The organism is Kitasatospora humi (assembly GCF_020907985.1).
Taxonomy (GTDB): Bacteria; Actinomycetota; Actinomycetes; order Streptomycetales; family Streptomycetaceae; genus Kitasatospora; species Kitasatospora humi.
In genome coordinates this window covers 1-49,734 of sequence record NZ_JAJJPA010000047.1, presented here as the reverse complement: position 1 = coordinate 49,734, position 49,734 = coordinate 1, and the positions used below count along the sequence as shown (strand labels likewise).

General features: G+C 71.4%; 47 protein-coding genes and 3 pseudogenes. 20 read left to right on the top strand and 30 right to left on the bottom strand.

The window, feature by feature from the left end; translation table 11 throughout:
• Positions 1-1,218: L,D-transpeptidase (locus LN042_RS30055; protein WP_230054564.1), on the bottom strand; the 1,218-nt coding region annotated here is incomplete at its 3' end.
• A gap of 227 nt (positions 1,219-1,445) precedes the next feature.
• Between LN042_RS30055 and LN042_RS30050 the strand changes: the two genes are divergently transcribed.
• The 3 genes from LN042_RS30050 (at position 1,446) to LN042_RS30040 (ending at position 3,797) form a co-directional block, all read left to right on the top strand.
• Positions 1,446-2,444: a sigma-70 family RNA polymerase sigma factor gene (locus LN042_RS30050; RefSeq protein ID WP_230054563.1), complete on the top strand. Its 999-nt coding sequence runs from the start codon at positions 1,446-1,448 to the stop codon at positions 2,442-2,444.
• 181 nt (positions 2,445-2,625) lie between these two features.
• Positions 2,626-2,835, top strand: a complete 210-nt coding sequence (locus LN042_RS30045; RefSeq protein WP_230054562.1) for a DUF4287 domain-containing protein — start codon at positions 2,626-2,628, stop codon at positions 2,833-2,835.
• 323 nt (positions 2,836-3,158) lie between these two features.
• A complete protein-coding gene (locus LN042_RS30040; protein WP_230054561.1) occupies positions 3,159-3,797 on the top strand; it encodes a GNAT family N-acetyltransferase in 639 nt (212 codons plus the stop codon).
• Between the two features lie 323 nt (positions 3,798-4,120).
• On the opposite strand, the gene LN042_RS30035 is transcribed toward LN042_RS30040, so the two are convergent.
• On the bottom strand, positions 4,121-5,119 hold the full coding sequence (locus tag LN042_RS30035) for a hypothetical protein (RefSeq protein ID WP_230054560.1): 999 nt from the start codon (positions 5,117-5,119) through the stop codon (positions 4,121-4,123).
• A gap of 310 nt (positions 5,120-5,429) precedes the next feature.
• On the opposite strand from LN042_RS30035, the gene LN042_RS30030 reads away from it, so the two are divergent.
• Both LN042_RS30030 and LN042_RS38125 read left to right on the top strand, forming a co-directional pair.
• Entirely contained in the window at positions 5,430-5,879 is a 450-nt protein-coding gene (locus LN042_RS30030) for a GNAT family N-acetyltransferase (protein ID WP_230054567.1), read from the top strand.
• Positions 5,880-6,080, top strand: a pseudogene (locus LN042_RS38125) (hypothetical protein); the annotation flags it as partial.
• Positions 6,081-6,127: 47 nt separating this feature from the next.
• Here the strand turns inward: LN042_RS38125 and LN042_RS30025 are convergent.
• Together LN042_RS30025 and LN042_RS30020 are read right to left on the bottom strand one after the other, a co-directional pair.
• Positions 6,128-6,727 (bottom strand): cysteine hydrolase family protein, encoded by a 600-nt coding sequence (locus tag LN042_RS30025; protein WP_230054559.1) that lies wholly within the window; start codon positions 6,725-6,727, stop codon positions 6,128-6,130.
• A 97-nt stretch (positions 6,728-6,824) separates the two neighbouring features.
• Positions 6,825-8,069: an MFS transporter gene (locus LN042_RS30020; RefSeq protein ID WP_230054558.1), complete on the bottom strand. Its 1,245-nt coding sequence runs from the start codon at positions 8,067-8,069 to the stop codon at positions 6,825-6,827.
• 138 nt (positions 8,070-8,207) lie between these two features.
• Here LN042_RS30020 and LN042_RS30015 point away from each other — a divergent pair, with 138 nt between their 5' ends.
• Both LN042_RS30015 and LN042_RS30010 read left to right on the top strand, forming a co-directional pair.
• Positions 8,208-9,143, top strand: a complete 936-nt coding sequence (locus tag LN042_RS30015) for a LysR family transcriptional regulator (protein ID WP_230054557.1) — start codon at positions 8,208-8,210, stop codon at positions 9,141-9,143.
• A 184-nt stretch (positions 9,144-9,327) separates the two neighbouring features.
• The gene (locus LN042_RS30010; RefSeq protein ID WP_230054556.1) at positions 9,328-10,407 is read left to right on the top strand and encodes a hypothetical protein; all 1,080 of its coding nucleotides are present in this window, start codon (positions 9,328-9,330) and stop codon (positions 10,405-10,407) included.
• 60 nt (positions 10,408-10,467) lie between these two features.
• Here the strand turns inward: LN042_RS30010 and LN042_RS30005 are convergent, their stop codons facing one another.
• The 5 genes from LN042_RS30005 to LN042_RS29985 are packed head-to-tail and all read right to left on the bottom strand — an operon-like array spanning position 10,468 to position 12,591.
• Complete coding sequence (locus tag LN042_RS30005) at positions 10,468-11,040, bottom strand: GNAT family N-acetyltransferase (RefSeq protein WP_230054555.1); 573 nt, start codon at positions 11,038-11,040, stop codon at positions 10,468-10,470.
• A 31-nt stretch (positions 11,041-11,071) separates the two neighbouring features.
• A complete protein-coding gene (locus tag LN042_RS30000) occupies positions 11,072-11,323 on the bottom strand; it encodes a DUF397 domain-containing protein (protein WP_230054554.1) in 252 nt (83 codons plus the stop codon).
• 20 nt (positions 11,324-11,343) lie between these two features.
• Positions 11,344-11,541 carry a DUF397 domain-containing protein gene (locus tag LN042_RS29995; protein ID WP_230054553.1) on the bottom strand — a complete coding sequence of 66 codons (198 nt, stop codon included), beginning with the start codon at positions 11,539-11,541 and terminating at the stop codon, positions 11,344-11,346.
• 20 nt (positions 11,542-11,561) lie between these two features.
• A complete protein-coding gene (locus LN042_RS29990) occupies positions 11,562-11,780 on the bottom strand; it encodes a DUF397 domain-containing protein (protein ID WP_230054552.1) in 219 nt (72 codons plus the stop codon).
• Positions 11,770-12,591, bottom strand: a complete 822-nt coding sequence (locus tag LN042_RS29985; protein WP_230054551.1) for a helix-turn-helix domain-containing protein — start codon at positions 12,589-12,591, stop codon at positions 11,770-11,772. The genes LN042_RS29990 and LN042_RS29985 overlap by 11 nt, the downstream gene beginning before the upstream one ends.
• Between LN042_RS29985 and LN042_RS29980 the strand changes: the two genes are divergently transcribed.
• A complete protein-coding gene (locus LN042_RS29980) occupies positions 12,479-13,147 on the top strand; it encodes an ATP-binding protein (protein ID WP_230054550.1) in 669 nt (222 codons plus the stop codon). The two genes, LN042_RS29985 and LN042_RS29980, sit on opposite strands and share 113 nt — an antisense overlap.
• Before the next feature lie 105 nt (positions 13,148-13,252).
• Here LN042_RS29980 and LN042_RS29975 read toward each other — a convergent pair whose 3' ends face one another.
• The 15 genes and pseudogenes from LN042_RS29975 to LN042_RS29905 all read right to left on the bottom strand — a co-directional run bounded on the left by LN042_RS29975 (position 13,253) and on the right by LN042_RS29905 (position 28,368).
• Positions 13,253-15,769, bottom strand: coding sequence for an ATP-dependent Clp protease ATP-binding subunit (locus LN042_RS29975; protein ID WP_230054549.1), 2,517 nt, complete (start codon positions 15,767-15,769; stop codon positions 13,253-13,255).
• Positions 15,770-16,397: 628 nt separating this feature from the next.
• Positions 16,398-16,754 carry a histone-like nucleoid-structuring protein Lsr2 gene (locus LN042_RS29970; RefSeq protein ID WP_230054548.1) on the bottom strand — a complete coding sequence of 119 codons (357 nt, stop codon included), beginning with the start codon at positions 16,752-16,754 and terminating at the stop codon, positions 16,398-16,400.
• A 127-nt stretch (positions 16,755-16,881) separates the two neighbouring features.
• Positions 16,882-17,409: an amino-acid N-acetyltransferase gene (locus LN042_RS29965; RefSeq protein WP_230054547.1), complete on the bottom strand. Its 528-nt coding sequence runs from the start codon at positions 17,407-17,409 to the stop codon at positions 16,882-16,884.
• 9 nt (positions 17,410-17,418) lie between these two features.
• Positions 17,419-17,799 (bottom strand): BlaI/MecI/CopY family transcriptional regulator, encoded by a 381-nt coding sequence (locus LN042_RS29960; protein ID WP_230054546.1) that lies wholly within the window; start codon positions 17,797-17,799, stop codon positions 17,419-17,421.
• A 110-nt stretch (positions 17,800-17,909) separates the two neighbouring features.
• On the bottom strand, positions 17,910-18,071 hold the full coding sequence (locus LN042_RS29955) for a hypothetical protein (RefSeq protein WP_230054545.1): 162 nt from the start codon (positions 18,069-18,071) through the stop codon (positions 17,910-17,912).
• A gap of 82 nt (positions 18,072-18,153) precedes the next feature.
• Positions 18,154-19,623 (bottom strand): annotated as a pseudogene (gene lysX, locus LN042_RS29950) (bifunctional lysylphosphatidylglycerol synthetase/lysine--tRNA ligase LysX); the annotation flags it as partial.
• Positions 19,624-19,780: 157 nt separating this feature from the next.
• A complete protein-coding gene (locus tag LN042_RS29945; protein WP_230054544.1) occupies positions 19,781-20,482 on the bottom strand; it encodes a dihydrofolate reductase family protein in 702 nt (233 codons plus the stop codon).
• Positions 20,483-20,557: 75 nt separating this feature from the next.
• Positions 20,558-21,337, bottom strand: a complete 780-nt coding sequence (locus LN042_RS29940; RefSeq protein ID WP_230054543.1) for a type III pantothenate kinase — start codon at positions 21,335-21,337, stop codon at positions 20,558-20,560.
• 46 nt (positions 21,338-21,383) lie between these two features.
• On the bottom strand, positions 21,384-22,349 hold the full coding sequence (gene nadC, locus LN042_RS29935; RefSeq protein WP_230054542.1) for a carboxylating nicotinate-nucleotide diphosphorylase: 966 nt from the start codon (positions 22,347-22,349) through the stop codon (positions 21,384-21,386).
• A gap of 3 nt (positions 22,350-22,352) precedes the next feature.
• Entirely contained in the window at positions 22,353-24,071 is a 1,719-nt protein-coding gene (locus LN042_RS29930; RefSeq protein WP_230054541.1) for an L-aspartate oxidase, read from the bottom strand.
• 10 nt (positions 24,072-24,081) lie between these two features.
• Entirely contained in the window at positions 24,082-24,501 is a 420-nt protein-coding gene (panD, locus tag LN042_RS29925; RefSeq protein WP_230054540.1) for an aspartate 1-decarboxylase, read from the bottom strand.
• Positions 24,502-24,544: 43 nt separating this feature from the next.
• Positions 24,545-25,432 (bottom strand): pantoate--beta-alanine ligase, encoded by an 888-nt coding sequence (gene panC, locus LN042_RS29920; protein WP_230054539.1) that lies wholly within the window; start codon positions 25,430-25,432, stop codon positions 24,545-24,547.
• Positions 25,432-26,382, bottom strand: coding sequence for a Rossmann-like and DUF2520 domain-containing protein (locus tag LN042_RS29915; RefSeq protein WP_308191887.1), 951 nt, complete (start codon positions 26,380-26,382; stop codon positions 25,432-25,434). Before LN042_RS29915 ends, panC begins: the two co-directional genes overlap by 1 nt.
• 65 nt (positions 26,383-26,447) lie before the next feature.
• Positions 26,448-27,143, bottom strand: a complete 696-nt coding sequence (locus LN042_RS29910) for a response regulator (RefSeq protein WP_230054538.1) — start codon at positions 27,141-27,143, stop codon at positions 26,448-26,450.
• Positions 27,144-27,162: 19 nt separating this feature from the next.
• Positions 27,163-28,368 (bottom strand): sensor histidine kinase, encoded by a 1,206-nt coding sequence (locus LN042_RS29905; protein ID WP_230054537.1) that lies wholly within the window; start codon positions 28,366-28,368, stop codon positions 27,163-27,165.
• 95 nt (positions 28,369-28,463) lie between these two features.
• Between LN042_RS29905 and LN042_RS29900 the strand changes: the two genes are divergently transcribed.
• Both LN042_RS29900 and LN042_RS29895 read left to right on the top strand, forming a co-directional pair.
• Positions 28,464-29,456, top strand: a complete 993-nt coding sequence (locus LN042_RS29900) for an SAM-dependent methyltransferase (protein ID WP_230054536.1) — start codon at positions 28,464-28,466, stop codon at positions 29,454-29,456.
• Complete coding sequence (locus LN042_RS29895) at positions 29,453-30,610, top strand: NADH-quinone oxidoreductase subunit D (RefSeq protein ID WP_230054535.1); 1,158 nt, start codon at positions 29,453-29,455, stop codon at positions 30,608-30,610. The genes LN042_RS29900 and LN042_RS29895 overlap by 4 nt, the downstream gene beginning before the upstream one ends.
• Before the next feature lie 4 nt (positions 30,611-30,614).
• Here LN042_RS29895 and LN042_RS29890 read toward each other — a convergent pair whose 3' ends face one another.
• On the bottom strand, positions 30,615-31,487 hold the full coding sequence (locus LN042_RS29890; protein WP_230054534.1) for a DUF3109 family protein: 873 nt from the start codon (positions 31,485-31,487) through the stop codon (positions 30,615-30,617).
• 71 nt (positions 31,488-31,558) lie between these two features.
• Positions 31,559-32,314, bottom strand: coding sequence for an alpha/beta fold hydrolase (locus LN042_RS29885; RefSeq protein WP_230054533.1), 756 nt, complete (start codon positions 32,312-32,314; stop codon positions 31,559-31,561).
• Positions 32,315-32,431: 117 nt separating this feature from the next.
• Here LN042_RS29885 and LN042_RS29880 point away from each other — a divergent pair, with 117 nt between their 5' ends.
• The 5 genes from LN042_RS29880 to LN042_RS29860 all read left to right on the top strand — a co-directional run bounded on the left by LN042_RS29880 (position 32,432) and on the right by LN042_RS29860 (position 37,593).
• Entirely contained in the window at positions 32,432-33,373 is a 942-nt protein-coding gene (locus tag LN042_RS29880; protein WP_230054532.1) for a Ppx/GppA family phosphatase, read from the top strand.
• 140 nt (positions 33,374-33,513) lie between these two features.
• Positions 33,514-34,320, top strand: a complete 807-nt coding sequence (locus LN042_RS29875; protein ID WP_230054565.1) for a sugar phosphate isomerase/epimerase family protein — start codon at positions 33,514-33,516, stop codon at positions 34,318-34,320.
• A 32-nt stretch (positions 34,321-34,352) separates the two neighbouring features.
• Positions 34,353-35,117 (top strand): class I SAM-dependent methyltransferase, encoded by a 765-nt coding sequence (locus LN042_RS29870; RefSeq protein ID WP_230054531.1) that lies wholly within the window; start codon positions 34,353-34,355, stop codon positions 35,115-35,117.
• 105 nt (positions 35,118-35,222) lie between these two features.
• The gene (ilvD, locus tag LN042_RS29865) at positions 35,223-37,067 is read left to right on the top strand and encodes a dihydroxy-acid dehydratase (RefSeq protein ID WP_230054530.1); all 1,845 of its coding nucleotides are present in this window, start codon (positions 35,223-35,225) and stop codon (positions 37,065-37,067) included.
• Positions 37,068-37,104: 37 nt separating this feature from the next.
• The gene (locus LN042_RS29860; RefSeq protein ID WP_230054529.1) at positions 37,105-37,593 is read left to right on the top strand and encodes a hypothetical protein; all 489 of its coding nucleotides are present in this window, start codon (positions 37,105-37,107) and stop codon (positions 37,591-37,593) included.
• Positions 37,594-37,597: 4 nt separating this feature from the next.
• Here LN042_RS29860 and LN042_RS29855 read toward each other — a convergent pair whose 3' ends face one another.
• The 3 genes from LN042_RS29855 to LN042_RS29845 all read right to left on the bottom strand — a co-directional run bounded on the left by LN042_RS29855 (position 37,598) and on the right by LN042_RS29845 (position 39,948).
• Positions 37,598-38,848, bottom strand: coding sequence for an SCO2583/SCO2584 N-terminal domain-containing protein (locus tag LN042_RS29855; RefSeq protein ID WP_230054528.1), 1,251 nt, complete (start codon positions 38,846-38,848; stop codon positions 37,598-37,600).
• Positions 38,849-38,952: 104 nt separating this feature from the next.
• Positions 38,953-39,399 carry a hypothetical protein gene (locus tag LN042_RS29850; RefSeq protein WP_230054527.1) on the bottom strand — a complete coding sequence of 149 codons (447 nt, stop codon included), beginning with the start codon at positions 39,397-39,399 and terminating at the stop codon, positions 38,953-38,955.
• Between the two features lie 75 nt (positions 39,400-39,474).
• Entirely contained in the window at positions 39,475-39,948 is a 474-nt protein-coding gene (locus LN042_RS29845; RefSeq protein ID WP_230054526.1) for an HAD family hydrolase, read from the bottom strand.
• 442 nt (positions 39,949-40,390) lie between these two features.
• Here LN042_RS29845 and LN042_RS29840 point away from each other — a divergent pair, with 442 nt between their 5' ends.
• The 5 genes and pseudogenes from LN042_RS29840 to LN042_RS29820 all read left to right on the top strand — a co-directional run.
• Entirely contained in the window at positions 40,391-41,719 is a 1,329-nt protein-coding gene (locus tag LN042_RS29840) for a nucleotidyltransferase family protein (RefSeq protein ID WP_230054525.1), read from the top strand.
• Positions 41,720-41,757: 38 nt separating this feature from the next.
• The gene (locus LN042_RS29835; RefSeq protein ID WP_230054524.1) at positions 41,758-42,456 is read left to right on the top strand and encodes an NAD(P)H-binding protein; all 699 of its coding nucleotides are present in this window, start codon (positions 41,758-41,760) and stop codon (positions 42,454-42,456) included.
• 216 nt (positions 42,457-42,672) lie between these two features.
• On the top strand, positions 42,673-44,760 hold the full coding sequence (gene glgX, locus LN042_RS29830; protein ID WP_230054523.1) for a glycogen debranching protein GlgX: 2,088 nt from the start codon (positions 42,673-42,675) through the stop codon (positions 44,758-44,760).
• Entirely contained in the window at positions 44,757-46,919 is a 2,163-nt protein-coding gene (locus tag LN042_RS29825; protein ID WP_230054522.1) for an AGE family epimerase/isomerase, read from the top strand. Before glgX ends, LN042_RS29825 begins: the two co-directional genes overlap by 4 nt.
• Positions 46,920-47,029: 110 nt before the next feature.
• A pseudogene (locus LN042_RS29820) lies at positions 47,030-48,220 on the top strand (IS701 family transposase); the annotation flags it as partial.
• Positions 48,221-48,593: 373 nt separating this feature from the next.
• Here LN042_RS29820 and LN042_RS29815 read toward each other — a convergent pair.
• Entirely contained in the window at positions 48,594-49,628 is a 1,035-nt protein-coding gene (locus tag LN042_RS29815) for a TMEM175 family protein (protein WP_230054520.1), read from the bottom strand.
• Between the last annotated feature and the right edge of the window lie 106 nt (positions 49,629-49,734).

Genomic DNA, 49,734 nt, shown 5'->3' with positions numbered 1-49,734 from the left:
GGTCTTCGGCGCACTGCTCGGGGACCAGGGCAGGTTCCAGCCGCCCAGGCCGTTGTCGGGGGCGACGGGCTGGCCGACCGAGTGCTGCACGATCACGACGTCACCGATGATCGAGTCGGCCCAGAACTTGCCGGCCACCGAGCCGTCCTCGCCCTGGTCGGTGTCCGGCAGACCGATGCAGCCGTGGCTGATGTTCGCCTTGCCCGCCCAGGTGACGGCCTTGGGGTTGCCGTGGACGTAGGAGCCGCTGTCGGTGATCTTCAGGCCGTGCGGCTCGTAGACGTCGTAGCCCGGGCCCTTGATGTTGGTGGTCTTGGAGTCCATGTGGACCATCCGGTCCTTCTCGAAGACCACCATGGTGCCGTTCCAGGACGGGTTGTCGTCGGCGCCCGCGGTGATGGCGATGGTCTGCGGCGCGGTGCCGTCCTCGACCACGGTCATCTGGTGGCTGGCGGCGTCCGCCGTGCTGATCTTGGAGCGGCCGATGGTGAAGGTCTCGTCGGTGTCCGAGTCGCCGTAGACACCGGGGGAGAGCTCGACGTTGGCGACCCGGCGGTGCACGGTCACCTTGGTGCCGGTCTTCCAGTAGTTCTCCGGGCGCAGGTCGAGCCGGCTGTCCCCGAACCAGTGGCCGCGGACGGTGGTGCCGTCCGTCGCCTCCACGGTGATCGCCTGCTCCGCCGCCTGCTTGTTGGCCACCGGCTTGTCGAAGGTGACGCTGATGATCATGCCGACGCCGTACGTCGCGTTGTTGTCCAGGTTGTCCCGGACCTTCTCGGTCTTGCTCGGGGTGAGCGTGCTGAAGCTGCTGGTCGTCGTGGTCGCCACCCCGGCGGCGTCGACCGCGTTGGCGCTCACCTGGTACTTGCTGGACACGTTCAGCGCCGCGGTGGGCGTCCAGCTGCCGTCGGTGCCGACCTTGCCGGCCACCGGCTTGCCGTCCGGGCCGGTCACCGTCACCTGGGTCAGCTTCCCGTCGGTCACCGACACCTTCACCGCACCGTTGGGCGCAACGTTCTGTGCGCCGTCGGCGGGCTGCACGGCCACGCTCGCCGCGGACGGCTTCGCCTGCGCGCTGCTGCCGTGCCCGCCCGCGGCCTGCGCGGTGGCGGACGCTCCGGTGCCGCCGCCGTTCCCGCTGCTGCAAGCGGTGGTCAGCAGCAGCGCGCCGCCGAGCAGCAGTGCGGCAACGGTGCCCGGTATGCCCCTGGAGCGCATGGTTCTTCTTCCCCCAACATCGTGGTGATCCCTGTGTACATCTGACCCGCCAGAAGCCCGAATGGGTGCACGGTAAACGTTACTGTCACAAAATCAGGACATTGAGCGGGCCGGGGCTGGGGCTGCTGCCCCGCCCGCGCCATCGCCGTTGCCGCTCGAGTGCGCGGGCGGTGGCAGAAGTCGGCCAAGTTGATCTTGATGTCGGCGCCGGCCGCTATGGTCGCGCCGTGACTGTGAGCGCAAACCCTGACGACGTCGCCGAGCAGCTCGAACCGTATCGCCGCGAGCTGACGGCCCACTGCTACCGGATGCTCGGCTCCGCCTTCGAGGCCGAGGACGCCGTGCAGGAGACGATGGTGCGGGCGTGGTCCAAGTTCGACGGCTTCCAGGGGCGTTCGGCACTGCGGACCTGGCTGTACCGGATCGCCACCAACGTCTGCCTGGACATGGCCCCGGCCGCCCAGCGGCGGGCGCGGCCGATGGACCTGTCCTCGCCCACCCCGGCGGCCGCGCCCGATCTGGCCCAGTCGGAGGAGTGCGTCTGGGTGGGCCCCATCCCGGACGCGAGGGTGCTCGCCGGGGACCCGGCCGAGCTGGCGGTGGGCCGGGAGACGATCCGGCTGGCCTTCGTCTCGGCACTGCAGAAGCTGCCCGCCCGCCAGCGCGCCGTGCTGATCCTGCGTGAGGTGCTGGCCTGGTCGGCGGCCGAGACCGCCGAGTTGCTGGGCAGCTCCGTGGCGTCGGTGAACAGCGCCCTGCAGCGCGCCCGGGCCACGCTCGCCGACAACGGCGGGGTGCCGGAGTCGGACACCCGCAAGCCGCTGGACGAGGCGCAGCAGGCCCTGCTGGCGCGCTACGTCCGAGCATTCGAGGCGTTCGACATCAAGGCGCTGCAGAGCCTGCTGCACGAGGACGCCGTGCTCAACATGCCGCCGTACCGGATGTGGGTGCGGGGCGTGGCGGAACTGGGCGAGTGGTGGCTGGGCCCCGGCTCCGGCTGCCGGGGGTCGAGGCTGGTGGCCGTCGAGGCGAACGGCACGCCCGCCTTCGCCCAGTACCGGCCGGCCGAGGACGGCAACGGCTGGACGCCGTGGGGCATCACCCTGCTGGAGATCACCGACGGCCGGATCGCCACCATGACCAACCACATGGACACCGAGCGGCTCTTCCCGCTGTGGGGGCTCCCGATGCGGCTGCCCGGCGCCGGTGCCGGGACTCAGCGGTGAGGTGGTGCCAATCGACCCGGCGGAAATTCCTGGTCCGGGAGCGATGAGTTCCACCGGAGTGCTCCGTCTGACCTCGCGATGAGACAAGGATGAGGCAAGAACGTCCGCACGGGGGCGGCGAGGACCTCCACGAGCACCGCGAACACGATCAAGACCACTGCGAACAGACAGGACACCGCACATGACCACCGCACCGGTGAAGGGCCCCGCCAGTTACTTCCCCTCCATCGAGAAGAAGTACGGCCGCCCGATCGCGCAGTGGCAGGACCTCGTCCGCGCCTCGCCGCTGACCAAGCACATGGAACTGGTCGCCTGGCTGAAGGCCGAGCACGGCCTCGGCCACGGCCACGCCAACGCACTGGTCGCCGCCACCCTCGCCGAGGGCAAGTAGTCGGGGCAGGTGACCGGGGGCGTTCAGGACGAAGCGGCGGCTTGGTGGACGCGGGTGGCGAAGGCGGCGGTACCGTTCCCCGCCGCGGCGGCCGGCTTCGCCCCGCTCCCCGGGCCGCCGCCGCTGCCCCCGCTCCCCGGGCCGCCGCCGCTGCCCCCGCTCCCCGGGCCGCCGCCGCTGCCCCCGCTCCCCGGGCCGCCGCCGCTGCCCCCGCCGGCGGTGGCGAGCGCCGCCGGCAGCACCGGGACGGCCCGCTCTGGTAGGAAGCGCGGCCGTTTCGTAAGCTGTACTGGCGGCAATTGCCTCTTACTAGGGGGAGACTGGTGATTCCGGAACTGGTCAGGACATGGGTGGCCGGCTGGGCCGTGTCGCGGCGCACGCCCCAGCCGCTGGAGAAGCCCTGGGGGCTGTACCTCGACATCGGCAACCCGGCGCAGCTGGGGCGTCATGTGCTGCCGGAGGCCGGGGAGTTCGCGGTGCGGGCCGCCGCCGAGGCGGTGACGGTGCCGAACACCTGGATCACGGTGCCGATGGAACCGGGAGACGTGGCGCCCTGGCTGCCCGGCGGCTGGGTGGCGGACGAGGACGAGTCGGGCCACCTGATGGCGACCGACCTGCGGACGACGAACCCGGTGGCGCCCGACGGGTACGAGGCCTCCTCGGAGGAGGTGCGGGACGGGGTCCTGTACCTCCAGGTGCGCGACGTGGCGGGCGAGTTGGCGGCGAAGGGGCAGATGGCACTGCTGGGCGAGGCCGTGGTGGTCGACCGCGTGGTGACGGAGCCCGCGCACCGCCGCCGCGGCCTGGGCGGCTTCGTGATGCGCACGCTCGCCGACCGCGCGGTGGCGAGGGGCGCCACGCTCGGGGTCCTCGGCGCGACCGACGAGGGCCGGGCCCTGTACGAGACGCTGGGCTGGAAGCGGCACAGCGCGCTGGCGGACTGCATCTACCGTCCGCGGTGAGCCGGTCGGGGACGGCGGCGGGTCGACCGGGCCACTCGGGAGGCAGGCGCCTTTTCCCGCTCGCCGGAACGTGCGGGCAAGCTCCACAAGGAGCTCTCGACCGCTGCCCAGGAGATCGGGTTGCTGCTTCTCGCGCCGAGGTAGGGGCAGTTGGGGGGGCCGGGACCGACGCTGCTCGCTGCTCCGCCGGTGGGTTCCGGGAGGTCGACGGCCGCCGTACCTCGGGCACCGGTAGGGGCGCGTTGCTCGCAGCGGGGCGCGCATCGTGGACAGTGCGGCGGCTCGCGGAAGCCTCCCCGGCGGCCTCGTCCGCCGCCCCTGCGTCATCCGTCGGCACCGGCCAGCCGCACGCGTTCCCGCCAGCCCATCCGCACCGGCGCCGGCTCCGGGGGCCGCACGGGTGCCGCAGTCCGGCACTGGGCGCACCGCGCCTCGTCCGCCACGACGCGGAAGCCGCGCCCGCAGTCGCCGCACATCGCCAGCTTCAGCGGCACCTGGTCCGCCGCGTCCTCGGGCATCTTCTCCCGCAACCGGTGCCGCACCAGCGCGGCCGGAGCCTTCACGGGCACCGGCAGCGCGGAAGTCAGCGCATGCCGCAGGCCCGCCACGCTGACGCCTCTGGCCAGCCACTCGGCAGCCAGCGGCGCCAACCGGGCCGCCTCCGCCGACCCGAGCACCAACTGTGCGTCCACCTGGCGCAACGACAGCAGCACGCGCTCCGCCGCCGCCAGGCGCCCGTCCGCATCCGGCGGGACCGGCGGGACCGGTGGGACCGGGAGGGGGGAAGACGTCTTCTCCCCCAGTGTTCCTTCCGAGGGGAGGAGGGTGCCGGGTGACGGAACGTCGGCCGGTCCGACCTTCCGTGATCCGGCACTCGGTCCACCAGCAACTCCCGCGGCGCAGAGGGCGGATCCGAGTACCGAAACGTCGGCCCGCTCGACCTTCAGTGCCCTGGTGCGACCAACACCCCCAGCACCGCCGACTCCCCGCCGCCCGACGAAGATCCCCTCCGCCTCCTCCGCGTCCAGCGGCACGCTCGACACCAGCGACTCCGACCGCACCTGCCCGGCCGCGTTCCGCCACTTCGTCGTGTGCAGCAGCCCCTTCTTGGCGAGCTGCCGCCGCGCCCGGTCCGCCGTGATCCGACCACCCGTCAACCCGGCGGCAAGCTCCGTCACCGTCGTCTTCCGCGCCGCCGCGTCCGACAGTGCCAACGCCCGCACCAGCAACCGGAACGCCGCATCCGACATGCCGTCATCCCAGATGTGGGCGTTGGCAATCTGCGTGAAAGCGCTCGTGGGCGCGATAGCATTCCTGAGCATCCTCAGTGGCCTTTCCTTGACTACCACTTGGCGGATGAAGAGCCCGGCCGGGTGTGGCAATCACCTGCCCGGGCTCGCCCCTTTTCCGTTCGGGGGCGACCCGCTCCACGCGCACGCTACACCGCCCCCAGGCCGATAAACGTCTCTCCGTGCTCACGGCAGCACTCTGCGCAACCACGCGCGCGCCCCCGCGCGCCCCCACAGGACCCGCCGCAGTGATCCCGCATCCGAACCGCCGGCCCGGCTCACCGGGGGCTGGCCCTCCTCGCCTCAATCACATGATCCGACCGGCGGCTAGGCTCACTTCGTGATGATCAGTCAGGCGAACGCAGGCGACATCGCAGCCTTGGCCCGACTGCTGTGGCTGGACACCCGTCATGAGGAGCCGACCCAGCAGTCCGTTGACGCATTCGCGGCGGAGCTCGCGCAGTGGTGGTCCACCCGCCAGGACTCGCACCTGGCGTTCGTGGCCCGACTCCTGCGACCCGAGATCGTCGGCATGGCCTGGGTCGCGCTCGTGCCTCGCGTGCCGAGACCTGGAGCGCCGAGCCGGCTCTCCGCAGACATCCAGACCGTCTTCGTCATGCCGGAGCACCGGGGCCGGGGGATCGGTTCGGCGCTCGTGCAGACTGCTTCGGAGCACGCGGCACGCCTCGGGTCCCTCCACGTGACGGTCCACTCCGGTCGCAAGGCGGTGCCGGTCTACGAACGCCTGGGCTTCGAGTCGTCCCGACAGCTCCTACGCCGACTGCCGGACTAGGGTTCTGCCGCTCTGCTGGAGCGGCACGGCGGCTCCCGGCGCCTGGCCACACTGCTGTCCACCGCGGTCTACCTGACGACGCGCGCGGTCGATGACGCGCTGGACCTGCTGGAGGTGCTGGTCACCACGGAGTTGCCGGCCCGCGCGGAGCGGGCACGGCGAAGGAGGAGTCGAAGACCCTGCGGCCGTTCTGAAGCTGCTGGTGGCGGTGGTGGCGGCCGTGGGTGGGATCGGCGCGTGGTTCCGAGTCACTCGGCCCGGAGCAGGGCGTGCAGCTCGGCGGTGTCGACGATGTGGGCCCGCGAGGGGAGGACCCGGCGGAGCAGGACGTCGTGGACTTCGGTGTCCGGGTCGGCGACGCCGTCGGACAGGACGTAGAGCTGGTAGTCGCGGTCGGCCGCGTCGATGACGGTCGACAGGACGGCGCCGCTGGTGGTGATGCCGGAGACGACCAGAGCGGTGATGCCGCGTTCGCGCAGCTGCTGGTCGAGGTCGGTGGTGGACATGCCGCCGTGGCGGATCTTGCGCACGACGATGTCGCCGTCCCGGGGAGCCAGGCGCTCGTGGATGAAAGCGGCAGGGTCCTCGTGGTGCATGACGCGGTATTGGGCCAGCGGGGCGAAGGACTTGTTGGCGGCCGGGATCGCGTCCCAGTCGGCCTCGGTGAAGCCGACGCGTACGTAGGCGACAGTGCCGCCCATGGCGCGAACGTCGGCGATGGCCGCTTCCATGAGGCCGAGCAGGGCCTCGCGGTCCCCGCCGTCGGGAAGCGCGGCCAGGATCGAGGGCTGGTAGTCCATGACGAGCAGAGCGGTGTGCACGGGGTCGAGTGCGGGGGCGGTACTCACGCGAGTGTCCTCCTTGCTGGTGGTGTGCCTGGTCGACGCGGACGCGAACTGACGGATCAGCTGCGGCCTGCGGGCTTCAGCGGTTCGTTGCGGTGGGTCATGCGTGGCTGTGGGCCGGTTCCGGCGTGTGCTGCGAGGTCTGATCGCGTTTGGGGAGCAGGAGCGGGGTGGCCAGGATGAGCAGTCCCGCGACCGTGAGAGCGGTGCGTGGGCCGGTGAGGTCGGCGAGCAGCCCGCCGAACGCGGTGAGGACGGCGATGGACGCCTGCTGGCCGATCGACCAGGCCGACAGGGTGCGGGCGACGAGGTGCTGGGGAGTGCGTTCGAGCCGGTAGGTGGCGAGCACCGGTGTGTACAGGCTCATGTTGACGATGATCGCCAGCTCGACGGCCATCACGGTGACGAGGCCGACGACCCCGGGCTGGACGAAGACCAGGCCGATCAGCCAGATGGAGCGCAGGGTGCCGACGATCCGGAAGACCCGCTGCCGGCCGTAGCGGGCCACGACTCGCTGAGCCAGCCGGGAGCCGATGAGCCCCCCGAGGCAGGGGGCGGCGAACGCGAGGGCGTACTGCCACGGCGGGAAACCGAGCTGGCGGAGCAGGAGTACGGCCAGCAGCGGCTCGGTGGCCATGATCAGGCCGGAGACGAGCATGTTGTTGAAGTAGAGCGCCCGAAGCCCTGGATCGCCCATGATGTGTCGCCAGCCGTCGAGCAGTGCGCCAGCCCGTACCGGGCTCTTGTCGGTTGGCTGCGGTGCTTCCTCCTGGCCTCGGATCGCGGTGATGCCCAGCGCGGAGAGCAGGTAGCTGAGCGCGTCGGCCACCACGGTGGTGACCGGCCCGAACATGCCGATCGCCGCCCCGCCCAGGGGCGGTCCGACCGCGATGGAGCTCCAGTTCGTGGACTCGAACCGTGCGTTGGCCACGAGCAGGTCGTCCGGCCGGACGAGGGCCTTGAGGTAGGCGCCGCTGGCCGCGTTGAAAGCGATCTTGGCCGCGGCGACCACGGCCGAGATCACGAGCAGCTGGATGAAGCCGAGCCGGCCGAGGGCGTAAGCGATCGGGATCGTCGCCAGGGCGGCGAACCGGGTCAGGTCCATCGCGATCATGACCGGGCGCTTGCGCCGGAATTCCACCCACGGCGCGAGTGGCACCGCGATCAGCGCGCCCACCGCCGGTCCCACGGCGGAGAGCGCGGACACCTCGGCGGGGCCGGCGTGCAGCACCAGCACGGCAATCAGCGGTAATGCCCCGAACCCCAGCCCGGACCCGTATGCGCTCACCGCGTACGCCGCCCACAGCCAGCCGAACTGCCGGCCCAACGGCCTCCTGCCCACCATGCTCAGCGCGCCCCTTGATGTCCCACTCGAACAAACCTACGTTGACCAGTGAGAGCTAAGCGGGCGGCACAACAGCAGGTCAAACAACTAGTTTGCCTGCTCCTCACAACGATCCGTTGTTCACTAAGGTGGGTCGGCGTGGATCTCGAAGCCGTACGCACCTTCGTCGCCGTCGTGGAAGCGGGCCAGTTCCAGAAGGCCGCCATCGATCTGTCGGTCACCCAGCAGGCCGTCTCCAAGCGCATCGCCACGCTGGAGCGCGACCTCTGTGTGCGGCTGTTCACCCGCACGCAGCGCGGTGCCGAACTCACCATCGACGGGCAGGCGTTCCTGCCCCGTGCCCGCGAGCTGCTGCGGGTCGCCGAGCGCGCGCTGGCGTCCGTGCACCCCGGCAGCCGACCGCTGCGCGTAGACGTGCTCAACTCGCGCGGCGCGGCATCGGGCCTGATGCGCGGCTTCCACCGCGCGCACCCCGAGATCGACCTCGACGTGGTGATGCTGTTCGAGATCGAGACGGCCGTCACCGCCATCCGCTCCGGTGCGATCGACGCGTCCTTCCGCGCCGTCGCCGCGCCCGGCCGGCCCCTTCCCGAGGACATCGAGTCCGTCCGGGTGCTCGACGAGCCGCTTCAGCTCCTCACCGGACCCGCCCACGCGCTGGCGGGCGCCCGGTCGGTGACCGTCGCCCAGCTCGCCGGGCACCGGATCTGGATGCCCGGCATCGTCCCCGGTACCGAGTGGGCCGCCTACTACGACGACCTCGTCGCCGAGTTCGGCCTCACCATCGAGGCGACCGGTCCCAACTTCGGCTCCGACGCGCTCCTCGACACCATCGCCGACACCCCGACCCTGGCCACCTTCATGGGCGAGCACACCCGCCTCATCTGGCCCGCCGGCCACGGCCTGCGCCGCATCCCGGTGACCGACCCGATGCCCGTCTACCCGCACTCGCTCCTCTGGCACCGCGACAACCCCCACCCGGCGCTGGCCACCCTCCGCGCCCACCTCGCCGCCACAGTGGCCGGCCACGACGCCGCCGGGAGTTGGACGCCGGACTGGGCGGCTCCGCACTGACGCCACCGCGCCTTCGATCCTGCCCCGGCCGGCGGCGACCTCGACGCCGTTGCCGTTGCCGTTGCCGCCGCCGCAGAGCGCGGCGGCTGCCTGCCCGGGGGTGATCCACTTCAACCACAGGGAATCCACAAGGTTCCCTGCGACCCTCGCCGCAGGGTCGACGGTGGAAGAGGGGGAGCACTCGATGTTCTCGAGGAATCGGATCTGCTCGTTGCTGGTGGTGCTGACCATGGGACTGGCCGCCGCGGCCTGCTCGGGGAAGGGCGGCGTCGCGAGCAGCGGCACCAGCGCGCCGCCGCCCTCCGCGACAGCGGGTCCGACGGCACCGGGCCCTGCGGCGACGGTCCCCATCACCATGGGGCACCAGGGCAGTTCGCCGTACCGCCCGATGGTGATGGTGTCGGTCGGCGGAGGGCCGGCGGTTCCGGTGCACCTCGACACCGGCTCGAGCGGCCTGGTGCTGGCGGCCAGTGCCGTGGGTTCCGGGATCCGTGACACCGGGCGCACCTCTTCGGTGCACTACGGGAGTCCCGATGCGGGCAACACCCTGAACTACCGGGTGGCCGATGCGGTGGTCACCTTCCCCGGCACGGGAATTGCCACCCCCGCGCCGGTCGCGGTCGGCGTCATCGACCAGGACGCCGCCGATGCCAAGGCGTTCCAGTCCCTCAGCGGTGACAGCGGCGCCCAGGGCACCCTCGGCATCGCGCTGGGTGGACCCAAGCCGGAGTCGAAGGAGCTGATGTCGGTGATCACCCAGCTGGGTGCGCCGAATTCCGACGGCTACACCGTGGCGCTCACCCCCACCGGAGGAACCCTCACGCTCGGTGCGCCGAAAGCGACCGCGAGCAGTGTCGTGTTGCCGCTGACCAAGGCGGACGGGACGTACGCGGACGGGCGCCAGGCCTGGCAGAGGCTGGTGAACCTGTGCTGGCAGGTCGGTCAAGCCCACAGCTGCGGACCGACGACCATCGACACCGGCGCCCCGGCGCAGACGTTCTCCGTTCTCCACGCGCAAGGGGACGTGCCGCAGACCAACGGCCTGATCACCCAGGGCACACGGGTCACCCTGGCGGCCCCTGACGGCGGTCCTGTCCTGGAGGCCGTCACCACTGGCTCCGGATCATCACCGGACACGACCGCCACAAGGGTCAACTCCATCACGGATCAGTCCAACAGCGGGGTCCGGTTCTTCCTGGTCAACGCCGTCGGCTTCAACCGCATCACGGGCCAGGCCGTCATCACACCCACCGCCGCCCGGTGACGGCCGACGGCGACTTCGCAGAGGCCCGGGGCGCGGCCGACAACTGCCGAGCGACGCAACTCAGTGGGCGGGAACCGGCTCGGACGACGGCCGCCACTCCCGCCTGATCAGCCCGAAGACCCATGAGTCGGAGACCTCGCCGTTGACGACGCAGTCTTCCCGCAACGTCCCTTCACGCACGAAGCCGAGCTTCTCCAGCACGCGGGCAGATGCCACGTTGCGCGTATCGGTCTCAGCTTGGACGCGGTTCAGGTCCAGCGTGTCGAATGCCCACCGCAGCAAGGCGCGCGCGGCCTCGGTCGCGTAGCCGTGGCCCCACGCCGCATCGTCGAAGCAGTAGCCGAGTGATGCGCTGCGGAAGTCCGGATTCCACCTGCTCAGGCTGCACCAGCCGATGAACGCCCCGTCGGAGACACGATCCACGGCCAGCCGCGCCCCGGTGCCCTCCTGCGCCATCTGCCGGCACGCCGTGATGAACTTCTCGGCGCGCACGCGTTCGCTCCACGGCGGCGCATCCCAGTAGCGCAGCACGTAGGCGCTGCTGTGCAGCGCGAAGAGGTCGTCCGCATCCGCGTCTTCGAAGGCACGCAGTCGAAGGCGCGCGGTGCGCAACGACGGGGTGGGCAGCGACATCCTCGTGTTCCCTCCCCTGATCGGTGGCCGATCACATCAGACAACCGATGCGGGGCACTCGCAATGGGTTTTCCAACGGGGGGCTTGTTGTGGACGGGTGTTCGTTGGCCTTGAGGGCGGAGAGGAAGGCTGACCAGGCGTCAGCGGTGAACGTGAGCGCGGGGCCGTTGGGGTCCTTGGAGTCGCGCACGGGGAGGGCGCCGGTGAGGCCGTCGGCGATCTCCACGCAGTCGCCGTTGCTGGCGCCGCTGTAGCTGGACTTGCGCCAGGTGTAAGGGGTCACCGTTCCACGGTAGTTGGCGCTCAGGGCGTGGGGAAGGCGTTGGCCTTGAGGGCGGTGACAAAGGCTGACCAGGCGTCAGGTGCGAAGGTGAGCGCGGGACCGTTGGGGTCCTTGGAGTCGCGCACGGGGAGGGCGCCGGTGAGGCCGTCGGCGATCTCCACGCAGTCGCCGTTGCTGGCGCCGCTGTAGCTGGACTTGCGCCAGGTGTAAGGGGTCACTGTTCCACGGTAGTTGGCGCTCAGGGCGTGGGGAAGGCGTTGGCCTTGAGGGTGGTGACAAAGGCTGACCAGGCGTCAGGTGCGAAGGTGAGCGCGGGGCCGTTGGGGTCCTTGGAGTCGCGCACGGGGAGGGCGCCGGTGAAGCCGTCGGCGATCTCCACGCAACTGTTGCTGCCGCTGCCGCCACTGTAGCTGGACTTGCGCCATGTGACCGAATGCAGTCTCGGCTCAGCGTTCATGGGCGTAGTCCTCCGCTACTGACCGGATCATTCCGAGGGATGCCTCAGGCGACAGTGCAGCAGCCCTTAGCAGATCGTAGCCCATCTGGCACTTGGCGATGATTCGCGGATCTTCCAACAACTGCCCTGCGAACGGGCCTTCCACGTACGCTGCCGGTGGGGCATCTGGGAAGGTCATGATCTGGATCATGCCCTCCGGGAGGGTATGGGCTCCGACAGCGAACGGGACAACTTGCACGATGACCCGCCGCTGCTGGGCGAAGTGCGCGACGCAACGAAGCTGTTTGCTCATCACGGCGGGGCCGCCAATCGGCCGTCGCAGCACGGCTTCATCCAGGATCGCCCAAAACAGAGTCTCGCGATTGGGGTCCGTGACGATTTGCGTTCGTGCCATCCGGGCAGCGACGAGTTCGGCGATGGCTTCGTCGTGTAGCAGCGGCTGTGCGCCGCGGAACACGGCCTCTGCGTACTCTGGTGTCTGCAGCAGCCCTGGGACAAGTAGCGGGCTGTATTCGCAGATCTTTTCTGCGATCGCCTCAAGTTCGGAAGCTGCCGCAAAGTAGTCCTCGTACGGCGAGTTGTTGATCAACCTCTCGCACATCCGCGCAAAGAGCCCGTTCGTCCCGAGCGCCTGGTCGAACAACCGGGCGAGCGGCAGCTGCGGCCGGCGCGTCGCGTTCTCGAACTGTCCGATGTAGGTGCCCGAACAGTGCACCTTGTCGCCCAACTGCTGCTGGGAGAGCCCCGCTGCCTCGCGGTGGAACTTCAACTCGGCGCCGAAGTACCGCCAATCGAACTTCACGTCGCTCACCGTAGCCGCCTTCCTGAACAACCTCACTGTTGGTAAGCGCCTGCTGGCGTGCCGTCATCGCCTCCCGTCATCGTGGAGGGGCAAGCCCGCAACTATCGGCCACCGTGCCACAGGGGAGGCCCCGCCATGCCCGAAACCGCTGCCAAATCACCCGCAGGAGGGGCGCATCAGGAATGCTGGCTGCCGCGCAGCGACCGGTCCCCCGCCAGAGCGCGCCGCGCTCCGCGAGCTGCTCTCGCGCGTCAAGAACGGTGAACGCTTCGCCGATCGCGGCGAGTTGCTGCTCTCCGAACTCGTCACCAACGCCGTGGTGCACGGCAAGCCGGACGGCACCCGGATCCTCGTCAAGCTCGCCGTCCGCGACGACGTGCTCCGCGTCGAGGTGCACGACCGGATCGAGGGCACCCCGCTGCCCCGCCAGGCCGCCGCTGATGCCATGTCAGGTCGCGGCCTGTGCCTGGTGGATTCCCTCGCCCTGCGGTGGGGCTGCGGGCCGCGCGGGGACGGCTACCTCGGCAAGGTGGTCTGGTGCGAGACCGCCCCGGAGGACGAGTGATGGCGATGCCGATAGCAAAGGCTGCGGCCCCCGCGATCCGGAGATCACGGGGGCCGCAGCCGTCACACCTGCTGCACCTGGTGCCAACTGGTGCAACCGCCGGAGTTACTTCGTCAGGTCCGGCCCAGGAGCCGCCACCGCGGCCGGAGTGTCGGCCACCGCGCTCTTCTCCTCGCCGCGGAAGGTGAACGTGGCGTCCTTGCCCTCGCCCTCGACACCCACCACCACGATGTGGCCGGCCCGCAGCTCGCCGAAGAGGATCTTCTCGGAGAGGTGGTCCTCGATCTCGCGCTGGATGGTCCGACGCAGCGGCCGGGCGCCCAGCAGCGGGTCGTAACCGCGCTTGGCGAGCAGCTTCTTGGCCTCGATGCTGAGCTCCAGGCCCATGTCGCGGTCCTTGAGGCGGGCGTCCACCTTGTCGATCATGAGGTCGACGATCTGGATGATGTCGTCCTCCGACAGCTGGTGGAACACCACGATGTCGTCGACACGGTTGAGGAACTCGGGGCGGAAGTGCTGCTTGAGCTCCTCGCCGACCTTGGCCTTCATCCGCTCGTACCCGGTCTGGGTGTCGCCCGAGGCCGCGAAGCCCAGGCCGAAGCCCTTGGAGATGTCCCGGGTGCCGAGGTTGGTGGTCATGATGATGACCGTGTTCTTGAAGTCCACGACCCGGCCCTGGGAGTCGGTCAGGCGACCGTCCTCCAGGATCTGCAGCAGCGAGTTGAAGATGTCCGGGTGGGCCTTCTCGACCTCGTCGAAGAGGACGACCGAGAACGGCTTGCGGCGCACCTTCTCGGTGAGCTGGCCGCCCTCCTCGTAGCCCACGTAGCCGGGCGGGGAGCCGAACAGCCGGGAGACGGTGTGCTTCTCGCTGAACTCCGACATGTCGAGGGAGATCAGCGCGTCCTCGTCGCCGAAGAGGAACTCGGCCAGCGTCTTGGACAGCTCGGTCTTACCGACACCGGACGGACCGGCGAAGATGAAGGAACCGCCGGGACGCTTCGGGTCCTTGAGGCCCGCACGCGTGCGCCGGATGGCCTGGGAGAGCGCCTTGATGGCGTCCTTCTGGCCGATGACGCGCTTGTGCAGCTCGTCCTCCATGCGCAGCAGCCGGGAGGACTCCTCCTCGGTCAGCTTGAAGACCGGGATGCCGGTGGCGGTGGCCAGGACCTCGGCGATGAGCTCCTCGTCGACCTCCGCGACGACGTCCATGTCGCCGGCCTTCCACTCCTTCTCGCGCTTGGCCTTGGCGTTCAGGAGCTGCTTCTCGTCGTCACGCAGCGAGGCGGCCTTCTCGAAGTCCTGCGCGTCGATCGCGCTCTCCTTCTCGCGGCGCACCGCGGCGATCTTCTCGTCGAACTCGCGCAGGTCCGGCGGCGCGGTCATCCGGCGGATGCGCATCCGGGAACCGGCCTCGTCGATCAGGTCGATCGCCTTGTCCGGCAGGAAGCGGTCCGAGATGTACCGGTCGGCCAGGGTGGCGGCGGCGACCAGGGCGGCGTCGGTGATGGAGACCCGGTGGTGGGCCTCGTACCGGTCGCGCAGACCCTTCAGGATCTCGATGGTGTGCGGCAGCGACGGCTCCGCGACCTGGATCGGCTGGAAGCGGCGCTCCAGCGCGGCGTCCTTCTCCAGGTGCTTGCGGTACTCGTCGAGCGTGGTGGCACCGATGGTCTGCAGCTCGCCGCGGGCCAGCATCGGCTTCAGGATGCTGGCGGCGTCGATCGCGCCCTCCGCGGCGCCCGCGCCGACCAGGGTGTGCAGCTCGTCGATGAACAGGATGATGTCACCGCGGGTGCGGATCTCCTTGAGCACCTTCTTCAGGCGCTCCTCGAAGTCACCGCGGTAGCGGGAACCGGCCACCAGGGCGCCCAGGTCCAGCGTGTAGAGCTGCTTGTCCTTGAGCGTCTCGGGGACCTCGCCCTTGACGATCGCCTGGGCCAGGCCCTCGACGACCGCGGTCTTGCCGACACCCGGCTCACCGATCAGGACGGGGTTGTTCTTGGTGCGGCGGGACAGCACCTGCATGACCCGCTCGATCTCCTTCTCGCGCCCGATGACCGGGTCGAGCTTGGTCTCGCGAGCGGCCTGCGTCAGGTTGCGGCCGAACTGGTCGAGGACCAGCGAGGTCGACGGGGTGCCCTCGGCGGGGCCGCCGGCCGTCGCCGACTCCTTGCCGCCGCCCTGGTAACCGGAGAGCAGCTGGATGACCTGCTGCCGCACCCGGTTGAGGTCGGCGCCCAGCTTCACCAGGACCTGGGCCGCGACGCCCTCGCCCTCCCGGATCAGGCCGAGCAGGATGTGCTCCGTGCCGATGTAGTTGTGGCCGAGCTGAAGGGCCTCGCGGAGCGACAGCTCCAGCACCTTCTTCGCCCGCGGGGTGAAGGGGATGTGGCCGGACGGGGCCTGCTGCCCCTGCCCGATGATCTCCTCGACCTGCTGGCGGACCGCCTCAAGAGAGATCCCGAGGCTCTCCAAGGCCTTAGCGGCGACACCCTCGCCCTCGTGGATCAGGCCCAGGAGGATGTGCTCGGTGCCGATGTAGTTGTGGTTGAGCATCCGGGCTTCTTCCTGAGCCAGGACGACAACCCGCCGCGCGCGGTCGGTGAACCTCTCGAACATCGTTAATCGCTCCTCAGAGCGGTCGGGCAGTTCGGGGACTGTCCCCGCCCTGTCCTTCCGCATGCTAGTCCCGCTCAGCGGCGCGGCCCACGTAGTTCCCCGCGGTGCACGGGGATATCTAAGCTGCGCGACCAGCCGACACCCTTCCCAACCTGATGCTGGGAGACGGTGTTCCCGCCAGTGCGGCCGATGCACGTGTTCCCGCTACGCCAATGGCGAACACGCTCCGGGCCGGGGCCCCGCGAACCGCACTGCTGGCCGTCCCACCTGCATTCATACCGGAAATTCCGGCTCTTCTCGCGCAGTTTCCCGGGTGGCGTTGTTCGCCAGGCGAGAAGTCCGCCCGGGCGGCTCCGAGGGACGGGGGGTCGGCCCGGGCGGGCCGGGGGCCGGGCGCCGGTGCCGCCGAACGGGGTGGTCGGCGTGACCGTGCCCGTTGATCCAGCGTTGCACAGTCCATGACTGATCACACGGCCACGGCGCCCGCCGCGGGGGACGTTCCGGTGGCCGGTCGCGGCCCCGGGCGCGGCGCTGCCCGCGGGCACGGCCACGGGGCGCGGAGGGAGGCCCTCCGCGCCCCGTCGTGGCGGCCGGGCGGCGCGCCCGCCGGTGCCGGGGCGCCGGCGGATCAGGAAGCGGCTGCCTGCGCCGCCTCGTAGGCCTCCCGCACGTTGCTCGGGACGCGGCCGCGGTCGTTCACGTTGTAGCCGTTGTCCTTCGCCCACGTGCGGATCTTGGCCGTGTCCGCGCTGCCGGCGGACGGACGGGCCGAGCCGCGGCCCCCGGTGCGGCGCGTGCCGGTGAGCCGACCGCTCTGCTTGCGGCCCTTGTCGACGTACGGAGCGAGCAGGCTGCGCAGCTTCTCCGCGTTGTCGGACTTCAGGTCGATCTCGTAGGCAACGCCGTCGAGGGCGAACGTCACCGTCTCGTCCGCCGAACCGCCGTCGAGATCGTCTTCAAGAATGACCTGCACCCTCTGTGCCACGGGACTCCCTTTCCGCTTAACGATCCAATGCCTTAGGGAAAGGAAACCGCCTTTTCTCGGAAAACACAAACCCCGGGCTGTTCGAGGCACTGAGTCATGTGCGCCGCGGCAAGTCCCGAGGGGTGGTTCAGAGGTGCAGCAGCATGCGGGAGTTGCCCAGGGTGTTGGGCTTCACCCGCTCCAGGTCGAGGAACTCCGCCACTCCTTCGTCGTAGGAGCGAAGGAGTTCTTCATACACTTCCGTAGCGATGACGGCCGGGTCTGTCGTACCATCATCGGTTTCCCCGATCTCCACGAAGCCGTGTTTCGCGAAGAACGCGACCTCGAACGTCAAGCAGAAAATCCGACGGACGCCCAGCCAGCGCGCGGTCTGCAGCAGCTTCTCCAACAGGACGTGTCCGATCCCGTGGCCCCGGCAGATCGGATCCACCGCCAGGGTGCGGACCTCGGCCAGGTCCTCCCACATCACGTGCAGCGCCCCGCACGCCACCACGGTGGCGTCCGCGTCGCGTTCCACGACCCAGAACTCCTGGATGGATTCGAACAGCGTGACGGTGGGCTTGTCGAGCAGAATACCGTCGCGTGAGTAGGCGTCGATGAGCCGGCGCACGGCCCGCACATCACTGGTCCGCGCCCGGCGGATGGTGACCTCCATGGCGGGACGTTATCGCGCCGGACCCTCCCCCTCCGGACCGGCCACCCGGAGTGCGTCGGCGAGGGCTTCCCGCTGCTCGGCCGACATCATGCCGAAGAAGTGCACCAGGGCCGCCGCCGGATTGTCACTGGTGCCCCAGGCGTCGTGCATCAGCGTCGCCGTGTACGCCTCGCGGGTCGAGACCGGCGCATATCGATAGGCCCGGCCCTCCCGTTCCCGGCGCAGCCAGCCCTTTCGATAGAGCTTGTCGAGCACGGTCATCACGGTGGTGTAGGCGATATCCCGTTCCGTGCGCAGATCGAGCAGCACCTCGCGAACCGTCACCGGGCGGTTCCACTCCCACACCCGGGTCATGACGGCGTTCTCGAGCTCGCCCAGCGGCCGGACCACAAGACCACTTTAGGGATGTTCGTCCGGAGAATGCGGAAGGCCGCTCCCGGCGCGGGAGCGCGCGGAGCGGCCTTCCGCGGGCGCCTGGGCCCGCTGCACGGCAGCCGTGGCTACTGGGCGGCGTCCTGCTGGGACGCCCGCACCAGGGCCTCGGCGGCGGCGTCCTCCTTGCCCTTCTGGGCGCCTCCCTGGCTGCGGATGATGGCCCGCACCAGGAACCCGAAACCGATCGCCATCACCAGCGGCGGCACGAGCGCACTCACGTACTGCATCGGATCACTCCTCTTCGGACTCGGCGTCGCCGGCCTTGGCCGCCGCGGCACCCTTGGTTTCGGCCTTGCTTCCCAGATCGGGCCGGACCAGCGGGAAGAGCACCGTCTCGCGGATGTTCTTGCCGGTGAGCAGCATGATCAGGCGGTCCACTCCGAGCCCCAGGCCGCCGGTGGGCGGCATCGCGTACTCCAGGGCGCGCAGGAAGTCCTCGTCCAGCTGCATCGCCTCGACGTCGCCGCCGGCCGCCAGCAGCGACTGCGCGGTGAGCCGGGCGCGCTGCTCGACCGGGTCGATCAGCTCCGAGTAGGCGGTGCCGATCTCGGTACCGAAGATCACCAGGTCCCACTTCTCGGCGACGCCCGGGATCGAACGGTGCTGCCGGGTGAGGGGGGAGACCTCGGTCGGGTAGTCCTTGATGAAGGTCGGGCGGATCGCGTTCTCCTCGAGCAGCCGCTCGATCATCTCCAGGACGATCTGGCCGTGGCCCCACTCCTTCTCGTAGGGCACGCCGGCCGCGTCGCAGAGCTTGCGCAGCTCCTCGACACCGGTCTCGGGGGTGATCTCGGTGCCGATCCGCGCCGAGATCCCCGGGTAGACGCTGACCTCCTCCCACGGCTCGGCCAGGTCGATCTCGTGCTCCACGCCGTGCGGGTCGGTGCCGCGGACCACGGTGGTGCCCAGCGCGTCCATGGCGGCGTTGACGACGATCGCCCGGATCAGCTCGGCCTGGGTGTCGTAGTCGCCGTATGCCTCGTACGACTCCAGCGCGGTGAACTCCGGGTTGTGGGTCGCGTCCGCGCCCTCGTTGCGGAAGTTCCGGTTGATCTCGAAGACCTTCTCGGCGCCGCCGACCACCAGCCGCTTGAGGTACAGCTCGGTGGCGATCCGCAGGTAGAGGTCGATGTCGTAGGCGTTGATGTGGGTGATGAACGGCCGGGCGTTGGCGCCGCCGTGGATCGGCTGCAGCATCGGGGTCTCGACCTCGAGGTAGCCGCGGTCCTCGTAGGTGCGGCGGATCGAGCGGATCACCTTGGTGCGCAGCTGCAGCATCTCGCGCGCCTCGGGGTTGACGATCAGGTCGACGTACCGCTGGCGGACCCGGGCCTCCGGGTCGGTCAGGCCCTTGTGCTTGTCCGGCAGCGGACGCAGGCACTTGGCGGTCAGCGCCCAGTTGTCCACCATGACGCTCAGCTCGCCGCGCCGGGAGGTGATCACCTCGCCCTCGACGCCCACCTGGTCGCCCAGGTCGATGTCGGTCTTCCAGGCGGCCAGCCGCTCCTCGCCGAGCTTGTCCAGCGACAGCATCACCTGGAGGTCACCGGAACCGTCCCGCAGGGTGGCGAAGCAGAGCTTGCCGCCGGTGCGGGCCAGGATCACCCGGCCGGTGACGCCGACCCGCTCGCCGGTCGCGACGTCCGGGCCCAGGTCGGGGTGCTTGGCGCGCAGGTCGGCGATGGTGGTGGTGCGGGGGAAACCGACCGGGTACGGGTCGACGCCGGCGGCGCGCAGCCGCTCCAGCTTCTCGCGCCGCACGCGCATCTGCTCGGGAAGGTCGTCGGTCGCGGGAAGGCTGCTCTGATCGCTCACCTCACCAGGGTAGCGAGCGCGAACCGGTGCCCCGCCACCGGTTATCGCGGGGTGGCGGGGCACCGGGGGCGCGGGCGGGCCGCACGGCCGGCTGGAGCGTCACCGGGTCGACAAGCGACGGTCACCCGGTGCCGGTCGCCAGCTCCTGCGGTCCGTCGTCCTCGTGCCCGTCCGCCGGGCGCGGGGCCTCGCGGTGCTGGGGCGGGCGGGGGCGGCGGGCGAAGAGCTCGGCGGGGGTGGGGATGCGGGCCGGGGCGGGGGCCGGGGTGACGGGGGCCGGGCGGCGCGGTTCGGAGGTCATGGTGGTCCCTTCGGAGCGGTCGGGGCTGGGGACGGCCGTGAGGTGGCGGGCCGGCGGCGCGGCGCTGCGGGCCAGCCGCTCGCGGACGGCGGCCTCGGCCAGCGCGTGGCAGCGGCCGGCCAGGCGGGAGCGGCGGGTGCGTTCGCCGGGGCCGCAGGGCTGGCGGGTGAGGGTGCGCAGGGCTGACAGGTCGTCGGGCTCGGGGAGGTAGCCGTCGGCGACGGCCTCCTCCAGACGCTCCAGGTAGCCGCGGGCGGCGCCGGGCAGGGCGGTGCGGTAGCGGACGAGTTCGGCCAGCAGGAAGCCGCGCAGTCGGCCGCCTTCGAGGACGGCCTCGTCGATCGCCTCGGCCAGCCGGAGCGCCTCCTGGACGTCCTCCGCCCAGAGGACGGCCAGGTCGGCGCCGAGCGGCAGCTGGGCCGGGACGGTGGGGTGGAGGGCCTGGGCGAGGGCACGGCGCAGCACGCGCACTTCGTCGGCGCTGAAGGCCATGCCGCCGCGGGATCCGTGTGGCGTAGGCATGCGTTGACACTACGTGAGGAATATCCGATTTGTCGGAATCCTGACGCCGTGTCAACCGCGGTTGGTCCGAGTGGCTCAGCTGGTCGGCTTGTTGCGCTCGAACACCAGGCGCAGCCCGATCAGGGTCAGCCAGGGCTCGTGCACGTCGATCGAGTCGGCCTCGCCGAGCACCAGCGGGGCCAGCCCGCCGGTGGCGATCACCTGCACGTCCTCCGGATCCTTCGGGGAGAGCTCCCGGGCCATCCGGCCGACCAGGCCGTCCACCTGCCCGGCGAAGCCGTAGAGCACCCCGGACTGCATGCCCTCCACGGTGTTCTTGCCGATCACGTTGCGCGGGCGGGCCAGCTCGATCTTGCGCAGCTGGGCGCCGCGCACCCCGAGCGCCTCCACCGAGATCTCGATGCCGGGGGCGATCGCCCCGCCCACGTAGTCGCCGCGCTCGTTGATCGCGTCGAACGTGGTGGCGGTGCCGAAGTCCACCACGATGCACGGTCCCCCGTAGAGGTGGTTGGCGGCCAGCGCGTTGACGATCCGGTCGGCACCCACCTCCTTGGGGTTGTCCATCAGCACGTGCACCCCGGTCTTCACCCCGGGCGCCACCAGCACCGCCGGCACGTCGCCGTAGTAGCGGCGGGTCACCTCGCGCAGCTCGTGGAGCACCGCCGGGACCGAGGAGCAGATCGACAGCCCGTCCACCTGCTGGGCGTGGGCCCCCATCAACCCGTTCATCAGCACGGCCAGTTCGTCGGCGGTGCGGCGCGGATCGGTGGAGATCCGCCAGTGTTCGACGACCTCCCCGCCGTCGAACAGGCCGAGCGTGGTCTGGGTGTTGCCGACGTCGATGGTGAGGAGCATGGGCTGCTTTTCTCCAGGGTGACGGGGGCGGAAGGGTGGCGGAGCGTCAGGAACGCAGGTCCAGGCCGATGTCCAGGACCGGCGCCGAGTGGGTCAGGGCGCCGACCGCCAGGTAGTCGACACCAGTCTCGCCAACCGCGCGCGCGGTGGCCAGGGTCAGGCCGCCGGAGGCCTCCAGCTTGGCCCGGCCGCCCACCAGCCGGACGGCCTCCCTGAGCTCCTCCAGGGTGAAGTTGTCCAGCAGGATCAGCTCCGCCCCGGCCTCCAGCACCGGCGGGATCTGCTCCAGGGTGTCGACCTCGACCTCCACCGGCAGCTCCGGGTAGGCCGCCCTGACGGCCCGGAAGGCCTCGGCCACGCCGCCGGCCGCGACCACGTGGTTGTCCTTGATCAGCGCCGCGTCGGAGAGCGCCATCCGGTGGTTCACGCCGCCGCCGCAGCGCACCGCGTACTTCTGCAGCGAACGCAGGCCCGGGTGGGTCTTGCGGGTGTCCCGGACCACCGCGCCGGTGCCCTGGAGCGCGTCCGACCACTGCCGGGTGGCGGTGGCGATGCCGGACAGGTGGCAAAGCAGGTTGAGGGCGCTGCGCTCGGCGGTCAGCAGGTCGCGGGTGCGGCTGCGCACCGAGAGCAGCACCTGGCCGGCCTCGACCCGGTCGCCGTCCTCGACGTGCCGCTCGACCTCGAACTCCTCCTCGCAGATCAGCGAGACCACGGCCTCGGCGATCCGCAGGCCGGCGACCGTGCCGGCCTCGCGGGCGGTGAAGTCGGCGGTGGCCACCGCGTCGGCCGGCACGGTCGCCACCGAGGTGACGTCCTCGCCGCCGGCCAGGTCCTCGGCCAGCGCCAGGGTGGCGATGTCCTCCACCTCGACCGGGTCCAGGCCGGCCTCCTCCAGCAGCTCGGCCAGCGCCGGGTCCAGGCCGGTCTCGTAGCCCTCGGCGTCGCCGCAGGCGCAGCCGTCGCCGCAGCCACCCGGCTCCTCGGCCATCGGAAGGTGCTCGTGGGCCATCTCTCAGTGCTCCTCTGTGCTTGCGGCCGGCGCGCTGCCGACCGGCGTGCTGCCGACCAGCCGGACGCCGGTGCCGCTCATGTCCGGTGTGGCGGTCAGGGCGGTGATCAGGTGACGCTGCCAGCGGGCATCGTCGCGCTCCGGGTGGTCCTCGCGCCAATGGCAGCCGCGCGTCTCGGTGCGCTCGGCGGCGGCGGTGACCAGTGCGGTGGCGACGAGCAGCAGGTTGGCCGCCTCCCAGGTCTCCACCCGGGGGTCGGCCGGCTTCTGCTCGGCGGCGTCGGACGCGGCGTCCCGGCTCAGCTCCGCGAGGCCGGCCATGGTCGCGGCCAGCGACTCGGCCGAGCGCAGCACGCCCGCACCGCGCGACATCAGGTGCTGGATCCGGGCCCGGGTCTCCGGCGCGGGCAGCGGGACGGGCAGCGCGGCCCCGGCCGCCGCGACGTCCACGGTGCGCTCCGGCAGTTCGCCGGCCCGGTGGCGCTCGGTCAGGTCGGCGGCGATCCGCTCGGCGAAGACCAGGCCCTCGAGCAGTGAGTTGGAGGCCAGCCGGTTGGCGCCGTGCACACCGGTGCAGGCCACCTCGCCGCAGGCGTACAGGCCCGGCACCGAGGTGCGCCCGTGCAGGTCGGTGCGCACGCCGCCGGAGGCGTGGTGCGCGGCCGGGGCGATCGGGATCGGCTCGGTCACCGGGTCGATCCCGTGTGCGCGGCAGGACGCCAGGATGGTCGGGAACCGCTCGGCCCACATCTCGGCGCCGAAGTGCCGGCCGTCCAGGTACATGTGGTCGGCGTCCTGCTCCTGCATCCGCCGGATGATCCCCTTGGCCACGATGTCGCGCGGGGCCAGCTCGGCCAGCTCGTGCTGTCCGACCATGAACCGGATGCCGGCCGCGTCCACCAGGTGGGCGCCCTCGCCGCGGACCGCCTCGGAGACCAGCGGCTGCTGGCCGTGCGCCTGCGTGCCGAGCCAGAGCACGGTCGGGTGGAACTGGACGAACTCCAGGTCGGCCGCCTCGGCGCCGGCCCGCAGCGCCAGCGCCACGCCGTCGCCGGTGGAGACCGCCGGGTTGGTGGTGGCGGAGAAGACCTGGCCCATGCCGCCGGTGGCCAGCACCACGGCCCGGGCCCGGACCGCGCCGACGCCGTCCCGCGCGCCCTCGCCCATCACGTGCAGGGTGAGGCCGGCCGCGTGGCCCCCGGCGTCCTTCAGCAGGTCGAGGACCATGGCGTGCTCGACCAGCTCGATGCCGGGAGCCCGGCGGACGGCGGCGACCAGCGCCCTGGATATCTCGGCCCCGGAGGCGTCGCCGCCGGCGTGCGCGATCCGGCGGCGGTGGTGGCCGCCCTCCCGGGTGAGCATCAGCTCGCCGTCCGGATCGGTGTCGAAGGCGGCGCCCTGTTCGATCAACCGCCGCACCGCGCCCGGGCCTTCGGTGACCAGGACGCGCACGGCCGGCTCGTCGCACAGCCCGGCGCCGGCCACCAGGGTGTCGGCCAGGTGCTGCTCGGGGCTGTCACCCTCGCCCAGCGCGGCGGCGACACCGCCCTGGGCCCAGCGGGTGGAGCCGTCGTCGAGCATCGCCTTGCTGACGATCGTCACGCGCAGTCCGGCCTGGCGGGCGCCGAGCGCGACGGTGAGCCCGGCCACGCCGGAGCCGACCACCACGACGTCGGTGTCGGCGGTCCAGCCCGGGGTGGGGGCGGTGAGACGGTGGGTCACGGCGCAGCTCCTAGCGGGTGTGCACGGCGTCGCCGCGCAGGGTGTCCGTGCCCGGCAGCGCCTCGGCGGCGTCCGAGCCGGTGCCGGTGATCCGGTTCTCGGCGTCCACGAAGACCACCGTCGGCTCGAACTCCTTGGCCTCGGCGGTGTCCATCTGCGCGTAGGCGATCAGGATCACCAGGTCGCCGGGGTGGACCAGCCGGGCGGCCGCGCCGTTGATGCCTATCACGCCGGTGCCGCGCGGGCCGGCGATGGTGTAAGTCTCGAGCCGGGCGCCGTTGTTGATGTCGACGATGTGGACCAGCTCGCCGGGCAGGATGTCCGCCGCGTCGAGCAGGTCCTCGTCGACCGTCACCGAGCCCACGTAGTGCAGGTCGGCCTGGGTCACGGTGGCCCGGTGGATCTTGGACTTGAACATGGTGCGAAGCATGGTCACGCCTCCTCTGAGTGCATGCCTGGGAATTGCCGGCCGGTCATCGAACGATGATGCGGACGTTGTCGATCAGGCGGGTGGTGCCCACCTTCGCGGCGACCGCCAGCACCGCCTCGCCCTGGAAGTCGTCCGGCGCCTCGACGAAGTCGTGCGGGTCGATCAGGGCGAGGTAGTCAAGCTCGACGCCGTCGGCGGCCTCCAGCACCTCGGCGGCGGCCGCGCGGACCGCCGCCGGGCCCTGCGCGCCCGCGTCGCGGCCGGCGAACAGCGCACGGGAGAGCGCCAGCGCCTGCTCGCGCTCGGCCTCGGAGAGGTAGCGGTTGCGCGAGGAGAGCGCCAGGCCGTCCGGCTCGCGGACGGTCGGCACGCCGACGATCTCGACGTCGAAGTCCAGGTCGGCGACCATCCGCTGGACGATCGCCAGCTGCTGCGCGTCCTTCTCGCCGAAGAACGCGTAGTCCGGATCGGTGATGTGCAGCAGCTTGGCCACCACCGTCAGCATCCCGTCGAAGTGGCCGGGGCGGCTGGCACCCTCGAACCGCTCGCCCATCGGCCCCGCGGAGAGCCGGACCAGCGGCTCGCCGTTCGGGTAGACCTCTTCCGGCAGCGGGGCGAAGACCACGTCGGCGCCGTTCTCCTCGGCGAGCCGGACATCGGCCGCCAGGCTGCGCGGGTAGCGGTCCAGGTCCTCGTTCGGGCCGAACTGCAGCGGGTTGACGAACACCGTCACGGCGACCCGGCCGTCCCGGCCGACCTGGCGGCGGGCGGCCCGGATCAGCGCCGCGTGGCCCTCGTGCAGCGCGCCCATGGTCATCACCACGGCGTTGTCCACCGGGCGCTCGTCCGGCCAGAAGGCCGCCTCGAAGTCCTCGACGGTGTGGGTGAGCCGGGTGCCGCGGGGCTTCGCGGCGGGCTTCGGGCGGGCCATCAGTGCTTCTCCTCGTTGAGTACGTCCAGCAGCGAGGCCGCCGCTTCGTCGTCGATCGTCCCGTGCGCCAGGGCGCGCTGGGCGGTGGCCCTGGCCATCGCCCGGTAGGCGGCCGGGATGTCCGGGGACACCGTAGCCAGCTGCGCCAGGTGGCGGCGCACGGTGCCGGCGTCGCCGCGGGCGACCGGGCCGGTCAGCGCGGCGTCGCCGGCGCGCAGGCTGTTGTCCAGGGCCGCGCCGAGCAGCGGGCCGAGCATCCGGCCCGGCTCCGCGACACCGGCGGCGCCCAGCAGCTCCATCGCCTGGGCCACCAGGGTCACCAGGTGGTTGGCGCCGTGCGCCAGGGCGGTGTGGTAGAGCGGACGGACCTCCTCCGGCACCCACTCCGGCTCGCCGCCCATCTCCACCACCAGCGCCTCGGCCACCGGGCGCAGCTCCTCGGGGGCGGTCACCCCGAACGGGCAGCCGGCCAGCCGGGCCAGGTCGACGGAGGTGCCGGTGAAGGTCATCGCGGGGTGCAGCGCCAGCGGCAGCGCGCCGGCCCGGGTGGCCGGCTCCAGCACCGCCACGCCGTGCGCGCCGGAGGTGTGCACCAGCAGCTGGCCGGGGCGGACCGCACCGGTGGCGGCCAGCCCGGCCACCAGGGCGGCCAGCGCGTCGTCGGGCACGGTGAGCAGCACCAGGTCGGCGGCGGCCATCACCTGCGGGGGCGACACCAGCCGCACCCCGGGCAGCAGGGCCTCGGCGCGGCGGCGGGAGGCGGTGGACACCCCGGCGGCGGCCACCACCTGGTGGCCGGCCAGCTGCAGGGCGGCGCCGAGGGCCGGGCCGACCCGGCCGGTGCCGACCACGCCGACGGCGAGGCGCGCCGGGCGCTCGGCGGGGTCCTGGAGGTCCCCCCGGGCGAAGTCCGGGGGAGGGTCGGCGGGGGAGTCGAACGAGGAGCTCACGGCGTTCCAGTCCTCTACGGGTACCAGACGGTCCGTCCCATCCTACGGCCCGGCCGCGAGTGGGCTCAGCGGCTGCCCGCCCTGAGCAGTCCGGCCTCGTAGGCGAGCACCACGGCCTGCACCCGGTCGCGCAGCCCCAGTTTGGCCAGGATCCGGCCGACGTGGGTCTTCACGGTGGCCTCGGAGAGCGTCAGACCGGCCGCGATCTCGCCGTTCGACCGGCCCTGGGCGACCAGCAGGAACACCTCGCGCTCGCGGTCGGTGAGCGGGGCCAGGGCGGTCGGTCCGCTCGGCGGCTGGGTGACGGGCAGCACCTCGGCGAACCGGTCGATCATCCGCCGGGTGGTGGTGGGGGCCACCACCGCGTCGCCCGCGTGCACCGAGCGGATCGCGGTGACCAGTTCCGGCGGCGGCACGTCCTTGAGCAGGAAGCCGCTGGCACCGGCCTTGAGCGCGGCGAAGGCGTACTCGTCCAGGTCGAAGGTGGTGAGGATGAGCACCTTCGGGGCGCCGGGCCGCGGCAGCCCGTCGGCGTCCAGGCAGATCCGGCGGGTCGCCTGCACGCCGTCCAGCCTGGGCATCCGGACGTCCATCAGGACGACGTCGACGGCGGCCCCGCCGGCTGAGGCGAGCACCTCGACGGCGGCGGCGCCGTCGCCGGCCTCGGCGGTGATCTCGATGTCGGGCTGCGACTGGAGCACCATCCGGAAGCCGGTGCGCAGCAGTTCCTGGTCGTCCACCAGCATCACGCGGATGGTCACTTGCGTCTCCTCCTTGGGGTCATCGGCCGGCCCTGAGCGGGAGCACCGCGCGGATCCGGAAACCGCCACCGGGCCGCGGCCCGGCGTCCAGGCTGCCGCTGACCATGCCGATCCGCTCCCGCATGCCGATCAGGCCGTGGCCCTGGCCGTCGGCACCGCCGTTGGCCAGCTGCTCGTCGGTGCTGCCGCGCCCGTCGTCCTCGATCACCACGTTGAGGTCGCGGTCGCCGAAGTCGACCGCGACCCGGGCGCTGACGTTGGGCCCGCCGTGCTTGCGGACGTTGGTCAGCGCCTCCTGGACGATCCGGTAGACCGTCAGCTCCACGCCGCGGGGCAGCTCGCGCGGGGTGCCGGAGGTGGAGAACTCCACCGGCAGACCGGCGGTGCGGACCTGCTCCAGCAGCTCGGGCAGCTCCTGGACGCTGGGCTGCGGCACGTACTCCTCGGTGGTGTCGGCGGTGCGCAGCAGGCCCAGCAGCCGGCGCATCTCGACCAGCGCCTGGCGCCCGGTGGTGGCGATGGTGGCGAGTGCCTCCTTGGCCTGGGCCGGGGAGTTGTCCATCACGTAGGCGGCGCCGTCGGCCTGGACGATCATCACCGAGACGTTGTGCGCCACCACGTCGTGCAGCTCCCGGGCGATCCGGGCCCGCTCGGCGGCCACCGCCACCTTGGCCTGGGCGTCGCGCTCCCGCTCCAGCCGCTCGGCCCGGTCCTCCAGCTCGGTGAGGTAGGCGCGGCGCACCCGGGTCAGCCGACCCCAGGCCCAGCACAGGATGAACGGGGTGGAGAGCAGCGCGCCGACGAAGACCTGCTGGGCCGCGCTCCGCCCGGTCGGGGTGGAGTCGCCCTGCGTCCAGTGCTCCTCCAGCACGGCCAGCGGACCGGCCAGCAGGCCGCCGGTCAGGGCCAGCCGGGAGACCCACTGGGTGCCGAACGCGGCACCGGTGTAGGTGAAGACCAGGTAGCCGATCGAGGAGCCCTGCGGCGCGATGCCCAGCCCGACCTGGAGCAGGCCGAGCCCGAGGCCGGCGGTGACCGCCAGGGTCGGCCAGCGCCGCCGGACCACCATCAGGCAGCCGATCAGCGCGGTGATGGCGAAGTACCCGATCCGGTGCCAGCTCTCCTCGCGGTACTGGGAGACCAGCGACAGGAGGACCACCAGGGCTGCCCAGGCGCCGTCGACCACCATGGGGCGTCCGCGGAGCCAGGCATAAAGTCGATGCACGTGACCAAGCCTAGGCAGGCGAGGAGGGCGTCCCCGTCCACCGGGAGAGCGATCCGGGCATCGTCCGCAGGTCGGAGGCCGGTACCGTCACCGGCATGACCTGGATGCGCTGGCGCCCCGCCATGGAACGGGCCCTGTACGCGGCCGGGGGCGGCTTCTACCACCGCCCGGAGGGCCCGGCCGGGCACTTCAGGACGTCCGTGCACGCCTCGCCGCAGTACGCCGAGGCGGTCGGCAGGCTGCTCCTGGAGGTGGACGAGGCACTGGGCCACCCGGAGGAGATCGCCCTGATCGACGTCGGGGCCGGGCGCGGCGAGCTGGTGGGGCGGCTGGCGCACCTGCTGCCCGGCCGGCTGCGGGCCTACGGCGTGGAGCTGGCCGCGCGACCGGACGGGCTGGCGCCCGGGGTGCGCTGGCGGCGGAACGTGCCCGAGGGGGTGGTCGGGCTGCTGTTCGCCAACGAGTGGCTGGACAACGTGCCGCTGGAGGTGGCCGAGCGGGACGACGCCGGGGTGCTGCGGTACGTGGAGGTGGACGAGGGCGGGGCGGAACGGCTGGGCGGGCCGCTGGAGCCGGCCGACGCCGCCTGGGTGGCGCGCTGGTGGCCGGACGGCGAGCGCTTCGAGATCGGCCGGCCGCGGGACGAGGCCTGGGCGGCGGCGGTCGGTGCGCTGGAACGGGGGCTCGCCGTGGCGGTGGACTACGCGCACCGCACGTCGGACCGGCCGACTTTCGGCACCCTGACCGGCTTCCGCGCGGGCCGCGAGGTCGCCCCGGTGCCGGACGGCGGCTGCGACCTGACCGCCCACGTGGCGCTGGACTCGGTGGCCGTCCCCGGTTTCCACAGCCTGTGGACGACGCAGCGGGACGCCCTGCGGGCCCTCGGGGTGTCCGGCGCGCGGCCGCCGCTGGAGCTGGCCGGCAGCGACCCGGCCGGCTACCTGCGGGCGCTGGCCGGGGCCGGGGAGGCCGCGGAGCTCACCGCGAGCGCCGGACTGGGCGGCTTCGGCTGGCTGGTCCAGGCCGTCCGGATGCCGGTACCGGAGAGCCTGGCGGTGCTGCCGGGATGGCAGACTCTGGAAGCATGAGCACGCTTAGGGAGACCACGGTCGGGGTCGGTGCGGGCGCGGAGACGACCGCCACCGACATGGTGCTGAACATCGGCCCGCAGCACCCGGCCACCCACGGGGTGCTGCGGCTGCGGCTGGTGCTGGACGGCGAGCGCATCGTCGAGGCCGAGCCGATCATCGGCTACATGCACCGCGGCGCCGAGAAGCTCTTCGAGGCCCGCGACTACCGGCAGATCATCATGCTGGCCAACCGGCACGACTGGCTCTCCGCCTTCGCCAACGAGCTGGGCGTGGTGCTCGCCGTCGAGCGCATGCTCGGCATGGAGGTGCCGGTCCGCGCGGTCTGGACCCGCACCCTGCTGGCCGAGCTCAACCGGGTGCTCAACCACCTGATGTTCCTCGGCTCCTACCCGCTGGAGCTGGGCGGGATCACCCCGGTCTTCCACGCCTTCCACTCCCGGGAGGAGCTCCAGCACGTGCTGGAGGAGGCCAGCGGCGGGCGGATGCACTACATGTTCAACCGGGTCGGCGGCCTCAAGGAGGACCTGCCGGCCGGCTGGCTCTCCCGGGTGCGCGCGGCCGTCGCCGCGGTCCGCGCCCAATTGCCGGTCTTCGAGGACCTGGTGCTGGGCAACGAGATCTTCCGGGCGCGGACCGCCGGGGTCGGGGTGCTCTCCCGGGAGCACGTGCAGGCGTACGGCGTCACCGGCCCGATCGCCCGGGCCAGCGGCGTCGACTTCGACCTGCGCCGCGACGAGCCCTACCTGGCCTACGGCGAGCTCGGGGACGTGCTCAGCGTGGCGGTCCGCGAGGAGGGCGACTGCCTGGCCCGCTTCGAGTGCCTGCTGGAGCAGACCGCCAACTCCCTCGACCTGGCCGACGCCTGCCTCGACCGCCTCGCCCGGCTGCCCGCCGGCCCGGTCAACCTGCGGCTGCCTAAGGTGGTCAAGGCCCCCGAGGGCGAGATCTACGCGTGGACCGAGAACCCGCTCGGGATCAACGGCTACTACCTGGTCTCGCGCGGCGACAAGACGCCGTGGCGGCTCAAGCTCCGCTCGGCGTCCTTCAACAATATCCAGGCGCTGACCGAGCTGCTGCCCGGCACCCTGGTCGCCGACATGGTCGCGATCCTCGGATCGCTCTTCTTCGTGGTCGGGGACATCGACAAGTAGCGGGCTACTCGGCCGGCTTGGCCTTCTTGCCACGCTTCGGACCCGCCGTCGCCTTCCGGTTTCCGGGATCCGCCGGGTGGGGCGCCAGCTTGCGGTCGCCCTTGGCGGCGATCCGCTGCTCGCACAGCTCGGCCAGCACCGCGTACGCCTCGGGGCCCATCAGCTCGGTCAGCTCCGGCTTGTAGCTGACGTACACCGGCTGCGAGGCCTGGTGCGCCTCCGGGCTGCTGGTGCACCACCAGTGCAGGTCGTGGCCGCCCGGGCCCCAGCCGCGCCGGTCGTACTCGCCGATCGACACCTGGAGGTAGCGGGTGTCGTCCGGGCGGTCGATCCAGTCGTAGGTGCGGCGGATCGGCAGCTGCCAGCAGACGTCCGGCTTGGTCTCCAGCGGCTCCTTGCCCTCCTTGAGCGCCAGGGTGTGCAGCGCGCAGCCGGCGCCGCCGGCGAAGCCCGGGCGGTTGAGGAAGATGCAGGCGCCGTCCACCCGGCGGGTCTGGCGGTCGCCGTCCTCGTCCAGCATGGTGATGCCGCCGTCGATCTTCAGCCGGCCCTTCTTGTCGGTGCCCTCCGCGAAGTGCTGCCAGGTCTCTGGGGTGAGCCGGCGGGCGTGCTCGATCACCCGCTGCTCGTCGTCATCGTCCGAGTAGTGCGCGCCCAGCGTGCAGCAGCCGTCGGACTCGCCGCGGCCGGGGCGGATGCCGTGGCAGCCCTGGCCGAAGATGCAGCCCCAGCGGGAGGTCAGCCAGGTGAGGTCGCAGCGGAACACCTGGTCATCGTCGGCGGGGTCGGCGAACTCGACCCAGGCGCGGGGGAAGTCCAGCCCGACCTCGGGGAGGGGCTTCTTGCTGGTGGGGGTGGGGATGTCGATGGCGGCCACCCGGCAAGGGTAGGACAGCCGGGTGGCCTTCCGCGTCCGGGTGCGCGGCCCGGTCGGCGCAGGAGCCGCGCTCAGCTGGCCAGGAAGTCCTCGACGGCCTTGGCGAACGCCACCGGGACCTCGTACATCGGGTAGTGGCCGGAGCCCGCCACCACCTCCAGCTCGGCGTTCGGGTAGAGCGGCAGCCAGGTGGCCGCCACCAGCTCCCGGGTCAGTGCCAGGTCGTGCTCGCCGACGAACACCTTCACCGGCAGCTCCAGCCCGGCCACCTTGGCGGCGAAGTCCTGTCCGGCCCAGTCCTGGAAGTAGGCGGCGAAGGCGTCCACCCGGGAGGTGGCGCTGGAGCGGGCGACCATCCGGTCCAGCCAGACGTCCTTGGCGCGCTGCCCGGTGACCAGGTCGAGGATGATCCGCCGGGCGGTGAAGTTCTGCGCCGCGGCCTCGAACAGCTCGCGCTCCTCGTCGCTCAGCCGGTAGGCGGCGGCCATCACCGGCGCGACGCCGACCAGCTTGCGCACCCGGCGCGGCGCCTCGGCCAGCACCAGCTGCGCCGCCTTGCCGCCCATCGAGTGCCCGACCAGCGAGAAGGTCTCCCAGCCCAATTCGTCGGCCAGCGCCAGGACGTCCCGGGCGATCTCGGCCAGGGTGTAGTCGCCGGGTTCGGCGACCCGGTCGCCGTAGCCGCGGTAGTCGAGCATCGCGTAGGAGAACGCCGACTTGTCCAGGTAGTCGAGGAAGGGCCCCCAACCGGCGGTGGTGCCGAACCAGTCGTGCAGCACGATGACCTTGTGCTCGCCCGAACCGTGGCGGCGGTGACTGATCGTCATGTGGTGATGGCTCCCGGGTACGAGGGTTCGTCAGTACCCAGGCTGGCGGCACGGCGAATCGATCAGCAATCGAACACGCGGGATTTCCGCAGGTGCCGTGGCGTAGCGTGGTGGATTATGCGACTGGGTGTGCTCGACGTAGGTTCCAACACGGTTCACTTCCTGGTGGTGGATGCCCACCCGGGAGGTGCGCCGCTGCCCGCCTACTCGCACAAGGCGGAACTGCGGCTCGCCGAACTGCTGGACGGACAGGGGGCGATCCGGGAGGACGGGATACAGCGGCTGATCGACCACGTCGCCTCCTCGCTGCGGGTCGCCGAGGACAAGGGCGTGGTGGACCTGCTGCCGTTCGCCACCTCGGCGGTGCGCGAGGCCGCCAACGGCGAGGCGGTGCTGCAGCGGGTGAAGGAGGAGACCGGCGTCGAACTCCAGGTGCTCTCCGGGCAGGACGAGGCCCGGCTGACCTTCCTCGCGGTGCGCCGCTGGTTCGGCTGGTCCTCCGGCCGGCTGCTCGACCTGGACATCGGCGGCGGCTCGCTGGAGATCGCCTGCGGCATCGACGAGCAGCCCGACGCCGCCTTCTCGCTGCCGCTCGGGGCCGGCCGGCTGACCGCCGACATGCTGCCGGACGACCGGCCGGACCCGGAGGCCGTGCGCGAGCTGCGCCGGCACGTCCGGGCCCAGATCGCCACCGTGATCGGCGAGATCTCCCGGCTCGGGCCGCTGGACCACGCGGTCGCCACCTCAAAGACCTTCAAGCAGCTGGCCCGGATGACCGGCGCGGCCCCCAGCGAGGCCGGGGTGCGGGTGCCGCGCAAGCTGAGCCGCGCCGGGCTGGCCGCCTGGGTGCCGCGGCTGTCGACCATGACGGCGGCCGAGCGGGCCAAGATCCCCGGGGTCTCCGAGGGCCGGTCCAGGCAGCTGCTGGCCGGTGCCCTGGTGGCGGACGCGGCGATGGACCTGTTCGGCCTGGACGAGCTGGACATCTGCCCGTGGGCGCTGCGGGAGGGCATCATCCTGCGCCGGCTGGACTCGTTGGAGGGCACTGCCGGCCGCTGATCGAACGAGGAGCGCATAACCTGATGGGCGTGGACCAGGAGAGCGGCCGGCCGCGGCGCCGGGTGACCAGGCGGAGGGAGCAGCCGCGGCGGGACCCCCTGCTGCGCACCACCGACCGGTTGGTGCTGCCCCGCCACCAGGTGCTCCACGTTCCCGACAACAAGATCGCGCTGTCCACCGCCTCGGTCTACCCCGACAACACCCGGATCGCCTTCGAGCTGGCCGCCAAGCTCGGCTACGACGGCGTCGAGGTGATGGTCTGGAACGACCCGGTCAGCCAGAGCCTGCCCGCCCTGCGCGAGCTCTCCGAGCGCTACGCGATGCCGATCCTGGCGGTGCACGCGCCCTGCCTGCTGATCACCCAGCGGGTCTGGAGCACCGACCCGTGGACCAAGCTGAAGCGGGCCCGGGCGGCTGCCGAGAAGCTGGGCGCGGACACCGTGGTGGTGCACCCGCCGTTCCGCTGGCAGCGGCAGTACGCCAAGGAGTTCGTCCAGGGCATCGAGCGGATGGCGGGCGAGACGGCGGTGAAGTTCGCCGTCGAGAACATGTACCCGTGGCGCTACCGGGACCGCGAGATGCTCGCCTACGCGCCCGGCTGGGACGTCACCGAGGAGGCCTACCGGCACTTCACGGTGGACCTCTCGCACGTCGCCACCTCCCGGATCGACGCCTTCGAGATGGTCGACCGGATGGGCGAGCGGCTGGCCCACGTGCACCTGGCCGACGGCTCCGGCTCCGGCAAGGACGAGCACCTGATCCCGGGGCGCGGCAAGCAGCCGTGCGCCGAGGTGCTGGAGCGGCTGGCCCGCACCGGCTTCGAGGGCCACGTGGTGCTGGAGGTGAACACCCGCCGCTCCGGCTCGCCGGCCGAACGCGAGGCCGACCTGGCCGAGGCGCTGGCCTTCACCCGGCTGCACCTGGCCACCGGCGCCCGCGTACGCTGAGGGCAGGACGCGCACCAACGGGGAGTGGGGACATGACGGACGTTCAGCACCAGACGCACGCGAACTCCTTCGGTGCCGTGGCCGCCGAGTACGACAGGGCCCGGCCGTCCTACCCGCCGCGGCTGTTCGAGGAGATCGAGCGACTGGCCGGCCGCCCGCTGCGCGGGGCCGACGTGCTGGACGTGGGCGCCGGCACCGGGATCGCCACCCGGCTGCTGGCCGAGCGCGGCGCCCGGGTGATCGCCGTCGAGCCGAGCGGCGGGATGGCCGCCCAGCTGCACGCGGTCAGCCCGGAGATCCCGGTGGTCAAGGGGGTCGGCGACGACCTGCCGTGCCACGACGAGAGCGCCGACCTGGTCACCTACGCCCAGGCGTTCCACTGGACCGACCCGGACAGGTCGATCCCGGAGGCGCTCCGGGTGCTGCGCCCGGGCGGGGCGCTGGTGCTCTTCTGGAACCTCAAGGACCGCTCGGTGGACTGGTTGGCCGAGCAGGAGCGCCGGCACGCGGCGGCGCTGCCCTCGTACCACTACTACGGCACCATGAACGCCGTCACCGAGCCGCTCTCCCGCCACCCGCTGGAGGTCTCCGGCGCCACGGTGCGCTGGGAGCGGACCATCACGGTGGACGACGTGATCACCGACCTGCGCTCCAAGTCGTACTTCGCGGTGGCCGAGCCCGAGCTGCGCGAGTCGGTGCTGGCCGACGACCGGGCCTGGCTGCTGGGGCTGTTCCCGGACGGCCGGGTGGTGGAGCCGTACACCGTGGACCTGACGGTGGCCGTCAAGCCGCGTTGACCCGGGTGGACCCCGCGGTGACCGGGATGCGGACGGTGCGTCCGTTCCCCGGGACGGCGGCGTAGGCTCGGCAGACATCAGCCGCCTGAGGGAGTGGAGAAGGCAGTGCCCGAGCTGAGGTCCCGTACGGTCACCCACGGTCGCAACATGGCGGGCGCCCGCGCGCTTCTGCGCGCCGCCGGCGTAGCCCGCGAGGACTTCGGCAAGCCGATCGTCGCGGTGGCCAACTCCTTCACCGAGTTCGTCCCCGGCCACACCCACCTGCAGCCGGTCGGCCGGATCGTCTCCGAAGCGATCAAGCAGGCCGGCGGCATTCCGCGCGAGTTCAACACCATCGCGGTGGACGACGGCATCGCGATGGGCCACGGCGGGATGCTCTACTCGCTGCCGTCCCGCGACCTGATCGCCGACAGCGTGGAGTACATGGTCAACGCGCACTGCGCGGACGCGCTGGTCTGCATCTCCAACTGCGACAAGATCACCCCCGGCATGCTGATGGCCGCGCTGCGCCTCAACATCCCGGTGGTGTTCGTCTCCGGCGGCCCGATGGAGGCCGGCCGGGCCACCCTGGTGGACGGCACGGTCCGCCGCCTCGACCTGGTCAACGCGATCTCCGACGCGGTCAACGAGTCGGTCTCCGACGCGGACATCGCGATCATCGAGGAGAACGCCTGTCCGACCTGCGGCTCCTGCTCCGGGATGTTCACCGCCAACTCGATGAACTGCCTGACCGAGGCGATCGGCCTGTCGCTGCCCGGCAACGGCTCGCTGCTGGCCACCCACACGGCACGCCGGGCGCTCTACGAGCGGGCCGGGCGGACCGTGGTGGAACTCGCCACCCGCTACTACGACCAGGACGACGAGGCGGTGCTGCCGCGCAACATCGCCACCCGCGCCGCGTTCGAGAACGCCATGGCGCTGGACATCGCGATGGGCGGCTCCACCAACACCATCCTGCACCTGCTGGCCGCCGCCCAGGAGGCCGAGCTGGACTTCGACATGCGGGCCATCGACGGCATCTCGCGCAAGGTCCCGTGCCTGTCCAAGGTCGCCCCCAACGGCGACTACTACATGGAGGACGTGCACCGGGCCGGCGGCATCCCCGCCATCCTGGGCGAGCTGCACCGGGGCGGGCTGCTCAACGCGGACGTGCACACCGTGCACGCCGACTCGCTGACCGAGTGGCTGAAGACCTGGGACATCCGGGGCGGCTCGCCGTCCCCCGAGGCGGTCGAGCTGTTCCACGCGGCGCCCGGCTGCGTGCGCACCGCCGAGGCCTTCTCGCAGTCCGAGCGCTGGGAGTCGCTGGACACCGACGCGGCCGGCGGCTGCATCCGCGGCGTCGCGCACGCCTACTCGGTGGAGGGCGGCCTCGCGGTGCTTTACGGCAACCTGGCCGAGGACGGCTGCATCGTGAAGACCGCCGGGGTGGACGAGTCGATCTGGACCTTCTCCGGCCCGGCCGTGGTGGTGGAGTCGCAGGAGGACGCGGTGGACGCGATCCTCGCCAAGCGGGTCAAGGAGGGCGACGTGGTGGTCATCCGCTACGAGGGCCCCAAGGGCGGCCCCGGCATGCAGGAGATGCTCTACCCGACCTCGTTCCTCAAGGGCCGGGGCCTGGGCAAGGCGTGCGCGCTGATCACCGACGGCCGGTTCTCGGGAGGCACCTCGGGCCTGTCGATCGGCCACGTCTCCCCGGAGGCGGCTTCCGGCGGCACCATCGCGCTGGTCGAGGACGGCGACATCATCTCGATCGACATCCCCAACCGCTCGGTCAGCCTGGAGGTCTCCTTCGAGGAGCTGCACGAGCGCCGGATGCGGCTGGAGGAGAACGGCGGCTACCGCCCGGCGCACCGCGAGCGCCCGGTCAGCCAGGCGCTGAAGGCCTACGCCGCGATGGCGACCTCCGCCGACAAGGGCGCGGTGCGGGACGTCACCAAGCTCGGGTGAGCCGGTCGGTCCCGCCGGGTCTGCATAATCGGTTGGTGTGAACGATGTGACCGCGCCCGCCCCCGAGCCCATCCGCTTCTTCGGCACCAGCTGGGTGACCAGGGGCGGCGACTACTGGCTGCGGCGGGCGGCGGTCTCACTCGGGGCCCTGGTCACCGTGGTGGCCGGGGCCCTGGTGCTGCGGTTCGCGGTCGCCGGGGTGGCGCTGTCGCGGTCGGGCGGCCTGGTGAACGGGATGCTGCTGCTGGCCATCGCCGTCTGCACCTGCCTGGCGGGGCTGCGGATGTGGAAGATCGTCACTGCCGGACGGGACTCGCTGACCGGCTGGATGGCCGAGGACCGGTCGCTCGGGGCGGTCTGGCTGATCGGCTGCGTGGGCTCGGCGGCCGCCTACTTCCTGCGCAGCCTGGTCGAGGCCCCCGGCGAGGCGGTCCAGCGGGCGGCCTGGGAGGAGGCGAAGGCCCGGACCGCGAAGCGCAGGGCGGCGCGGCCCGGGCGTCCGGGCGGGAAGAAGGGGAAGCGGTAGGGCGTCAGGAGCGGGAGTCGGTGCCGCAGACGCCGTCGTCCTTGAGCGGCTTGCTGCCGTCGTAGGGATCCACGGTGGGACCGCTCTGGTTCGGCTGGGGCTGTCCCTCCTCGAAGTCGGGCTGCAGCCAGCCGTCGCCCGTCTCGCAGTAGTTGCCGCCCATGTCGCTGTCGCCCTTGTCCAGGACGATCTTGTTCGGGTCGACCCGGTAGCGCTGCGGGTCGTAGAAGCGGAAGTCCTGGGTGCGCCGGACGATCTCCCGGGTGACCGGCTTGGACGGGTCGAGCTGGACGAGCGACACCGACTGGCCGTTGCCCGTCGAGCCGCCGGACGGCTGGGCACTGGGGTGGTACGCCTCGGGACCGGGGGCCAGCGCGTAGACGTAGATGTAGTCGGTGTGCACCAGCAGGCCGTTGTCTCCGTCACCCTCGAAGCCCACGTGCCCCTGCACCTTGATGTCCTGCGCCGCGCGGACCGCGGTCCTCGGGTCGAACCGGCTGATCCAGCTGGTCGGGTCGTGGTCCTTGTCCGGGTGGGCCAGCGCGGCCTTCAGCGACGCCTGCTCCTTGCCGTCCAGCAAGTCGAGCACCGGCTGGGTCGCCCCGCCGTCGACCACGCTCGGATCCAGGTTCGCGGCCACCAGGTACTTCTTCACCAGGGCGAGGTCCTGACCCACCTGATCCGCGTCGAACGCCCCCACCGCCTGCGCCTGCGGCAGGGCGATCCCGTCCGCCCCGGTCGGCCAGGCCGCCGCGGGGGAGCCCGCCCACGGTCGTGCGACGGTGGGCGTGTCGGGGTCCTGGGTGGGCGGCGCGGCGGTGGGGGCCGCCGTCTCCGGCGCCTGGGTGGCCACCGGCTTCGCCGCTGCCGCGCCATTGTCCTGGCTGCCGCCGAAGTTGTTCTGGTACCAGCTGTGCAGCGCGTTCACGTTCAGCCCTGCCATCACCACCGCGACGGCGGCCACGACGAAGACCGGGGTCTGCCAGTTGCGGCGGGTCCTGCGCCGGCCGCCCCACGGGTCGACCCGCTTGGCCCTCCGGCCGAACCGGCTGCGGCGGATCTCGGCGGTCGGCGGGCGCCACGCCTCGGCGGGCGCCGGCGGCTCCTTCCGCCAGCGCGCGGCGAGCATCCGGGCCCGCCCGGACGGCTCCTTGACGCTGGCGGCCTTGATGAACTCCTCGTCCAGGACGAGGTCGGCGAACGGATCCGGCTCGTCGCCGCCGGGGCGCGGTCCGGGGTCTTCGGTTATCGGCACGCGGGTCAGTATGCAGACGCTCCACGACACTTCGCGCACCGGGTGGTGCCCCGATGGTCACCCGGTGCGCGTTCTGTGGTGATTCCTCCTCAGGTGACCGCCGCTCAGCTCCGCCTGGCGCCCTTGACCGAACCCACCACACCGGCGACGAGCAGCAGCAGACCGGCCGGCAGCAGCGACATGAAGGCCGCGCCGATCAGGCCCCAGCCGCCGAGGAAGGTCAGCGTCAGGGTGTTGAGCGCCCACAGTGCGACGGTGGCGGGCAGTGCGGACTGCCAGGGGTGCTCCAGGGCCCAGCGGTGCAGCCGCCGGTCGCCGGTGCCCCGGCGCAGCAGGCCGCCGACGGTGCCGACCAGGAAGAAGAAGAACAGGCCCCAGCCGACCGGGCCGGCCAGGATCGACGTCGACCAGTGGCCGGTGACCAGGTCAATGCCCAGGGCGGCGCCGCCGACCACCACGCCCACGGCCGCGGCGGTCCGCCACGGCCCGGTGGTGGCGGAGGCGACGGCCAGTTGGCTGTTCTCGCGTCGCGACAGATCTCCGTGTCCCATGCCTCCACGGTGCTCCTCGCCGGCCCTCGGGGCCAGGGGCGACACCCCTGAGTTTTCCCCTACGGGGCGGTGCCGTCACGGCGTGTCGGACGGGTGGTCGAGCGCTGCCTCCTCGACCAGCACCGGCCAGCCGCGGCTGCTGGCGTGCTCGGTGAGCTCCGGGTCCAGGCAGACCACCCGGGGGTTGCCCACCACACTGAGGGTGCGCAGGCCGTCGGTGTGGTTGACGTAGCCGAAGCAGCGGGAGGCGTCCAGGCCGAGCAGGATGATCGCCTCGACCACGGTGACCATCGCCGGGTCGCCCGGGGAGCAGCCGGGCTGCTCGGGCCCGCGGTGCACCACCAGGTCGGGGCCGACGCCCAGGGCCGCGACGCCGTGCTCCGCTTCGGCGTGCGGCCGTTCGCAGGCGTCCGGTGGGGCCGCCACCAGGACCAGGAGGTCGCCGGCCGAGCGATGGCGCTCCGCGGCCTGCCGCACCGCTTGGCGCGACCGGTGGCAACGGTGCCCGTCCCGCAGGTCGAAGAATGCGGCGCGCGTCGGTTCCACCATGATCCTGCCAATCCCCCTCGGCCTCCGGCCTGCGTTACGAAGATATCCCGTCCTTTCGAACCACCACGGCTAGATCATGTCATTTTCTTTCCTATTCCCAACCCCATCGGAAGCGGGTTTCCGCCAATGGTCGGCAGGCGACGTGACCGTGTGTCAGGGCGTTAATTCGGGTCGTCCGAATCACCCTGATTGCACCTATTCGACGGCTTGGTCCAGGGTCATCCCGAAGCGACGGAAACGCCCCCGGGGAGATTCGGGCATATAGGTCCGTTTTTTTGTGTCATGATCACGGCACCCATCATCTGGGAGCTGATGCCGACATGACGATAAGGGGCACATTCCGCCACGCAGTTGACTCTCTCGTTGACACCCTGTGACTCCTGTTGTTGAGTCGTACTGGACGAAGTCGCCAACGTGGGGATGCGAGATGGGTGGCGCAGACATGGGGACCGTTGGGATCATCCTTGCCGGCGGGCGAGGTGAGCGTGCCAAGCCGATCACCCTGGAGTCGGCCGACTACATCAGAAGCAAGGCACTGATCCCGTTCGTCGGTCGCCGGTTGATCGAGTGGGTCGTCGATGCCTGCCGCGAGCAGGGCATCCGTCGTTTCTACGTGGTCGCGCAGGGACTGGAGAACCGCAGCCAGATCATGCTGCTGCTGGGCCACGGAGAGAGGTACGGCGTCGAGGTCCGCTATTCCCGGCCGAGTTTCGACCGGTACAACGTGGGCTCCGGCGCGGCCACCCTGCACAACCTCGAGGAATGGGACCTGGTCGAACAGGCCCTGGTCCTTCCGGTCGACTCGGTCTTCGACTTCTCGCTGGCCGAGCTCACCGAAACCCACCGCAGCACCGGTGCCGTCGTCACCGTGGCCTCGGTCGCCCGCACCCCGCAGGAGGTGGCCGGGAAGTACGGCGCGATGCGGACCGATCCGCGCGGCCTGGTCTCCGGCTTCGTCGAGAAGCCCGACCTGGCGCGGATCGCGGACCTGTTCCCCGAGACCAGGAAAGACGCCGAGGCGCTGATCCCCACCAACGCCGGCATGTACCTGGTCGACTGCGCCCGGCTGCGCCAGGCGGCCCGGGAGCCGGAGCTGATGCGCCAGGCCCAGCAGCGCCTGGACTGGGGCGGCGACCTGCTCCCCACGCTGGTGGAGCGGGGCCTGCCGGTGGCCACCCACCGGATCGCCCGGCTCGGCGACCTCGGCAACGTCGAGGACTACCTGATCACCCTGAAGGACGTACTGGCCGGCGACTACCCGCTGATGAACCAGCTGATGGAGAAGCCGGACTCGGAAGTCGGCCGGTACTGGATCCACGAGACGTCACTGGCCACCCGGGACGAGATCACCGGCACCACGCTGGCCGACAAGATCGAGGACGGCAGCGTGGTGATCGGGCCCGGGGTCCGGATCGGCCGCCACGTGGCGGTCGGCAAGGACGTCCGCCTCGAGTACACCGACGTCGGCGACGGCGTCGAGCTGCGGGCCGGCGCCCGGCTGAGCCGGAGCTCCTGCGGAGACGCGGCGGTGATAGGCCCGTACGCCGACATCAGCGACACCTACGTCGGACCCATGGTGGAGATCCAGTCGGACCGGGAGCACCCGGTCCGACTGGAGGGTTTCTCGGCCCTCGGGGACGGCGTGCAGCTCTGGCCGGGCTCGCGGCTGTCGGGGGTCAGCGTCTACCCCCGGCTGCGGGTCCCGGCGATCGCGAACCTTCCTTCGGGCACCCGGCTGACCAGCTCGGACGACATCCTGCGGTGGATCTGACGGGGCCCCTGACGGCCAAGGCTTAAGGAGAGAAGGCGATGGACAATCCGGTGGTGGTGGTCGGTGGTACCGGGCGCGTCGGCCGGATCATCGTGCAGCGCCTCCTGGAACGTCGGGAGAGCGTGCGCGCGATCGGGCGCAGCGGCCACCGGGCCCGCCGGCACCTGGCACCGGGGGCCGCGTTCAGCGAGGGCGACGTCAGGGTCCCGAAGACCCTGACGGCGCCGCTGGCCGGTTGCTCGGCGGTGGTCTACTGCGTCGAGCCCGGCACCGAGAACCACGGTCCCGACCGGCCCGAGACCACGATGTACCAGGGGGTGGGCAATGTGCTGGCGGCCGCGACCGCCGGCGCCAACCGCCCCCACGTGGTGCTGGTCAGCCAGCTGCACGCGACCCACCAGGGGCATCCGCTGAACGCCTACGGGCGGCTGCTCTCCTGGCGGTTCGCGGGCGAGGACCTGCTCCGCGAGTCCGGGCTGCCGTACACCGTGGTCCGGCCGGGCTGGCTGATCGACGACCGTGCGGCGGGCCACCGGGTCCGGCTGGACCAGGGCGACCAAGGCACCGGTCAGGTCACCCGGGACGACGTTGCCGAGTCCTGCGTCCAGGCGCTCTACACCCCGGCGGCCCGCGGGGTGACCTTCGAGATCTTCAACGAGCCCGGAACGCCGCTGCCGTCGTGGCGCGACGCGTTCGGTGCTCTGAGCTGGGACCGGACCCCGGTGGGTCTGACCTAGCGCCGGGCCCCGGACCCGTCCGGGGCCAGTCTTCTCCGCCCGCACCCGTGCGCGCGTCTGTCGGCGGAGAGCACGGCCGCTCTTTCCCCGGAAGGCGGAAACTCGGCCGGAATCAACAATTCCGGGTGCAGTATGGGTAGGGAGTTGACAGCAAATATGACTCAGGGTAAGACGGTACAGACGGAAGTCCCGAGGGATCTAATAGCGCGGGCACCGGTGACTACGGGCCGTCCGCAGCCGCTCGGCGCCACGATCGACGCGACTGGCGTGAACTTCTCGCTCTTCTCCGAGCGGGCCTCTCATGTCGAGTTGCTGCTGTTCGACAGCTATCACGCCCTGCAGCCGGCCCGGGTCATCGAGCTGGATCCGGAACGGCATCACAGCTACCACTTCTGGCACTGCCACGTGGCCGGCCTGAAGGAAGGACAGGTGTACGCCTACCGGGTCGACGGACCGCATGACACCAGGGACAGCGGCAGCCGGTTCAACCGGCGCAAGGTGCTGCTGGACCCCTATTCGCGCGCCAACATCAACATCCTCTGGGACCGCGCTCGGGCGGTGGGCCCGGAGGACAACTGCGCGTACGCCATGCGGAGCATGGTCGTCGACCTGGACGACTACGACTGGGAGGGCGACAGGCCCCTGCGCATCCCGATGGCCGACTCGGTCATCTACGAGATGCACGTCGGTGGGCTGACCGCCTCGCCGACCTCGCGGGTGGTGCACCCCGGCACCTTCAGCGGTGTGGTGGAGAAGATCCCCTACCTCAAGGAGCTCGGGGTCACGGCCGTCGAACTGCTGCCGGTCTTCGACTTCGACGAGCGCGACGTGCTGCGGATCGGCCCGGACGGCCGGCCGCTGCGCGACTACTGGGGCTACAACCCGTTCGGGTTCTTCGCCCCGCACAGCGCCTACTGCTCCGACCCGTGCGGCTGCCTGCACATCGTCGAGTTCCGCGACATGGTCAAGGAACTGCACCGGGCCGGGATCGAGGTGATCCTGGACGTGGTGTTCAACCACACCTCGGAGGGCAACGAGCACGGCCCGATGATCAGCTTCCGCGGCCAGGCCAACGAGGTGTACTACCACCTCTGGTCCCAGGACCGCCGGCACTACATGGACTTCACCGGCTGCGGCAACGCGATCAACGCCAACCACCCGGCGGTGGCGAAGTTCATCATCGAGTGCCTGGAGTACTGGGTCACCGAGCACCACGTGGACGGCTTCCGGTTCGACCTGGCCTCCGAACTCTCCCGTGGTGCCGAGGGTTTCGAGATGGAGACCCCGCCGCTGCTGTGGGCGATCGAGCTGTCCGGGATCCTCTCCGAGACCAAGATCATCGCCGAGCCGTGGGACGGCGGCGGCCTCTACCAGGTCGGCCGGTTCCCCGGGCGCCGCTGGGCGCAGTGGAACGGCCCGTTCCGCGACGACGTGCGGCGCTTCGTGCGCGGTGACGCGGGCCTGGTCGGCACCGTGGCCACCCGGATCGGCGGCTCCCGCGACCTGTTCAGCCGGGCCGCCGAACTGCCCACCAACAGCATCAACTTCCTCACCTGCCACGACGGGTTCACGCTCAACGACCTGGTCAGCTACAACCACAAGCACAACCACGCCAACGGCGAGGCCAACGCCGACGGCAGCGACGAGAACTTCAGCTGGAACTGCGGCGTGGAGGGACCGACCGACGACGAGGCCGTCGAGCGCCTGCGGGTCCGCCAGATCAAGAACATGGCCGCGATCCTGCTGCTCTCCCGCGGCGTGCCGATGATCCTGGCCGGCGACGAGTTCCGCAACAGCCAGGGCGGCAACAACAACGTCTACTGCCAGGACAACGAGATCTCCTGGCTGGACTGGGACCAGGCGGAGAAGGAGACCGAGGTCCTGGAGTTCTTCCAGGGCATGATCGCCTTCCGCAAGGAGCACGCCGCGCTGCGCCAGCCGCGGTTCTTCGACGACCGCCGCAACGAGCGCGACCTGCCCGAAGTCACCTGGCACGGAACCCGGTTGGAACAGCCGGGCTGGGAGGACCAGGACGCCCGGGTGCTCTCCTTCACCCTCGCCGGGTTCGAGGGGGCCCCGGACCTGCACGTGATCCTCAACATGTACCACCTCGGCCTGGACTTCGAGCTCCCGCACGTCCCGGGCCACCACTGGGCGTTGGCCGTCGACACCGCGCGCGGCCCGGGGGAGGACGTCCTCCCGGCCGGCTCCCGGATCCCGGTGGACGGCCACTCCCTCCACGCCCACGGCCGCAGCGTCGTCGTGCTGACCTCGTTCCCCATCGACGGAGGTTCCAACCGATGAGCACTCCCGACACCAGGCGCACCTACTCGGACAGCATCGCCGGTTACATCACCAGCTACGAGCCGACCAAGGAGCGCTTCGGACTGCGCACCTCGGACGGCCGCGAGGTGGTCATCCACCTCGGCGAGTCGGTGAACTCGCAGATCGTCCGCAACCTCGGCGATCCGGCCCGCGACACCACCGGGGCCACCAGGGACATGCTCTCCGAGGGACGCTACGTCTTCGTCTACGGGATCTTCTACCAGTGGGACGGCGGACAGCGGATCGAGGCCCGGCAGATCACCTTCCCCGAGGAGAAGCGCGGCGCCTACGTCTTCGAGCACCCCAACTGGTGGGTCCAGCAGGCCGAGCAGATAGCCGACTTCTACCTGCGCGGGCACTTCCCCGACGGCGTCTACGACTGGCGCAACTTCCGCACCAAGCTGACCCTCTCGGGCACCCACCCGGCGGAGACGGCGGGTGCCGAGGTGCGCCAGGAGACCGACACCATCTCCCGGTTGGTCTACGGCCTGGCCACGGCCTTCATGCTGACCGGCGAGGAGCGCTTCCTGCGCGCCGCCGAGTCCGGCACCGAGTACCTGCGCGAGCACATGCGGGTGGTCGACGAGGCCGAGAAGGTCGCCTACTGGTACCACGCCATCGACATCACCGAGGGCGCCCAACGCAAGGTCTTCGCCTCGGAGTTCGGCGACGACTACGACGCCATCCCGATGTACGAGCAGATCTACGCGCTGGCCGGCCCGACCCAGACCTACCGGATCACCGGCGACCCGCGGATCCTCAACGACATCGACCACACGGTGTCGCTGTTCGAGAAGTACTTCCGGGACGCCGAGCGGGGCGGGTTCTTCTCGCACCTCGACCCGATCACCATGGACCCGCGCTCCGACTCGCTGGGCCGCAACCGGTCCCGGAAGAACTGGAACTCGGTCGGCGACCACGCCCCGGCGTACCTGATCAACGCCTACCTCGCCACCGGCCGGGCGGACTACGCCAAGCTGCTGGAGGAGACCGCCGACACCATCACCAAGTACTTCCCGGACGAGCCCAACAGCCCGTTCGTGCAGGAGCGGTTCCACGCCGACTGGAGCCCGGACCGCACCTGGGGCTGGCAGCAGGACCGTGCGGTGGTCGGCCACAACCTCAAGATCGCCTGGAACCTGACCCGGATCCGCAGCCTGGTCGACAAGCCCGAGTACACGGCGCTGGCCGAGCGGATCGCCGAGATCATGCCGGCGGTCGGCAGCGACCAGCAGCGCGGCGGCTGGTACGACGTGGTGGAGCGCCAGGTCGACCCGGCCACCGGCGGACACCGGCTGGTCTGGCACGACCGCAAGGCGTGGTGGCAGCAGGAGCAGTCGATCCTCGCCTACCTGATCCTGGCCGGCGTCTCCGGCGACCCGGAGCACAAACGGCTGGCCCGCGAGGCGGCGGCGTTCTACAACGCCTTCTTCCTCGACTACGACGACGGCGGCGTGTACTTCAACGTGCTGGCCAACGGCATCCCCTACCTGCTCGGCACCGAGCGGCTCAAGGGCAGCCACTCGATGGCCGGCTACCACGCGCTGGAACTGTGCTACCTGGCCGCCACCTACACCGGTCTGCTGGTCAACTCCTCGCCGCTGACCCTGCACTTCCGGCCGCTGGCGGAGTCGTTCCCGGGCCGGGTGCTGCGGGTGGCGCCGGACCTGCTGCCGGTCGGCAGCATCCAGATCGACCAGGTCTGGATCAACGACCAGCCGTACGACGACTTCGACCCCAAGGGGCTGACCGTCAACCTGCCGGAGAGCACCGAGCCGCTGCGGGTGCGGGTGGTGGTCGAACCGGTCGAGATGCGGATGCGGATCTCCAGCGAGTTCGACGGCAAGACCGCGCACATCAAGCTGGCCGGCGTGATCGACAAGGACGAGCTGGACAAGTTCCGCCGCGGCCTGACCGAGGCGCTCTCGGTCAAGCCGCAGCCGCAGCGGGTCGAGTTCCACCTCTGCGAGGTCACCGGGATGACCCGCCCGGCGATCAACGAACTGCTGTTCCAGCGCACCAAGGCGGGCATGGACGTCGACTTCGTGGTCGTCGGCTGCGCCCTGCCGGAGGTGGCGCAGGCACTGGCGGCGACCGACGCCTTCCTGCTCGATCCCCGGGAAACGTGCGAGAGCTGACCTGAGGAGTTGAACACCGTCTCTGTCCTTCTCCCGCGCCCCCGACGCGGAGAAGGACAGGGCCATGTGGCGGGGCCGGTCCCCGTCATCGGAAAGCGAAGGAGCTAGCTGTGTCGACGATTTCGCACCGCCGCGAATCGTTCGCGGGGGAGCGGCAGGACGAAATCTCCGAGTTCTGCCAGGGTCTGTTCGCGCCCTTTGCCCGCTCTGACCAGCGGCGATGGGGCGAGGTGTACCTCCGCGGCCTGCTGCACGCACAGGGCCGCAAGACCCCTGCCAACATCTCCGAGCACGTGCTCGGCCGGCGGGCGGTCCAACCCATCCAGCAGTTCGTCAACCAGAGCACGTGGTCGTTCGAAGGGGTTCGACGCCACCTCGCGGAGCGGCTCTGCACCGTGACCACGCCGAAGGCCTGGTCCTTCGACGAGGTGGTGTTCCCCAAGAACGGCGCGCGTTCGGCCGGCGTGGGGCGGCAGTTCGTCGCCTCCGAGGGCCGGATGATGAACTGCCAACTCGCACTGGCGTCGTCGCTGGTGCACGAGAACGGCAGCGTGCCGGTGAACTGGCACCTGATGCTGCCCCGGCACTGGGACCAGGACGAGGAGCTGCGCGGCCACGCGCACATCCCCGAGGAGCAGCGGCACCGGCCCCGCTGGCGCTACCTGCTGGAGTCGGTGGACGAGATCCTGATCGACTGGGACGTGCCGGCGGCACCGGTCCTGGCGGACTGGAGTTTCGAGAACGACGTCGAGCCGCTGCTGCTCGGCCTGGAGGAGCGCGGCCTGGGCTACCTCGTGGAGGTGGCGCCCAGCGCCAAGCTGATGGTGCGACGCCCGGTCTCACCGGGCAACATGCAGTACTGGGCCGCCGCGGACGTGGCCCGCGACCTCGGCGAGCACGGTGAACGGGTGGTGCTGGCCTGGCAGGAGAAGCCGGACAACCGGGCCCGGCACTCGCAGTTCCTGGTCGGCCGGCTGCCGTCCGCGCAGCCACCGGCCCGCCGGGTCGGCCCGCACCTCCCGGGGCACCGGCCGGCCGCCCGCCACCTGGTGGTGGAGTGGCCGTTCGGGCGTCCGCAGCCGCGCACCTACTGGGTCACCAGCCTGCCGGTCGCCCGGCTGCACGAGACGGTGGCGCTGGCCGAGCTGCGGCACCGGGCCGTCAGCGGGTGCGAGAAGCTGCAGGACTTCGGTCTCGGTGACTTCGAGGGCCGCTCGTTCCGCGGCTGGCACCACCACGTGACACTCGCCTCGGCCGCGGCCGGCTTCCACGCACTGCGGGAGCTGACCCGGTCGGCCGAGGAGCCGGAGGCCGTCGAGCTGACGGGTGCCCAGCCGGGTGACCGGCAGGCTGACGCGGGGGCGGCGGGCGCCGAGTCGTCCGCCCTCGTGCAGGACGGTCTGACGCCTCGTGACGAGGAGCTCTACGAGGACGAGCTGCTGGACGAGGAGATCCTGGAGGCCGAGGAGGAGCTGGAGGACGAGATCCGCGAGGAGCTGCGGGCCGAGGTTCGCGAGGAGTCGCGGGCCGAGGTTCGCGAGGAGTTGCGGGCCGAGCTCCGCCGCTGATCCGAGGCGTCGTCCTTCCGCCCCGCCGCGCAGTGAGACGGGCCGGTGCCCCCGCCAGGGGCGCCGGCCCGTCGGCTTGCCTGCTGCCGGGACGGTTCCGGACCGGTCAGCGCTGCAGGGTCAGCACCTGGGCGGTGTGGCCGCAGGTGGGGCACGGCGGTGCCGCCGCCTCCGGTGGGCCGGGAGGCGTGGCGACCGGCCCCGCGCCGGGGGCCGCGAGGGCCGCGGGGGCCGCGGGGGCGGCTGCCGGGGCGGCGGGCGGAGCGGGCACGGTGGGTGCGGTCGGTGCGGGGGGTGCGGTGGGCACGGTCGGTGCGGTGGGGACGGCGGGTACGGTCAGTGCGGGGGGTGCGGTGGGCACGGTCGGTGCGGTGGGCGTCGCGGCCTGCCGTTCGGCCGTCGGCTCGGTCGACGCCACGACCTCGGCCGGCGGCTCCGCCAGCCCGGTCATCCGGTGCACCGGCGAGCGCGGGTGCTGGTCGTGCTGCTGCTCGCTGGTGCTGCCCAGCACCTCGACCATGTAGAACAGCAGCAGCACTCCGAAGATGGTCATGCTCGCCACCGCGCTGACCAGGCCGACCAGGGTGGCCCCGAGGTACATGAGCGGGCCCATCAGGAAGTGCTTGCGCATCACCGAGGCCTGCGCCGGTGTGATGTTGCGTCCCAGGTGCCGGTGGCCGGACGAGGCGTAGACCCAGACCGCGTTGAACGGGATGCCGCCCAGTGTCAGGGTCAGCCCGTAGAAGACCGCCGCGGTCTGCTCCCCCTGACCGGTGCTCAGCGCCTGGGCCAGCACATGGGTCGGGAACGGGATGAACGCGACGTTCATCAGCAGCAGCAGGTTGAACAGCATCAGCGGGCGGTCCACCCGGCGGATGTAGAACAGCATGGTGTGGTGGTTCATCCAGACCACACCGATGATCAGGAAACTGATCACGTAGGCGCCCAGCACCGGCCACTCCTGGGTCAGCCGGTCGAACAGCGACCCCTTGCCGTCCGGGACCTTGATGTCCAGGGTCAGCAGGGTGATGGCGATCGCGAACACGCCGTCGCTGAACGCCTCCAGGCGGCCGGTGCTGATCTCGATGCTCTCCGGTGCCGGTGCGTCGTGCTGGTGGTCGTGACGATGTATGGGCCTCACGGCGGTTTTCCTCCCCGTGGTACGGCGGCGGCCCGAGGACAGCCGGCGGGCTGTCCCCGGGCCGACCAGTGCCAGGGATTTCTCGGGAACGGTGTCTGTCGGTGGA

Coding starts and splice junctions, on each gene's coding strand:
- LN042_RS30045 (WP_230054562.1), top strand. CDS start 2,626: ATGACCACCGCACCGGTGAAGGGCCCCGCCAGTTACTTCCCCTCCATC.
- LN042_RS30035 (WP_230054560.1), bottom strand. CDS start 5,119: ATGCTCAGGAATGCTATCGCGCCCACGAGCGCTTTCACGCAGATTGCC.
- LN042_RS30030 (WP_230054567.1), top strand. CDS start 5,430: ATGATCAGTCAGGCGAACGCAGGCGACATCGCAGCCTTGGCCCGACTG.
- LN042_RS30020 (WP_230054558.1), bottom strand. CDS start 8,069: ATGGTGGGCAGGAGGCCGTTGGGCCGGCAGTTCGGCTGGCTGTGGGCG.
- LN042_RS30010 (WP_230054556.1), top strand. CDS start 9,328: ATGTTCTCGAGGAATCGGATCTGCTCGTTGCTGGTGGTGCTGACCATG.
- LN042_RS30005 (WP_230054555.1), bottom strand. CDS start 11,040: ATGTCGCTGCCCACCCCGTCGTTGCGCACCGCGCGCCTTCGACTGCGT.
- LN042_RS29990 (WP_230054552.1), bottom strand. CDS start 11,780: ATGAACGCTGAGCCGAGACTGCATTCGGTCACATGGCGCAAGTCCAGC.
- LN042_RS29975 (WP_230054549.1), bottom strand. CDS start 15,769: ATGTTCGAGAGGTTCACCGACCGCGCGCGGCGGGTTGTCGTCCTGGCT.
- LN042_RS29965 (WP_230054547.1), bottom strand. CDS start 17,409: ATGGAGGTCACCATCCGCCGGGCGCGGACCAGTGATGTGCGGGCCGTG.
- LN042_RS29955 (WP_230054545.1), bottom strand. CDS start 18,071: ATGCAGTACGTGAGTGCGCTCGTGCCGCCGCTGGTGATGGCGATCGGT.
- LN042_RS29945 (WP_230054544.1), bottom strand. CDS start 20,482: ATGCCTACGCCACACGGATCCCGCGGCGGCATGGCCTTCAGCGCCGAC.
- LN042_RS29940 (WP_230054543.1), bottom strand. CDS start 21,337: ATGCTCCTCACCATCGACGTCGGCAACACCCAGACCACGCTCGGCCTG.
- nadC (WP_230054542.1), bottom strand. CDS start 22,349: ATGGCCCACGAGCACCTTCCGATGGCCGAGGAGCCGGGTGGCTGCGGC.
- panD (WP_230054540.1), bottom strand. CDS start 24,501: ATGCTTCGCACCATGTTCAAGTCCAAGATCCACCGGGCCACCGTGACC.
- panC (WP_230054539.1), bottom strand. CDS start 25,432: ATGGCCCGCCCGAAGCCCGCCGCGAAGCCCCGCGGCACCCGGCTCACC.
- LN042_RS29900 (WP_230054536.1), top strand. CDS start 28,464: ATGACCTGGATGCGCTGGCGCCCCGCCATGGAACGGGCCCTGTACGCG.
- LN042_RS29895 (WP_230054535.1), top strand. CDS start 29,453: ATGAGCACGCTTAGGGAGACCACGGTCGGGGTCGGTGCGGGCGCGGAG.
- LN042_RS29885 (WP_230054533.1), bottom strand. CDS start 32,314: ATGACGATCAGTCACCGCCGCCACGGTTCGGGCGAGCACAAGGTCATC.
- LN042_RS29880 (WP_230054532.1), top strand. CDS start 32,432: ATGCGACTGGGTGTGCTCGACGTAGGTTCCAACACGGTTCACTTCCTG.
- LN042_RS29870 (WP_230054531.1), top strand. CDS start 34,353: ATGACGGACGTTCAGCACCAGACGCACGCGAACTCCTTCGGTGCCGTG.
- LN042_RS29850 (WP_230054527.1), bottom strand. CDS start 39,399: ATGGGACACGGAGATCTGTCGCGACGCGAGAACAGCCAACTGGCCGTC.
- LN042_RS29845 (WP_230054526.1), bottom strand. CDS start 39,948: ATGGTGGAACCGACGCGCGCCGCATTCTTCGACCTGCGGGACGGGCAC.
- LN042_RS29840 (WP_230054525.1), top strand. CDS start 40,391: ATGGGGACCGTTGGGATCATCCTTGCCGGCGGGCGAGGTGAGCGTGCC.
- LN042_RS29835 (WP_230054524.1), top strand. CDS start 41,758: ATGGACAATCCGGTGGTGGTGGTCGGTGGTACCGGGCGCGTCGGCCGG.
- LN042_RS29825 (WP_230054522.1), top strand. CDS start 44,757: ATGAGCACTCCCGACACCAGGCGCACCTACTCGGACAGCATCGCCGGT.